Genomic DNA, 54076 nt, shown 5'->3' on the forward strand with positions numbered 1-54076 from the left:
GGCGTGCGCAACCAGGACGGTGCGGTGATCGCGGCGCGCGAGTCCCTGGCCATCGCCGCCGGCGCGATCCACAACACCGAAGGGGCTTTGCTGCTGAGCGCGGGCGATATGGCGCTCTCAGCCAGCGAGCGGCTGGAGAACCGCTCGGCCAGCATCGAGGCGCTGGGCCAGCTCGACCTCCGCACGCCGGTGCTGGTCAATGCCAACGACCACTTCGAGACCCGGCTCGTTCCGGTGGAGGGCCCGACGGCGCTCAGCCTGATCCAGCCCAGCGGCAGCTCAGCGCGCGTTCCGGTCAGCCGTCTGGTCTGGGAGGCATGGCAGCGCGCCGGTCAGTACCGCTACGACACGTCGCCCGACCCCCACGCCGGCGTGGCGCCGGTGCTGGGCAAGACACCCATTCCCGAGCTGGGCCAGGTGAGCTGCAGCGACCCGGACAACGAAGCGAGCTGCGTTCGTGTGCCTGGTGCCGACTACCCCGCCAACGACCCGGCCTGGGCCTGGTTCAAGCTGGCTGCGCCTTCGCCCGAGCCCCCGTTGCCCGAGCCTGTGGCCCCGCTGCCTGAGCAGCCCGTGTTGGCGCCACAGGCCACCCCGGCACAGCGTGCCGCGCACGAGCAAGCGCTGCTTGCCTACCAGGCCGCACTGGCCCAACACCGGGCCGCGCAGGCTGCCCGCACCGCCTGGGAAACCTGGGACAGCCAGACCGAGGCGCTGTACGCCGAGCTGGACGCACGCATCGAGGCCTACAACCAGGGTTTCGCCAGTCATGTGATCCGCGACTGGAGCCGCTTCGACATCCAGCGCACGGTGAGCCAGACGCAGGTGGTGCGCAGCGAGCCAGGACGCATCACCGCCGGCGGTGACCTGTCGCTGCAAGGGCAGGATCTGCTCAACGCCGACAGCGAAATCGTCGCCGGCGGCGCGCTGCGGGGCGACCTGCACAGGCTGGTGAACCGGGCCACGCCCGGCGAGCGGGTGGTGCAGGACAGCGGCACGGTGCACAGCAGTTGGGTCTTCAGCCGCCGCGGCGGCAAGCTCAGGCTCGGCACCAAACGCTGGTACCGCGACACCAGTGCGTCGGCGCCTTATGCACCGCCGGCCGACGTCAGTTCGGTCGATCTGAACGTGGCCCGGCTGATCGGACAAACCGGCACGGCGCCGTCTCCAGCACTGGCCCTGCCCTCGGGCGCCCTCTTTGCACCGGTTGCCGACCCCTCCGCACGCCACCTGCTGGAAACCGACCCGCGCTTTGCCGACCATCGACAGTGGCTCAGCTCGGACTTCATGCTGCAAGCGCTGGCCACCGACCCCGACACGGTGCACCAGCGCCTGGGAGACGGCTTCATCGAGCAGCGCCTGGTGCGCGAGCAGCTGGGCGCTCTCACCGGGCAGCGCTTCCTGGGCGACTTCAGCAGCGACGAGGCCCAGTTCCGCGCGCTCATGAGCGCCGGCGTCACCTTCGCCCAGGCGCACCAGCTGCGCCCGGGCGTGTCGCTGTCCGCCGCGCAGGTGGCCCAGCTCACCAGCGACATCGTCTGGCTGGAGACACAGACCGTCACGCTGGCCGACGGGCAGACCCAACAGGCCCTGGTGCCGCGCGTCTACCTGTTGCCACGCGCCGCAGACTTGAGCCCCGATGGGGCGCTGATGGCCGGGCGCGAGCTGCAGCTCGAGCTGGACGGTGATGCGATCAACAGCGGCCAGCTGTCTGGCCGGCGTGTGGTGCGCATCGACGCGCAGAACATCCACCACCTGGGCGGCAAGGTTTCGGCGCAGGTGGTGGATCTTGACGCGCAGCAAGACATCGCCAACATCGGCGGCCGCCTCAATGCCCGTGACGCCCTGCGGCTCAACGCGGGGCGCGACATCGTGGTGGACAGCACCACCACCACAGCGAGCAGCACGGCGGGCGCCAGCCGCTTCGAGCGCACCGCCCTCGACCGCGTGGCCGGGCTGTATGTCAGCGGCGAGGCCGCCACGCTGGTGCTCAACGCCGGGCGCGACATCCGGCTCAAAGCCGCTGTGCTGGAGAACGCCGGCACCGGCGACACCGTGCTGCTGGCCGGACGCAACCTGAGCCTGGGCACCGTCACCACCGGCAGCGAGGACAACATCCACTGGAATGCCCACACCCGGCTGCGCGTGGACCAGCGCCGGGAGACCGGCACAAGCATCCGCGGCGGTGGCGATGTGGTGCAGCGCGCCGGGCAGGACATCACCGCGCGCGCCGCGCAGGTGCAGGCTGCAGGCGAGCTCAGCTCGGTGGCCGTGCGCAACAACCTGGTGGAAGCGGGAGACACCACGCTCGAGCTCGATGAAGCGCGCCGCAGCCAAAGCCGGGGCGCCTTCTCCAGCAAGACCACCACCACGCAAATCACCCACCGCAGCGCCCAGGCGCAAGCCAGCGAGCTGCAGGGCCGCAGCGTGGAAGTGCTCGGCACCAACGTCGTCACGGTGGGCGCGAACCTCCAGGGACGCGACAGCGTGCATGTTGAAGGCACCGACCAGACCCTGCTGCTGGCCACCCAGGACCGCAGCGTCACGCAGGTGGAGGTGCAGACCCGGCGCCGCGTGGCCGGCATCTCGGCGGGCAAGCGAGAGAGCACCGACACCGTGGTTCAGAACACCAGCGTCGGCACCGAACTCATCTCCGACCAGGCCGTGCGCATCGGCGTGGGCGAGCGCACCGAACTCATCGGTGCGCGGGTTGAGGCGCCAGCCATCGGGTTCAGCCGCAGCGAGCACGCCGCGCCCGGCGCTGCGGGCGAGTTGCTGCTCGGTGGCGCCGTCGATCAAGACGTTCACAGCCACCAGAGCAAGACCGTGACCGCCGCCGTCTGGCAAAAGACCGTCAGCCGCGGGCACGAGACCGAGACCCTGAAGCCCACCGAGCTGCACGGCGAGCTTCGGTTCGACCCCGGCCTCGCCATCAGCGCGCAGCTGCCACAGGGCCCGCTGCGCGAGCAGATCGGCCAGCTCGTGCAGCAACCCGGCCTGGCCTACCTGGGCGAGCTGGCCGGGCGAGACGACATCGACTGGCAGGCCATCGAGCTCGCCCAGCGGCAGTGGCACGACGAGCAGCAAGGCCTCACCGGCGCGGGCGCGGCCCTGCTGTCGCTGGCGGTGGGCTACCTCACGCTGGGCATGGGAACCAGCATCGTGGGCACCACCACCGCCGCCGGAACCACCACCGCTGGTGGCGTGACGCTGGCCACCACCACCGCCGGCGTCACCACCACCACCGCCGCCGGCGCCGCCCTCAACGCCGGCTTCACCAGCCTGGCCAGCACCGCCGCGGTGAGCTTCGTGAACCACGGCGGCGACCTGGGCGCCGTGTTCAAAGACCTCGGGTCGAGCGCCAGCGTGAAGCAACTCGTCACCGGCATGCTCACCGCCAGCGCCGTGACCCGCCTGGGCAACCAGATCCACTTCGGTGGCAAGCCGCTGGCCAGGATCACCGTCAAGGACGGCTTCACCGCCCACCTCAGCAAGACCCTGATCGAGCAAAGCGCCGGCGCAGCCATCCACAGCGCCATCACCGGCGCTTCGCTGCAGGACTCGCTGCAAGCCGCCCTCATCAACAGCCTGATCACCAGCAGCACCGCCGTGGGCGCCAACGCCATCGGCGACCTGGGCCTGCAGCAGGACGGCAGCGGCCGGCCGGTGCTCAACCCGGCCGGCAAGGCCTTGCTGCATGCGCTGGTGGGCTGTGCGGGCGCAGCGGTGCAAAACGCATCGAGCGGCTGCGCCGCCGGCGCCAGCGGCGCCGTGCTCGGCGAACTCGCCGCCGCCTGGCTCGACCCCAACGGCCACAAACCCCGCGAAGAAACCGAAGCCTTCGCCGCCGCCGTGGGCGGCCTGGGCGGGGTGCTGGCGGGTGATGAAAGTGGCGTGGGTGTGAACCTGGGCGCGCAGGCCGGGCGCAATGCGGCGGCGAACAACTATTTGAACCACGTTCGCCCCAACATGCTGCGCCTGTCGGAGGTGGAGCAGTACGAGCGCGCGGCCAGCGAATGCGGTGCAGGCGATGTCAGCGCCTGTGCGCGCCGCGATGACCTCGTGCAAACCTCCAGGGAACGCGACCGCGAACTGCAGCAAGCGTGTGGTGGTGCCACGCCAGTGCTGTGCAGCAGCCTCTCGGCCGAAGCACGCGCCATGGGCAGCACGGTGCTCGGCCAGCCAGGTCAGTTCGTCTACGCCAACAGCCCGAACGGGGAGTTCGACTTGAATGTGGTCACGGTGGGCCCCGTCACACCCAACCCCGCGCTGCGCCAGAACTTCCACATTCAACTGGCGCAAAGCACCTCACAAGGTTTGCTGTTTGCCCTGCCCGGGCCCGAAGACGTGGCCATGGGCGCGCTGCTGCTCACCGCACCGGGCAAGATGCTGGCCGAGGTGGTGGTCCAGGGCGGGCAGAAGCTGCTCAGATTCGCCGACGGCGTTGTCGCCCCGGTGGGCAGTGCCGAGGCCAAGCTGCTGGCCGAGGCGCGGATCAAGAATAATCACTACGCCGATGGCGGCATTGCCGATCCACTTCGACCCGTGTCCGTCTTGGGATCGTGGACGCCAGCTGCCGAGCTGACGGCGAGGCATGCGGATGAGCTGATCGCAATGAGTTTGCCTTGGGGCAGCCGGGTGACAGGACTGCGCCCCGCCGATGCAGCCAATGCTGCGGCAAAGGCCAGCGGATTCGGGTCGCCGTTTGTTCCAGGATCCTCGATCGTCGAGATTGAGATTGAACAAGGGGCTAAGTTCGTACGGGTATTCGGAGGTGACTCCCCTCAAGGCGGGACGTGGATCATGCGCGCCGATGACGTAGTGGGACTCACGCCGCAACAGATCGCCAGTAAATACGCACTGCCGCAAGTGCCCACCAAAATCACCGACGTGCGACTGCCATCCGGCGTGAAAATCGAAGCCAGCGTGGCGGGCGCCATCTCGCCGAATGCTTCGCAGGGCGTGTTCACCGGGGACAACGGCGGGGGCGGCGGGGTGCAGTTTCAGATTCGCTACACAGGAAAGCTGCCATCAGACTGGTTCGTCAACGAGAGGCCTCTCCCATGAAAATTGAGCGAATGTTGGGTTGGCCGTTGAAGCGCGTGCACTTGCCCGATGGCGATCTGCTGGTTCTGCAGTACTGCAAAACAGGTGATGAGCCCGACTTGTCACTCCACGACATCAATCACAACGTCTACCGCCTCAACCCCCAGCGCCAGATCGTGTGGCAGGTAAAGCGCGACGACAGCAACCACCCGCCGGACTGGTGGGAAGTACTTCACCGCGTTGCGCGGGAAGAGGGTCATGACGGAGCGCGCGAGCCGTTCACGGAGTTCATGCTTGAGTACCCCGATGGGTCCAACAACAAGACTGAAATGGAGACCTTGCCATTGCAATCCGAGTGGGTCCCTGGCTGCAAGGTCTGGCTGCGTGGTTCTGCCTATCAGCTCTACGTCCTCGACCCTGACACCGGCATCGCAACCAACGTGACCAAATGGCCCATGCGACCATGGTGAAACTGAGATCTCCGCGAGCCAATCGTCGCACCTCGCGCTGCAGCACCGCCGCGGTGAGCTTCGTGAACCACGACGGCGACCTGGGCGCCGTGTTCAAAGACCTCGGGTCGAGCGCCAGCGTGAAGCAACTCGTCACCGGCATGCTCACCGCCAGCGCCGTGACCCGCCTGGGCAACCAGATCCACTTCGGTGGCAAGCCGCTGGCCAGGATCACCGTCAAGGACGGCTTCACCGCCCACCTCAGCAAGACCCTGATCGAGCAAAGCGCCGGCGCGGCCATCAGTAGCGAATGGAAAGGCACCAACGGCACTCCGATGTATGTGGTCGAGTTCAGCGCCAAACCCGGCGTCGGCTTGCGTGAGGGTCAGGTGGGCCTAATGTATGACCGGTTGACAAGCCTCTTCCTTCCTGGCGGGGGACATCAGGTTCAGTTCTTGAACGTCACTCCACAGACCTCGCCAAATAGCTTCGTCATCGATATCAACACTTCAAGAAGGCTTGCGCCATGACCACCAAGATCCGACAAACGTTCCTTCTCTGGCATGCGGCCGATGGTGAACAGCTCCAGTACATCGTTGATCGAGGAGGCCGATCTGACGAAGGTAACTGCGAGAAGCTGCACTCGCTCAAGAAACCGGCAACACCGGTGAGTACGCAACTCCTTCTTGAGGATGATCGGCTGATCACACTGCCCTTCAACGACTTCGCATGGATCCTGCCCAACCGCACCGGCGTCCTTGTCATCTTCAAGCCAGGCAGCTACACCCACCCCGACGGCAACGATATCTTTCCCTGCCCCAACAATGCCGCGATCTACAACGCGGACGGCAGCTTGCGTTGCCAAGTGCGCTTCGCAAGTGGACCAGAACGGAGTGCGCCCTACGTTATCGATCGGACATTCACGCGCACGATCACCCACCAAACCCTGCCCATCGGTCGGCGAGGTGATCCCATCGACCCTCCCATCGTGCAGTTCGGTGTGCTGGTAGGCACCAGGGAGCATCCGCCCGAGAGCTTCTATGTGCTGAACACTGAAACAGGCGAATTGACCAACGGGTTGTTCAGTGTTCCTTACTGAGCATTGCAGAAGTCAGTGGCTTCACCAATGTCCGGTCACGACGTGCACGCCTGCGCCAATGATTCCTGTCTTATGAAAGACCCCAAAGGAAACCAACATGAACCTGCTCGACCCCGTCACCGGCGTTCCCAAGAACGTGGCGCAGTGGCCAGTGAGACCGTGGCGAAGCTGCGCTCCTCTCGGACGACACGCCGACCCTCGCGCTACAGCATCGCCGTTCAAGTCGTCTCTGAGTTTTGTGCTCAATCCCAAAACCATTCGGGAGTTGAAATGAACGCCATGGCCATATCCCAGGTGATGCTGTTGAAGGAGGGGGCAGACGGGGAACGCGCATCGGTGACCACCGATGGAAGCTGTGAGCCAGGTGAGAAGAGATGGGCTGCCGTTCACGCCTTGAAGCCACCCAAACGGGAAATCGAGACACGTCTGCTTCTTGAGGATGGCGCATACGTTCCCCTACCGTTCTGTGAACTCGCCTGGATCCTCCCCGACCGCACCGGTGTCCTCGTCATCTTCAACCCCGGCCGCTATACGCATCTCGATGGCAGCGACGTCTTCCCGTGCCCCAACAACGCTGCCATCTTCAACGCCGACGGCAGTCTGCGTTGTCAGGTGCGCTTTGCAAGCGGACCAGAACGAAGCGCGGATTGCGTCATTGGTCAGACCTTCACGCGCACGATCACCCACCAAACCTTGCCCATTGGTCGGCAAGGCGATCCCATCGACCCCCCCATCGTGCAGTTCGGTGTGCTGGTAGGCACCAGGGAACATCCGCCTGAGAGTTTCTACGTGCTGAACACCGAAACAGGCGAATTGACCAACGGGTTGTTCAGTGTTCCTTGCTGAGCATTGCAGCAGTCAGTGGCTTCACCGATGTCCGGTCACGACGTGCAAGCCTGTGTCAAAGATTCCTGTCGCCTGAAGGACCCCAGAGGAACAGCAGGAAAATTGAATGGGATGTTCGATAGACAAACAGGCGCACTGCTTCCGGGTGGGGGCATCAAGTTCAGTTTCTTGCAACCCCGCCTTTTCTGGCTCCTGATAAGTTCATGATCGATTTGACTCGATCTGGAGGCATCCAACCGTGAACAGCACAAACGTTCTTCAGACCTATGTGCTGTGGAAAGGAGTAGACGGCGAGCTCTTCCGGTACATCTTTGACAGCGGCGTCTTGTCCGACGAAGGAAACAGTGAAGGCCTTAGGGCACTGAAGGACCCTGCACGCCCGTTGAGCTGTCAATGGCTTACCGACAAAGCCGGCTACGTTTGCATGCCGTTCAAAGACTCGGCTCGCATCCTCCCCGACCGCACCGGCGTCCTTGTCATCTTCAAGCCAGGCAGCTACACCCACCCCGACGGCAACGATATCTTTCCCTGCCCCAACAATGCCGCGATCTACAACGCGGACGGCAGCTTGCGTTGCCAAGTGCGCTTCGCAAGTGGACCAGAACGGAATGCGGATTGCGTCATCGGTCGGACCTTCACGCGCACGATCACTCACCAAACCTTGCCCATCGGTCGGCGAGGCGACCCCATCGACCCCCCCATTGTGCAGTTCGGTGTGCTGGTAGGCACCAGGGAACATCCGCCCGAGAGTTTCTACGTGCTGAACACCGAAACTGGCGAATTGACCAACGGGTTGTTCAGTGTTCCTTGCTGACCCGCCGGTGCCGACCACATTCACCGATGTGCAACGGCCTCGTGTGGTGTCAAACCTTGATGGTTTGGCGTCTCTGGCGACCTGTTCTAGGGAACGGTCATCGGCCCGTTTTCACCGCGGACTGCCCGCCGCCAGCCACGCCCGCCACCCGCCGAAGTGGGTGATGTCGGTGGCGCCGGTGATGCCGATGCCTTCGCAGATGAAGCCGGGCACCTCGCTGCCGTCGGCCAGTTTCACCTTGCCGATGCCCAGCGGCGCCGGGATGCCGGCGACGAAGCTGCCGAAATGGGTGGCGGGCAGTTCCCACACTTCCAGCGCGATGGGCGCGCCGCCCTCGGTCACGCGCACCATGCCGGGCCGCTGAACCGGGCCGCCGGCGAGTGCGTGCAGCTGGTAGTCGGGGGCGGACAGCGGGCTGCTCACCAGGCGGGCGCCGCGGCTGGTGAGCTGGTGGTTCAGTGGCAGGCCCGAGAGGTGGGCGCCGCACACGGCCACGCGCACGGTGCCGCTGCCGGCGGCCCCCACTTCGCCCGATGGCAGGCCGGTGCAGGCAGGCGCCTGGGCCAATCGTGCCGATGTGGCGCCGAGCTTGAAATCCTGAGCGCGGTGAAACCGGTCGGCCAGGCGCAGCAGGGCGAGGTCCTTGAACGCGGGTGCGGCCAGCGTCACGCCCCATGGCAGGCCTTGTGCCGGGCCGTCGGCCAGGAAGCCCGAGGGCACGGCCACCGCGCTGTAGTCGAGCAGGTTCATGAAGTTGGTGTAGCGACCCAGGTTGGAATTGAGCTGGATCGGGTCGGCCTGCATCTCGGCAATGCGGTAGAGGGTGCCGGCGGTGGGCGTGAGCAGGCAGTCCACATCGCGCCAGATGGCGTCGCACACACGCTTGAGGGCCTTCAGGCGGTAGCTCGCGGCAAAGGCCTGGGCGCCACTCACGCTGCGGCCGCCTTCGATGATGGTGCGCACCGGGGGGAACACGGCCTCGGGTTGCGCGTTGATGAAGTCCTGGATGGCCACGTAACGCTCGGCCACCCAGGGGCCGTCGTAGAGCAGGCGCGCAGCCTCCAGGAACGGCGTGAGGTCCACGTCGACCGGTGTGCCGCCCAGGGACTTGAGGCGCTCCACCGAGGTGGTGAACAGCGTTGCTGCAGCGTCGTTGCCGAAGAATTCCAGGTCCTGCGCGCGCGGCACGCCAAACCGGAACGGGCCCGCAGAAAAATCCACGCCGAATGGCTGGGCCGCGCGGCTGTAGGCATCGGCCGCGTCGAACGCCGCCGCCGCGCCCAGCACGGCCTGCGCATCGGCCGCGGTGAGCGCGAAGATGGAGACCGTGTCCAGCGAACGGCAGGCCGGCACTACGCCGCTGCCGGAGAGCAGGCCCAGCGTGGGCTTGAGGCCCACGAGGTTGTTGAACGAGGCCGGCACGCGGCCCGAGCCGGCGGTGTCGGTGCCCAGCGAAAACGACACACACCCCTTGGCCACCGACACCGCCGATCCCGAGCTCGAGCCACCCGAGATGAAGTCCGGATCGAACGCGTTGTTGCAGGCACCGAACGGAGAGCGCGTGCCGTTGAGGCCGGTGGCGAACTGGTCGAGGTTGGCCTTGCCCACCGGCACCGCGCCGGCCGCCATCAACTGCTGGACGAGGAACGCGCTTCCGGTGGGGGTGTAGGCAAACTCAGGGCAGCCGGCGGTGGTGGGAATGCCCGCCAGGTCGATGTTGTCCTTCAGCGCAAAGGGCACACCGAACAGTGGCAGGCTGGCCGGGTCCACGCCGTCGAGCCGGGCCACCAGGGGTGCGGCTTCGGCATCGGACAGCACGTGGATGAACGCATGGTGCGTGTCGGCGCGGCAGCGTGCCAGCGCCTCGGCGATCACCTCGCGCACGGTCGTGCCGCTGCGGTAGGCGGCCTGCAGGCTGGCGAGGTCGAAAGAGAGTTGGCTCAGGGACATGGAATCACTCCGTTGTTGTTCTGACATCAAATGGCTTCGTCGATCAGCACCAGCACGTTCTGCCCGGCCGACACCGAGCCCCCTTGTGCGCACATGAGGCTGTGCACCGTGGCGTTGGCCGGCGCGAGCAGGTTGAATTCCATCTTCATGGACTCGATCACCAGCAGCACATCGCCGGCCTGCACCTGCTGGCCCACGCTCACCGCCACCTGCCAGACATTGCCCGGCACGCTGGTGGCCAGCAGGCGGCCGCCCTCGGGCAGGTCGATCTCGTCGGCCACGCCGGCGCTGGCGGCCGTGTCCTCGCTGCTGAAGTCGTTCTGGCCCGCGGCCACCCAGCGCTCACGCTCGGCCTCGAATGCGGCCTGCTGCCGTGCCTTGAAGCCGGCGATGCTCGCGGCGTTGTCGGCCAGGAAACGCCGGTAGTCCTTCAGGCTGAAGGTGCCGTCTTCGGTGCGCAATGCGTAGCCGCCGTGCGGAAAGTTCGCCCGGATGGTCTTGAGGGCCTCTTCGCTCACCGGCTCGAAGCGGATCTGGTCAAAGAAGCGCAGCAGCCAGGGTTGTTCGAAGGCGCTGCCCGGGGTGCCATGGCGCCAGCGGTTCCACATCTGCAGCGTGCGGCCCACAAACTGGTAGCCGCCCGGGCCCTCCATGCCGTAGACGCAGAGGTAAGCCCCGCCGATGCCCACGGCGTTCTCGGGTGTCCAGGTGCGCGCGGGGTTGTACTTGGTGGTCACCAGGCGGTGGCGCGGGTCCAGCGGTGTGGCCACCGGCGCGCCCAGGTACACGTCGCCCAGGCCGAGCACCAGGTAGCGCGCGTCGAACACGATGTTGAACACGTCCTCGATCGAGTCCAGACCGTTGATGCGGCGGATGAATTCGATGTTGCTCGGGCACCAGGGCGCGTCCGGCCGCACCGATTGCATGTATTTCTCGATCGCCAGCTTCGTCTGGGGGTCGTCCCAGCTCAGCGGCAGCACCACCGTGCGCGAAGGCACCACCATCTCGTCCACCGGCGGCAAGGCGTCGTCCACCTCGCTCACCGTGCGCAGCAGTTCGTCGCGCGGCAGCAGGGCCGGGTCGAAGTGCACCTGCAGCGAACGGATGCCCGGGGTGAGGTCGATCACACCCTTGAGCTGTTGCGCCTTCAGGCCATGCAGCAGGGCCTGCACGCGCATGCGCAGTTCCAGGTCGAGCGTGAGCGGACCGAACTCGATCAGCACATACCGGTCACCCGCCTGGCGGATCACGCGGCGCGGGCGGTCGTCATCAGCGGCCCGGTCGTCGAGCACCGGGCTCGCTGGTGAGCCGGCCTGCCGGTGAAAGCGCACCGTGTCGCCAGGCCGCAGTTGGCCCAGCTTCCACAACTCGTCGTGCAGCACCACGGCCGGGCACACGAAGCCGCCGAGGCTGGGGCCGTCGGGCCCGAGGATCACCGGCATGTCGCCGGTGAAGTCGACCGCGCCGATGGCGTAGGCGTTGTCGTGGATGTTCGACGGATGCAGGCCGGCCTCGCCGCCGTCGGTGCGCGCCCACTGCGGCTTGGGGCCGATCAGGCGAACGCCGGTGCGGCTGCTGTTGTGGTGGATCTTCCAGTCGGTGCCGAAGAACAGGGTGATGTCCTCGGGCGTGAAGAAGTCGGGCGCGCCGTGTGGACCGTACAGCACGTTGATGTCCCAGTGGTTCGTGTAGGTGGGGGCTTCGACAGGCTCAGCCCGAACGGAGATTTGTTCAGCCCCAACGGGATCAGCGAGATGCAGCACATCCCCCGTGCGCAGATGCCGCCCCGCGTGCCCGCCAAACTGGCCCAGCGTGAAGGTGCTGCGGCTGCCCAGGTACAGCGGGACATCGAGCCCGCCCGCCACCGCCAGCGCCAGGCGCACACCGCGTTCGCAGCGGCCCACGGCCAGTGTGCCGCCGGCGGGCACGTCGATCGCCTGCCACATCGGCACGGTCTCGCCGTTCAGCGTGAGCCTCGCGGGCGCACCCGTCACGGCCACCACCGTGGCCGTGTTGAAGCGCAGCGTGGGACCGGCCAGCGTGATCTCGAGCGCGGCGGCGCCGGCGGCGTTGCCCACCAGCGCATTGGCCGCGCGGTGCGCACGCATGTCCATGGGGCCGCTGGGCGGCACGCCGACGTCCCAGTAGCCTTGCCGGCCCGGCCAGTCCTGCACGCTGGTCTGCACGCCGGGCTCGATCACGTCGATGGTGGCCGGCTGGTAGGCGAAGGTGGAGAGAAAACGCGTGACCTGTTTGCCGGCGCGGAACACCGGGTCGCGCACCACCTGGCGCAGGTAGCCCAGGTTGGTCTCGATGCCGGCCAGGCGCGTGGCGTCGAGCGCCTCTTCCAGCTTGATCAAGGCGGCCTCGCGCGTGTCGGCGGTGACGATCAGCTTGGCCAGCATCGGGTCGTACCAGGCGGGCACCTCGGTGCCGCGCTCCACCCAGCTGTCCACACGCGCATGGCATGGCGCATCGGTGGGGAACACCACCTCGGTGAGCAGGCCCGCGCTGGGCTGAAAGTTCTTCGCCGGGTCTTCGGCGTACAGCCGCACCTGGATGGACGCACCGCGCGGCGTGGGTTGCAGCGAGTGCAAGGGCGGCAGGTCGCCAGCGGCGAGCCGCAGCATCCAGGCCACCAGATCGACACCACACACCTGCTCGGTCACGCCGTGCTCCACCTGCAGGCGCGTGTTCACTTCGAGGAAGTAGAACGCACCGGTGGACGCGTCGACCACGAATTCCACCGTGCCGGCCGACCGGTAGTTCACCGCCTGTGCCAGGCGCACGGCGGTGGCGTGCAGCTCGCTGCGCTGGGCATCGCTCAGGCCGGGCGCCGGGGTCTCTTCGATCACCTTCTGGTTGCGCCGCTGCACCGAGCAGTCGCGCTCGCCCAGCGCGATGACGCCGCCCGTGCCGTCACCGAACACCTGCACCTCGATGTGCCGCGCCTGCTCCACGTACTTCTCGATGAACAGGCCCGCGTCCTTGAAGTTGGCTTGCGCCATGCGCCCGACCGAGTCGAACGCCTCGCCGAGTTCGGCGGCGCTCCACACCAGCCGCATGCCGATGCCGCCACCGCCCGCCGTGCTCTTGAGCATCACCGGAAAGCCCACGCGCGCAGCCTCGCCCTGCGCTTGCGCAAGGTCGGTCAACAGGCCCGAGCCGGGCAGCAGCGGCACGCCACGCTGCTCTGCCAGATCGCGTGCGGTGTGCTTGAGGCCGAAGGCGCGCATCTGCCCGGGCGTGGGGCCGATGAAGGCGATGCCCGCGGCTTCGCACGCCTCGGCAAACGCCGGGTTCTCGGAGAGGAAACCGTAGCCGGGGTGGATGGCCTGGGCACCGCAGTCTTTGGCGATCTGCAGGATGCGCTCGGCGCGCAAATAACTTTCGGCCGCGGGCGCCGGGCCCAGCAGATGCGCTTCGTCGGCCTCGCGCACATGGCGGGCCTGTGCGTCGGCTTCGGAGTACACGGCCACGCTCTGCACGCCCAGGGTTTTGAGCGTGCGGATGATGCGGCAGGCGATGGCGCCGCGGTTGGCAATCAGGACCTTGCTGAACATGGGAGGAACCTTGGATCGAAAAGGGCAGGCCGTCCTGCGAAGGGGTCTCGCGGCAGCGGGTCGTCCCGCTGCGCGCATCGGCAGAGGTTCAGGTGGGGTCCCATACCAGCAACTGGATGGGCGTGGGGTTGTAGGCGTTGCAAGGGTTGTTGAGCTGCGGGCAGTTGCTGATCAGCACCCACACATCCATGTCTGCCTGCATCTCCACGTACTTGCCGGGGCCCGACACGCCGTCTTCAAAACTCAGCGCGCCGTCGTCCGTCACGGGCACGTTCATGAAGAAGTTGATGTTGGGCACCAGGTCGCGTTTGCCCAGGCCCACGTCGGCGTGTTGCAGGGCGATCAGGTAGTTGTCGCGGCAGCTGTGCATGAACTTCTTCTGCAGCGCGTAGCGCACCGTGTTGCTCTCGGCCGCGCAGGCGCCGCCGAGCGTGTCGTGGCGGCCGCAGGTGTCGGCCACGATGGTGAGCATGGCGCGTCCGTCGTTGCTGCGGATCACCGAGCCGGTGGTGAGGTAGATGCCACCCTGGCGCTGCATGGTGTCGGTGGCGCTGTAGTGCTCGGCCGGGTCGTGGCGGTTGTAGAACAGCACGTCGGCGGCCTGGTTGCCTTCGAGGTCGACGATGCGCAGCGTCTGCCCGCGCTTCACTTCAAACAGGATGGGCTCACCGGCGGGGTGGCGCTGGTTCATCACGGCCTGGGCCGGGTCCAGCTTGCTTTCCAGGATGCGGATGTCGGTGGCGGTGGTGTTCATGGTCAGGTGCTCCTCACAGGTACAGCATGTCGGTGTTGTGCAGGGCGCGCGCGTTCTCGGGGCGGAAGGCGCGGCACACATCGTTGGCCGGCGCAGCGCCGCAGCGCCAGGCCAGCAGACCCACCTTCTTCGGCGCATACACCGGCGCGGTGTCCAGGCCGTGCGGCGCGGTGCTCAGGGCCAGGATCACGTCCATGTCGAAGCGCAGTTCCACAAAGTCGCCGGCCTTCGCGTGTTCGGGCACAAAGGCGAATCGTCCCTGCGCGTCCACGCCCACCTTGCTGAAGAGGTTCACCGGCGCAATCAGGTCGCGCCGGGTGAGGCCGTGTTTGCCGATCTCGATCAGCAGGCCGTCCTTGCCGGATCGGTGCATGGCGTTGCGCGCATGCTCGTAACGCTTCTCGCCGTACTTCTGCAGCATCAGGTCGTTGTCCAGCAGCGCGCCCAACGGGTCGTGCCAGCCCAGGCTGTCGGCGGTGAAGCTGGCCATGCTGCGGCCCATGTCGCTCATGAGCACGTGGCCGCGTGTGTAGTGCGCCGTGTGCTGCGCCTTCAGGCTGTCGGGCATGTTGTAGCGCTCCAGCTTTTCCATGGCGCTGTAGAGCACCAGGCTCAGGTTGGCCCCGGCTTCCAGCGCCACGAAGCGGATCGCGCTGCCGCGCGGCATGCGCCAGCTCCAGTGGCTGCCGCCGGGCACCACCTCGCTCCACATGGCGCGCGCCGTGTCCACCCCTTCGAGCGCGGCAGCGGGGAAGCGCTGCCACAGCGCGGGGGCGTCCACCGGGGCGGCGAGCGGCGGGTTGGGCGGCACCACGGTCAGGGGGTCTGCAATGTCTTGCGGGTTCATGCTTGTCTCCGGTTGATTGAAATTCGTTCGGGCTGAGCCAACTCCCGTTCGGGCTGAGCCAACTCCCGTTAGGGCTGAGCCTGTCGAAGCCCTCGCCAAGGTGCTGGTGAACCCTTCGACAGGCGCAGGGCGAACGAAGACCGCATGGTTCAGTTCTCCGCGCCCACGCCCGAGAGGCGTTGCAACTGCTCCAGATCGGTCTTCATGCCCGAGGTCTCGCGGATGCGTTCCAGGATGTCGCGCTTGAGGCGCACGAACTCGGGCTCGTGCTTCAGGTCCTGCACGCGCTGGTCGCCGAAGGGCACGTCGTAAATGGTGTCGATGCGCCCCGGGCGCGGCGCCATCAGCACCACGCGGGAACCCAGGTACAGCGCTTCTTCCACGTCGTGCGTCACGAACACGATGGTGGCTTTCTCCAGCTTGTGCACGTAGCGGATCAGGTCGTGCATCACCTCGCGGGTTTGTGCGTCGAGCGCGCCGAAGGGCTCGTCCATCAGCACCACGTCGGGCTTGCCCATGAGCGCACGCGCAATCGCCACGCGCTGCTGCATGCCGCCCGAGAGCTGGTTGGGCCAGGCGTCGGCCACCGGCTGCAGGCCCATGAGGCGCAGCAGCGCGTCGGCCCGGCCCGAGGCGGCTTCCACGTCGGCCGAGGTGCGGCCGTCGGTGTGGGCCTTGAGCTGGCGGCAGAACTTGATGTTCTCCATCACCGTCATCCACGGGTAGAGGCTGTAGTGCTGGAACACCATGGCGCGGTCGATGCCCGGGCCGTCGACCGCGTGGCCGTCCACCAGCAGGTCGCCGCTGGTCTGTGTCTCCAGCCCGCCAATGGTGCGCAGCAGCGTGGACTTGCCGCAGCCCGAGGCGCCCACGAAGGTGACGAACTCGTTCTCGGCGATGTCGAGGTTGATGCCTTCGAGCGCGTTGATGGTCGCACCGTCAAAGCGCTTGGTGAGGCTGCGGATGGCGATCTTGGGCAGGGGAATGTGGGCGGTGCTCATGGAAAAAATGCCTTTGCTGGGTTTCGTTTCGCCTGACGCAGCGCCGTCGGGCGCACCGCGGAACTGGCTTCGCCAGGCCGCAGGTGCGGTCCCCCTGCGGCCGAAGGCCAGAGAGGGGGAAGACGCGAAGCGGCGCAGGGGGTGTTCATTTCAAATACAGCCAGGGGAAGGCGCGGCGGTGTCCCCAGCGAAAGAGCTGGTCGGTGACCAGCCCGATGAGGCCGATGACGATGATCCCGGCGAAGATGGTGTCGGTCTGCAGGAAACGCTGGGCGCGCAGGATGGCGTAGCCCAGGCCGGAGTTGGCGGCCACCAGTTCGGCCACCACCAGGTAGGTCCAGGCCCAGCCCATGGTGATGCGCATGGTGTCGAGCAGGGCGGGCTTGGCGCTTTGAAAGATCACTTTCTCGATCAGCTCCAGCCGGTTGGCGCCCATGGTCTGCGCCGCTTCGACCTGCGCGGCCGGCACGCGGCGCACGTCTTCGGCCACCATCAGCACCATCTGGAAAAAGGTGCCGATGAAGATGATGGCGATCTTCGAGCCTTCGCCAATGCCCACCCACAGCATCACCAGCGGAATGAAGGCGACCGCCGGCATGTAGCGGATGAAATCGGTCAGCGGCTCCAGCAACGCCTGCACCGAACGGAACGAGCCGATCAAGAGGCCCAGGGGCAGGGCAATGACCGCCGAGAGCAGAAAGCCCGCCACCACCCGGTAGATGCTGATGCCCATGTCCTCAAGCAGGCCGAGCTCGGTGGCCCAGGTCCAGGTCTTGGCCAGTACCTGCAAGGGCGCCGGCATGAACACCGGATCGATGCCACCCCACAGGCCCACCGCCGCCCAGAGCACCAAAGGAGTGAACAGCCCGGTGAGCGCAAGCACCCAATAGGTGCGTCGCGAGATCCCGGCACGCACGGTGAACAGATGGGAGCGTTTCCTGGGCCGTGTTGGTGCGCCCGCAGCGCGTGGCGCCGAGACAGCAGGGGAAAGGGGCAAGGACATGCGGGGCTCCTGGGCGGGTGACAAAAGGCGGAGAGGCATGGGCTTTGCAGCGCAAGCGTCTCCCGGGCTTTTGTCCCTCCGTGGAACCACGCGATGGTGGCCGACTGCTCTCGGACCAGACGGCTCAGACCGGCAAGTGATCTGAGCCCGGAACCCTAGCGGTCTTCAAGGCTGGCGTGTGTGTGGGCACAGCGCCTCTCTGCGGGGTGAGTTAGCAACTTCGGTGCCAGCCGCCACAGGAATGGGCAAGTCCCCGCCCACAGGCCCAGGTCCGGGTTGACGGGCTTGAACGGGCCAGGCGGTGTCGGTCGGTGCAAACACGCGGCGAATGCATCCACGGCAGAGCCCGGCTGACGGTCCAGGGAGGGCCGGTTGCTTGTGCCGTCAAGCATCGAAGGGCCTGATGGACCCACGATGAAATGTCACTTGAAGGTCTGATCGATGCCTGTTCGATCCGGCTCGTCGAGCTGTGCTGCCTGGCCATCGGCTGCAAATCTGCCGGCGCGCCGCCCGGAAACAAAAGCCCAAGCCAGGTGGTGGCCATGTCCCTTGAGCAACAGGCCGCCCTGGCCGGCCGAGCCCGCTGCGTAGAGGCCTGGCAAGGGTTGGTCATCGGCCCCCAGCACGCGGTGCTTGTTGTCGACCATCAGGCCGCCTTCGCTGTGAACAAAAACGGAACGCACAGGGCCCAGCGCTGCAAACGGTCCAGTGCCCAATGGCCGTATGCCACCCTCGGCCGCGCTGCGGGTCAGCGCCGCTGCGTCCATGCCCAGGCGCGCGGCCAGGCCGGCGATGGTGGGGGCTTCGTTGTACACGTCCGGTCGGTTGCGGCGGTAGTCGGGCACGTAGGCATAGGCAATACCGGGGGCGGTGGACACGAAGTCCGGCCAGGCCGAGAAGCGCCGCGCCAGTTCGGCGTCGATCAGTATGTAGCCGACCTTGTCGGGTTGGTCAGGCAGTCGCCAGGCCGGGCGGTCGCGCTCGTCACCGAAGCGCTCGCCGCGCTGGTTGACCAACACCGCGCCGGCGTCGAACAAGCCTGTGGACGGAGCCAGTGCGGTGGTGAGGAACTTCATCATCAGCGGCCGCAGGATGACCGGTGGCACGTGATCCAGCGCCCATTCCATCGTCAACGCCAACCATCGCCAGGGTGGCAAGCGGCGCACCAGGGTTTCGTTGGCGGGGGCCATGAACCGGATCTCGGGACCGAGCGCGAGGTCGCCATTGACGATGCGTGCGCCCAGCGCCTCGGCCATGCGCTGGCCGTCGCCCGTGGCAGTCACGTTGACGCCTTCCACCTTGGCTTCTTGAGCTCCCATGAAGCGCGCCTTGAAGTCGGGGCCGTTGGTGAAGTCACCAGCGGCCAGCACCACTCCGCCCCGCGCGTTGAAGCGACAGGCGCCGTCGCTGCACTCGGCCTCAACGGCGACCACACGCCCGCCCTGCTGCACGATGGACACCACGCGAGCGTCGGTGCGGATGTCCACGCCGGCGCGGCGCGCACGTCGCGTGAGGTGGTAGATGAAGGATCGCGAGTTGGGCAACACGTTGTGCATGCGTGGTTTGCGATGCGGCGGCTCGGGCATGGGGCCCATGAAGCGCACTCCCGAGTCGAGCAGCCACTGGAAGGTGGCGGGGATCTCGTCGCACAGCACGCGGCGCAGTGCGTCGTTGTCGCGCGCCGCCAGTTCACCAGCGAAGCCGGGCATGTCGGCCCAGTGGTCGGCCGGCGAATCGGTGATGCCGCGCTTGCGCTGGTGCGGCGTGCCGGTGGAGGTGACCGACCCGATGGACCATGCTGTGGAGCCGCCCAGTTGGGTATTTTTTTCGAGCAGCACCACGCTGCGTCCGGTCTCCCGGGCTTCAACGGCGGCGGCCAGGCCAGCGCCGCCGCCGCCGACCACCACCACGTCAAAGGTCTGTTCGCGCGGCGGCACGTCAATCGATCTTGAGGTTGGCGGCCTCAATCACGGCGTTCCACTTGGTGGTCTCGGCCTGGTTGCGCTTGACAGCCTCTTCAGGTGTGCCACCCAGCGCCTTCACACCCAACGTCGCCCAGCGATCCAGCAAATCGGGCGCCTTGAGCACCGCGTTGATCTCGGTGTTGAGCTTGTTCACGATGGGCGAGGGCACGCCGCTGGGCGCTGAAATGGTGTACCAGGGCACCGAGGCGTAGCCCGCCACGCCAGCTTCGGCCACGGTGGGCACGTCGGGCAGGCTCGGGTCGCGCTGTGTGCCGGTGACGGCGAGGGCGCGCACCTTGCCACTTTTCAGGTGCGGGTGCGCCGTGCCAAGGCTTTCAAACAGGATATGGATCTGACCGCCGAGCAGATCGGCCATGGCCGGTGCGCCGCCGCGGTAAGGCACATGCAGGTAGTCGATCTTGGTCATGTAGCGGAACAGCTCGGCCGCCATGTGCATGGCCGAGCCGTTGCCCGCCGAACCGTAGCTCAGCTGGCCGGGCCTGGTTTGTGCCAATGCCAGCAATTCCGTGACCGACCTGGCCGGCACGGACTGGTTCACCAGCAACACGCTGGGGCTTTCGGCCACCAGGATGACGGGCTGCAGATCCTTTGCCGGGTCGTAGCGCAGATTGTTGTAGAGCTTGACCGCGCCGTTGTGCGCGATGGTGGCGAGCACCAGCGTGTAGCCGTCGGCCGGCCCTTTGGCGACCTGTTCAGCACCAAGGTGTCCGCCAGAGCCGGGTTTGTTCTCCACCACCACCGGCTGCCCGAGGCGAGGCGACAAGCGTTCGGCGACCATGCGCGCGAGCAGGTCGGCCGGGCCGCCAGCGGCGTAAGGCACGACGATTTTGACCGGGCGCGAGGGGTATGCGTCCTGCGCCGTTGCGGTGAGGCTTGCCGCGCAAAGGCCCAGTGCCAGCAGCGATCGAAGGACGGAATTCTTGAACATGTCTTGTTTCCTGTTTGTGTTGCCTGGATCAGTCGAGTTGCAGGTTGGCTGCTTCGATCACGCGGTTCCACTTGACCGTCTCGCTCTTGAAAAAGGCGGCGGCCTCGGCTGGCGTGTTGGGCTTGTAAGTGAGACCCAGCTTGTCGTAGCGCGCCACCACCTCGGGCGACGCCAGCACGCGCTGCACATCCTGGTTGAGCTTGTCGACCAGCGCACCCGGCATGCTGGCCGGCGCTGCAAACGTGAACCACGAGGTGCCGCTGTAGCCGGGCACGCCGGACTCGGCGATGGTGGGCACATCGGGCAACCGGGGGTCGCGCCTGGGGCCGGTCACGGCCAGCACCCGCAGCTTGCCGCCCTGCACATGCGGCATCGCAGACGACATGTTGTCGAACATCACCTGCACCTGCCCAGCCATGAGGTCGATCAGCGCCGGACCGCTGCCCTTGTAGGGAATATGACCCATGCGCGTGCCGCTGGCAAGCTCGAACAAGGCGGTGACCATGTGCACCGACGTGCCCGCACCAGCCGAGGCGTAGTTGATCTTTCCGGGGTTGGCTTTGACGTCGGCGAGGAAGTCGCTGAAGGTTTTGTAGGGCGAGTTCGCCGGCACAACCACGACGTTGGGCGCCTCACCCAGGATCACGATGGGCTGGAGTTCGGTGGCCGGGTTGTAGGTGAGCTTGCGGTAACTGGCGTAGGCGGCGTGGATACCGATGGTGCCCACCATGAGGGTGTAGCCGTCACCCGGCGACCTGGCCACGAACTGCGCGCCCACGTGGCCACTGGCACCCGCCCGGTTCTCGACGATCACCGGTTGCCCGTATTGCGTCGCGAGCCGCTCCGCGAGGATGCGCGCGAGGATGTCGACCGCGCCACCGGGAGCCAGCGGCGCCACGATGCGCACCGTGCGGTTGGGAAAGTCCTGCTGCGCCAGCGCGGTGGTGCCGGTCAGCGAAAGCAGGCCAGCCAGGCCGATGAGGCCGAGGGAACGTCTGTTCATGCTTGTCTCCTTGTGGTTTGTTCGAGGGTGATCACGGGACGCTGCGCGTACGGCAGGTTCCATTGCCGACAGTTGCCGGCATCGACGATCTGGACCGGCAACTCGACGTGGGCGGGCACCGCCTCGCCGCGCAGGTGACGCACGGCGCATTCGGCGGCGAGGTAGGCCATCTGCATGGCGTTGAAGTCGGCCGTGGCCAACATGCGACCGGCGGCGATGGCCTCGATGGCCTGCGGGATCGCGTTGACGCCGACCACCGCAGCGGTGCGGCCGGCGGCATCGAGTGCGTCGAGCACACCCACGGCCATGATGTCGTTGGCCACCAGGCAGGCATCGAGTTCGGCGTGTTCGCTCAGCCATTGCGCGGACCGCTCGCGTGCCGTGTCGCGAGCGTAGTCGCCCGCGATCACGCCCACCACGGAGATACCGGGGAAGGTCGCGGCGGCCTCACGGAAGCCGCGCAGGCGTTCGTTGCTGGTGAACGACTCTGCAGGCCCGGTGACGATGAGCACCCGGCCTGTGCCGCCGAGGTGTTCGAACAGGTAGCGCGCAATCCCCATCGCCAGCGCATGATCGTCCGAACTCACGTAGGCCACGCTGGGTGCGGCATCGATCGGGTTGACAAAGCCGATCATGGGAATGCCGGCCTCGATCACGCGACGGATCGCAGGATTCACTTTGGTTGCGTGCACCGGTGAGAGCACGAAGGCATCTGGCAGAGGACGCAGCGCCAGCGCCTCTTCGATCAGCGCGCTCTGCTGTTCCGGGTCGTCGGGCGTCCGGGGTACGAAGTGCAGCACCTCCACGCCACCCAGTGCGGCGGCGGCCCGCTCGGCGCCGAGCCGTGCCGCACCATACGCGGGGTTGCTGAAGTTTTTGGTGAAAACAGCGAGTCTCATGGTGTCCTCGTCAAAGCCAACAGGTGTTGCTGCCGTGCCGTCCCAAGCAAAAACGCGGCCCCTCGGGGGGCAGGGAGCGCCACCCTGCGCGCGACCGTGCGGTCCACATCCTTCAGACCATGCCGCCGTTGGGTTGAATGATCTGGCCATGGATCCAGGACGCTTTGTCCGAAGCGAGGAAGGCCACCACCTCGGCCACCTCTTCAGGTCGGCCCACGCGGTTGAACGGGCTCATGCCGGCCGAGCGCGCGATGGCCGCGTCGTCCTTGCCGGCGCGGAACAGGTCCGTGTCCACCGGCCCCGGGGCCACGCCATTGACGCGCACCTTGCGCACGGCCAGTTCTTTCGACAGCGAGCGAAGCAGGCTTTCCACCGCCGCCTTGCTGGCCGTGTAGGGGCCGCCGCCCGGCACGGCCACGCGCACCATCGAGGTGGTCAGGCCGATGATGTTGCCCCCGTCTGCCACATGCCGCGCCGCTGCGCTGAGCACGTTGAAGGCGCCGACGATGTTGACCTCGACCAGCTTGCGGAAGTTGGCAGGGTCGAACTGGGCGAGCGGGCCTGGTGGCACGTTGATGCCGGCATTGGCCAGCACGCAATGCACGGCGCCGCCAAAGTCATGCGCCGCGTCGGCGAACACCTTCTCCACCTGGGCCGCATCGCAGATGTCCACCCTGTAGCCGCGCGTTCGCGATCCGCCAATGGTCTCGGGCAAATCGGGTGCGCTACTGACGAAGGTGTATGCCACGTCATGGCCGCTCTCGGCCAGCGTCCTCACACAGGCTGCGCCGATGCCGCGCGTGCCACCAAAAACGAGTGCCGTCTTGTTGCTCATGGAAATTCCTTGGTCGGTGAAATGGGCTCAGGCCTTGAAAGGCTTGCCGTAGATGGGTTCCTTGAAAGGAATAGGTGGCAGTTGCCAGGTGCCGGTGGACGGCGGGCGCACATCGGCGTCCACGTGCACGTCGATCACGCAGGGTCGCTTGTTCTTCAACGCTTGCTGCACCGTGACGCCCAGGTCTTGCGGGCGCGTGACGGTGTACCCGTCCGCACCGCAGGCGCGTGCCCAGGCCGCGAAGTCGGGGTTGTAGCGCGCGCCGGTTTCACCGTGGTAGAAGGCGGTGCCGATCTCACGGCCATCGAAGAGACCGTATTGCAGATCGCGAATCGCACCCCAGGCGAAGTTGTTCCAGACGATCCACACCACCGGCAGGTTGTATTCAACCGCCGTGCACAACACGTACGGCGCCATGGTGAATCCACCGTCGCCCACCACGGCCACGCAGGGCCGATCGGGCGCAGCCAGGGCTGCTCCCATCACCCCACACACGCCGAAGCCCATGCTGGAATAGCCCCAGCTGTTCAACATGCTCTGTGGCCGTTTGGCTTTCCAGAACTGCATGAACCAGTTGTGGTGCACGCCCGAATCGAGTGCCAGGATGACGTCGTCCGGCAGCACCTGCTGCAGCGTGCCCACCACGAACTCGGGGCGCAACGGGTTGGTCGAATCCCCGAAGTGCGGGCGCACAAATGCCTCCCATTCGGCCTGCCAGCCCTGTACGTTGGCCAGCCAGGGCGCATAGCGCTCGGCGTTGATGCCGGGACGTGCGGGCAGCGCGTTGAGCAGCTGGCGCGTGAACACCTGGATGTCGGCAATGATGCCCAGCGTGGGCGCATAGTTGCGGCCAAGCTCCTGTGGATCGATGTCCACATGCACCAGCCGGGTCGTGGGGAAGTTCCACGAATAGCCGTCGTGCCAACTGGACGAGCTGCGGTCGTCGAAGCGCGTGCCCAGCGTGATCACGAGGTCGGCACGGCGGCCCGCCTCGTTGGCCGGGTAGGCGCCGTTGCGGCCGATGAAGCCCAGCGCGAGCGGGTTGTCGCCCGCGATGCAACCCATGCCGTTGGGTGAGGTGATGACCGGAATGCCGAGCTGTTCGGCCAGCGCGGTGATCTCCGCCCCCGCTTCGGACAGCGTGGCGCCGTGGCCGATGAACAGCACCGGCTTGTGTGCTGCGGCCAGCAGGTCCAGCGTGGCCGCCACGTCCAGGTCGCTCGCACCCGGGCGGTGCGCGCAGTGCAGGTGGGAGGCCGGCGGCAGCTCCACGTCGGCTTCTTCCTGGTACACGTTGTACGGAATGTCCAGGTTCACCGGGCCGGGCCGGCCGGTGACCATGGTGTCCATGGCCTGGCGCAAGGCCAGCGGCAGCATGTCCACGCGCGAAGGCTGGAACGAACGTTTGACCACCGGGCGCATGACCTGCGCGAAATCGGCCTGGTTGTGTTTGTAGAGCTCCTGGAACGGCCCGCGGTTGTGCTGCGAGGTCGGCACGTTGGAGGTGATGGCCATGAAGGCCGACGAGTCCGACAGCGCCGTGGCCAGCGACATCACCATGTTGGCCGAGCCAGGGCCGGTGGAGGTGAGCGTGGCCACCGGCTTGTGCTTGACGCGGAAGTAAGCATCGGCCATGTGGCCGGCGCACTGTTCGTGGCGCGGCGACACCATCTGGATCTTGTCCTTCACGCCGTACAGGGCATCCAGAATGCCCACGTTTCCGTGGCCGCAGATGCCGAACACATACGGCACCTTTTCCTGGACCAGGTACTCGGCGATCAGTTCGCCACCTTTCATCTTGGGCATCTCTTGCTTTCCATCGGTTGTCGGTTTTTATCGGTTTGTTTCATGCGACGGTGAAGGTCACGACGCGCTCTTCGGTCATCTCGTGCACCGCGTAGCGTGGGCCCTCCCGGCCGAAGCCGCTGTCCTTGGAGCCGCCGTAGGGCATCAAGTCCACGCGCGAGCTCGAGGTCTCGTTGATGTGCACACCGCCCACCTCCAGTTTGAGGGCCGCGTTGAAGGCATCGCCCAAGCGGTTGGTGAAGAGGCCGGTGGCCAGGCCGAAGGGCGTGGCGTTGACGCGGTCGATCGCCTGCGCGAGCGATTTGAACGGCACGATGCAGACCACCGGGCCAAAGATTTCGCTGCAGCCAACCTGCATGCGGTCGTCGATGCCCGTGAGCAGCGTGGGCGCCACCACCGCACCCTCGCGCGTGCCACCCGCCAGGCACTGCGCACCGGCAGCCACGGCCTCGGCCACCCAGGCTTCGATGCGCCGCGCCGCTTGCTCGCTGATCACCGGGCCAACGAAGGTCTTGGGGTCTGTCGGGTCGCCGTAGGCCAGCGCCTGCACCAGCTTGGTCAGGCGCGTTTCCACCGCCTCCTGCAGCGATTCGTGCACCAGCAGCAGCTGCACCGACGTGCAGACCTGGCCAGCCTTGCGGTAACCAGCGTTGACGATCTTGGGCAACGCCATGTCGAGGTTGGCGTCGTCGCAGACGATGGTGCAGGCGATGGAGCCGAGTTCCATCTGCGTGCGCCGCAGGCCGGCGGCCTGCTGGATCTGACGACCCACCTCGGTGCTGCCGGTGAAGGCGAAGAAGCGCACGCGCGGGTCGTCCTGCAGGTGCTTCACCACCTCGGCGCTGCCGTGCAGCACACACAGAAAGCCGGGCGGCACGCCCGCGTCCAGCAGCACCTGCGCCAGCAGCATGGCCGTGAGCGGTGTGTGCGTTGACGGCTTGAGGATCACCGCATTGCCCGCTGCCAGCGCTGGCGCCACCTTGTGCGTGACGGTGTTCAGCGGCGAGTTGAACGGCGTGATGGCGGCCACCACGCCCAGCGGCACGCGCAAGGTGAAACCCAGGCGCCCGGCCTGCCCGGGCGCACCGGCCAGCGGAATCACGTCGCCGGCCAGGCGACGCGCTTCCTCGGACGACAGCTTGAGCGTCTGGATGCAGCGACGAACCTCGCCGGTGGCATCGGATTGGGTGAAGCCGGCTTCTGCCTGCATGGTCCGCACGAACTCGTCGAGCCGCGTTTCCATGAGCGCCGCGGCGCGGTCCAGCACCACCCCGCGTTCGTAAGCCACGGGCGCGCCCCGGTGGAAAGCGGCGTGTGCCACATCCACCGCGTGGCGCACCTGCGCGGCATCGGCGATGGTGATGGTGGCAAATGGCTGCAGGCGGAACTTGTCGAGCACGTCGACGCGTGCGCCCGCGCCCTGGACTTGCTCGCCGTCGATCAGCAGGTGGTGCATGGTGGGGGTTGCCGTGCCCTGCACGGCGGTCGCCAGGCGGTTCATCACAGCACCTCCTCGTCGTCGCTGGCCGGTGTGGTGATCACCAGAAACACCAGGCCCTGTGTGCCGGTGTTGGTGAAGCTGTGGCGCACGCCGGGGGGCACAAACACGTAGTCGTGCGGGCGCATCAGGTTCTTCGTGTCGTCCAGCGTGAGCATGCCCTCGCCTTCGAGAACGTAATACACCTGCTCCTGCACCTTGTGCACATGCTCGCCCACATAGGCGGCGGGCGCGTAGCGCGAGATGCGGAAATCCACCCGCTTGCTGCCCGTGGTTTCTGGCCCGGCGAGCTCCTTGGACAGCGCGCCGCCAAAATGGCCCGGGTATTCTTTCCAGGGCATGTTGGCCATCTTCTCCAGCAGCAGTCTGAGCTCTGGTTTCTGGGTCATCTTGTTTCCTTCCTTGTCAATGTGTCAGAGCCAGAGGATCTGCTTGCGGTATTCGAGCTGGGTGAGCAGGGGCTCTGCCGGCCCCTCGTGGAACACAGCGCCGCGCTCCAGGGCGTAGGCACGGTCGGCCAGAGCGAGCACGAGGTCGAGGTTGTGCTCGACGATGACGATGGACACATGCTGGCGCAAGCGGTCGAACACGGTGAACAGCTCCTGCACCACGGTGGGGGCCAGGCCCTCGAAGGGCTCGTCGAGCAGCAACAGTTTCACGTTGCCCGACAGCGCCCGCGCCACCGCCACCATCTGCTGCTCACCACCCGAGAGGTAGTCGGCCGCGATGTGCATGCGTTCCTTGATGCGCGGGAAGTATTCAAAGATTTTCTGCTCGTCCCAGACCACACCGGTGCTGCCATCGGTGCGCCGTGCCAGGCGGCCCAGCGACAGGTTCTCAGCCACGGTCATGCCTGCGAACAGGCCTCGGCCTTGTGGCACGTAGCCAATGCCCAGCCGCGCGATGTCTGGCGCGCTCATGCCCGCGATGTCCACGCCGTTGAACGTCACGCTGCCGCTGGCCGGCGGCACCAGACCCACCAGGCTTTTGAGCAAAGTCGATTTGCCCGCGCCGTTGCGACCCAGCAGCGCCACGATTTCGCCCTCGCGCACCTGCAGGCTGGCGTCGTTGAGGATGTGGCTCTTGCCGTAAAAGGCGTTGACCTTGTTGAAGTCGAGCACCAGCGGTCGCTCGCCCGTGGCCACACCGGTGCGCCCGGTCACAGGCGGCGTACCGGTGCCGGTGTAGATCTCCTGCACGCGCCGGTCGTCTCGCACCTCGTCGGGCGTGCCGCTCATCAAAACCTCGCCCTGGTTCATCACCGTGACGCGGTGCGACAGCTCCAGCACGCGGTCGATGTCGTGCTCCACGATCAGCACCGGGATGTTGCTGGCGATGGTTTTCACCAGCCGCGCCACACGTTCGCGTTCGGCCGCGGCCAGGCCGGCCAGTGGTTCGTCCATCAACAGCACCTGCGGCTTGGAGCCGATCGCGATGCCCAGGTCGACCAGGCGCTGACCACCGTAGGACAGGTCGCCGCCTTCCACCGCTTCCATGCCCTGCAGGCCGAGGAACTTCATCAGTTCGGCGGTCTCGGCGTGGATCTCGGGGTAGCTGTCGATGTCGCGCCAGACGTTGAAGCGAGCCGGGTGCCGGGCTTGCAGCGAGAGCCGCAGGTTCTCCTGGATCGTCAAGCCCTTGAACAGGTTGGTGATCTGGAACGATCTCGCCAGACCCTGCTGGCAGATGCCGTCGGGCGCCAGGTGGTGGATCTCCTTGCCGTGCAGGCGCACGGTGCCGGTGCTGGGCGGGAACATGCCCGAGATCAGGTTGAAGGTGGTCGTCTTGCCGGCGCCGTTGGGACCAATCAAGGCATGGATCTGCCCGGCCTCGACCGCGATGTTGGCGCCCTTCACAGCCTGGATGCCACCGAATCGCATGCCGACGTCGCTGGCCTCCAGCACCGTGCCTTCGTGCCGTGTGGGCCGCAAGAACTCGGGCAGCGGGAGACCTTCAAAAATCTGGCGTTTGTTCATCGCCGCGCCGTCTTCGGGCGGCGGGCGCAGGCGCCGCTGGATCTGGCCCCAGATACCGGTGAGACCCGACGGCGAAAAAATGATGAAGCCGACGAAGATCAGGCCGAAGTACAGCAGCCAGTTGTCGGTCCACATCGAGAACAGTTCGCGAAACAACAGGAAGAACAACGCGCCCAAGGCCGGGCCCAGGAAGCTGTGCATGCCGCCGATGACCACCATGGCAAGCAGCTCCCCGGAGAAGTGCACCGCGGTGGATTCCGCTGCGGCGAGGCGGTGCAGGAACACCATGAGCGAGCCCGCCAGTGCCGTGACGGTGGCAGACAGCACGAAGGCCACCAGCTTGTAGCGCTCGACGTTGTAGCCCTGAAAGGTGGCGCGCTGCTGGTTCTCACGGATCGCCACCAGCACGTGGCCGAAGGGCGAACGGATCACGCGGTGCAACACGCACAGGACCGCCAAGCCGATCAGCGCCGTGAACACGTAGAAGCTCAGGTGGTCGTTGAGGTCAATGGGGCCGAAGGTGGCGCGCTCGATGCCACCCAGCCCGCCTTCGCCGCCGGTCACGCTGGTCCAGCGGAACGACACGGCAAAGGTCAGTGCACAGAGCGCCAGCGTGAGCAGTGAAAAATACACACCTCGGCGGCGCAGGATCAGAAAGCCCACGATCAGCGACAGCGCGGCGGTGAACAGCACCGAGAACAGCATGGGCAGCAGCATCTGGTCCTTGAACCAGTGCAGTTGCGCCAGCCCGGCGGCGTAGCCGCCGATGCCGAACCAGGCAGCGTGGCCGAAAGAGACCAGGCCGGTGAAGCCCACCAGCAGATTCAGCCCCATGGCCGCCAGGGCCAGGATCACAACCACGGTGGCCGAGTCCAGTGTGAGACCGATGGCCTGGAACGCGATGGGCAGTGCCACCAGAGCGGCCGCGCCGATCCACAGAGGTCGGTGTTTGCTTGTCAGATAGGCATTCATTGTTCTGGTACTCACTCGAAGCGCTCGATGCGCTCACCCAACAGGCCGCGCGGGCGGAACATCAACACCAGGAACATCAACACGTACATCGATGCTTCGCTGGCCGCAGGCATGAAGTGGGTCGTGATGCCGCGCACAACGCCGACCAGCAAGGCCGCCGCCACCACGCCCCAGAAGCTGCCCAGGCCGCCAATGACCACCACCACAAAGGCCACCGTCATGATCTCCATGCCCATGGCCGGGTGCACGATGGCGATCGGGCCGAACAGCACGCCGCCCAATGCGGCCGTGCCCACGCCCAGCACCACGATCGCCGTCATGTAGGGCTGCAGCTTGATGCCCAGCACGGCCACCATGTCCGGCTTCTGCACACCGGCGCGCACCACACGGCCAAAGGCTGTCTTGTGCATCAGCAGCCAGATGCCGGTCATGACCACGATCACCACGGCCAGGATGAAGAGGCGGTATTTGGACAGCATGAACTCGCCCAGCATCACGTTGCCCTTGAACCCGTCGGGCATGTTCGATGCAAGCGGGGCCGATCCCCAGATCATGCGCAGGGCCTGCTCGGCCACCAGGGCCAGGCCAAACGTCACCAACAGGCTGAGGATGGGATCGGCCGAGTAGAAGCGGCGCAGCAGGAAACGTTCGAACAGGATGCCGATCAGGCCCACCAGCAAGGGAGTGATGAGAATGCTGGGGCCGAAGCCGGTGACCTTGATCACCTCCAACGACAGGTAGGCGCCCAGCGCATAGAAAGCCCCGTGCGCGAGGTTGACGATGCCGCCCACGCTGAAGATCAGCGAAAGGCCCAGGGCGAGCAGCAGGTAATAGCCGCCGAGCACCAGGCCGTTGACGACCTGCTCGAGCAAAAAGACGATTTGCATGGGAGTCCGGAGAAGGGAAAGGGGCCGGCACGCAAGGGTGCCGGCCAGGGCCGCTTACGGCGTGCTCACATCTTGCAAGCGCTCTCCGCCCTTGGCGGCGCCAGTTTTTCCAGCGACTCGTTGGCGCCAGGCACCGCCTCGCCGAACAGCAAGAAGTCCTGCTTGTTCCTGGCCTGACCCTTGGGCTTGACCGTGAACGGATAAGCCTCCTGCATGAGCTGGTGGTCCCAGCTGCGGAAGTAGGCCTTGCGTGCCTTGAGCACGTCAAACTGCGCCTCGCTCTCGAAGTAGGCGATGACCTTGTCGGTGTCGGTTGACTGGGTCTCCTTGATCGCCTGCACCAGCATCATCATCGACACGTATTCGATCCATGCGTGGTTCTCGGGAATGCGTCCGTACTTCTTGGTGAACCTTTCGACGAAGGCCTGCGAGCCCGGTGTCTTGAGCTCGTGGTGCCAGACCGTGGGCCAGATGCCGCCCAGGTTGCCTTCGCCTGCGGCCCAGGCGTCGGCAGTGTTGAGGTTGAAGCCCGCCACCGGAATCTGCAGACCGAACTCAGCGTACTGTTTGACGAAGTTGGTGACCTGGTTGCCGCCCAGGTTGGTGGCGATCAGGTCGGGCCGCGCCTGGCGGATCTTGATCATCTGCGAGCTGAAGTCCGTCAGGTCGGTCGGCACCAGTTCGTCACCGATCACCGTGGCGCCGTTGGCGGAGAAGAAGCGCTTGGCCTGGCGCGAGAGGTCGTGGCCGAACAGGTAGTCGGAGGTGAGCGCGTAAACCCTCTTTCCCTTGACCAATCCCTCGCGCAGCAGCGCTTCGCCAGCTGCATTGACCATCACCGTGACGGGAATGTCGACGTGGAAGGTGTAGCGGTTGCAGTCCTTGCCGCGCAATGCGTCAGACCGGGCGCCGATGCTCATGAACATCGTCTTGTTGCGCGCTGCCACCTGCGAGATGGTGAGCGCCGAGGCCGAGTTGATCTCACCCATGAGGAAAGCCACCTTGTCGCGCTCGATCATGCGCTGCGCCTTGCTCGAGGCGGTCTGCGGATTGACCGAGTCTTCGCTGATCAGGTCGATCTGGCGGCCGAGCACGCCACCGGCGGCGTTGACTTCCTCCACCGCCATCTTGATGCCCTGCACCGCGTAGTCGCCCAGGGCCCCGAGAAAACCGGTGAGCGGCGTGAGATGGCCGATCTTGATTTTTTCGGCCTGTGCGTGCACGAGCGTGGGCAGACCCAGCGCCGCGCTGCCAGCCACCAACGCGCCGGTCTTGAGCATCGTTCGACGATGGGACGAAGGCGTTGTGTCGGACGCCCTGGAAAGGTTTTTGGTCTGCATGTCTTGTCTCCTGTAGTGGGTTCTTCCGGTACGCGAAGGCCATCATAGGAAGGAGCCTCCCAGATGGAAAATACTGTTTTCCGAGATGGGCTATCGCTTTTACTTATGGGCTGTTCCACTATGCTCGCACCACCACAACAGGAGACACGGCATGGACCTGCGGCAGCTCAAATACTTCGTGCAGATCGTGGAGAGCGGCAGCCTGGCCAAGGCCTCCCGCCAGCTCTACATCGCACAGCCAGCGCTCAGCCAGCACGTGGCCAAGCTCGAAGCGGAGGTAGGCAAGCCGCTTCTGATCCGCACCGCCAAGGGCGTGACGCCCACCGAAAACGGCGCCGCGTTGCACCACCATGCGCGCTTCATGCTGCGCCAGCTCGATCAGGCTTTGTCCATCGCGCGGCAGGAGCCGGGCACGGTGCACGGCATGGTCTCGGTGGGCCTGGCGGCCACCACGGTTTGTGCGGTGGGCGTGCCCTTCATGCGCCGCATCCGCGAGAAGTACCCCGGCATCGTGCTCAACGTGGTCGAGGGCATGAGCGGGCACCTCGCGCAAATGATGCGGCTGGGCCAGCTTGATCTGGCCATCCTCTTCAGCCGCGACGCCGTGCCCGACCTGCCGGCCGAACCGTTGGTGGAAGAAGAGCTCTTCGTCATGATGCCGGACGACAGCACGCTGGTGGCCCCCCGGCGCATCAAGCTCAGTTGCGCCGAAACTGCGGAACTCCCGCTCATCCTGCCCACCGGCATCCACGGCTTGCGCCGCCGCATCTCGGCCGAATTCGAACAGCGCAACCTCACCACCCGTGTGGTGGCCGAAATCGATTCCCTCTCGCTGCTCATGACCTGCGTTCGCGACGGCATGGGCGCCACCATCAAGCCCATGGCTGCGGCCCTGCTCGAAGGCAAGATGCGCGAGAAATGGCGCACGCTGGCGTTTTCCGACGCGGACATGAAGCGGCCCAACTATTTGTTTTCGGTGGTGGCCGACCGGCTCACACCCGCAGCGGCGGCGGTGCGGGCGGAGCTGCGGGAGACGGTGAAGGACCTGGTGGTGAGTGGGGAGTGGCGGGGGGTGAACCTGATCTGAAGAAACGACGAGGTCGCCTCACCGACTCAAACGCGCTTGTCGCTGGTTGCCGGAGTGATCGAACGCCAATCGACGGGGAAGGAAACAGGTCCGAACACCCTTCAAACGCCGGCACGCCATTTCTCAGTCCGCCCCAACCCCCACCGGATTCGGCAACCGTTTCTCCACCGCGTGCCTCAGCAGTGATGCCGTGCGAAACACACCGTGGGCGAACTTGCCGTAGGGCAGCGTGGCGAACAGGGCCATGACCGTGCCGAGGTGCACACACAGCAGCACCGCCAGGGCTGGCGTGCCGCGAGCCAGCCACAGTGCCAGGCCGGTCACGCTGGTGAGAAACAGCAGCGCAATGAAGCCGAGGTCCATCGGCTTTTGTGCAGCGTCGCCGTGCATGGGATGGCGGTGGCGGTTGAGCCACCACAGGCCACTGGTGCCAACCATCAGGCCCACCCCTCCCACAACGCCCAGCAGCTTGGGCAGGCTCGGCAACTCGTAGGGCGCCACCCACCCGAACACGTAGTGGTAGACCGTGGCAACGCTGGTGGCGGCAAAGCACAACATGAAGCCGTAGAAGGTGAAATGGTGGAAGCGGCGGCGTGAGAGCGTGTAGGCGTCGTCTTCGTTGTGGCAACCGTCGCCGTGGCCGCCGTCGAGGTATTTCAGGCGCAGTGCATCGTAGGTGGCTTCGGTGGTGGCGCTCAGGTTCAGCGGTGCGCCGCTGGTGGCGGGGGTCACGTCGCGCCAAAAGCGCGTCACCCCCATGCCGAGCGCGAACACCACAAACAGGAACACCGGCGCGAACATGCTCACCAGCAGGTTGTGCGGAAACAGGTTGTAGAAGTTGCCGTCGAGGTTGGATGGCCACAGGCTGCCCTTCATGGCCACAGCGAGCAGCAAGAAGAGCGCGAGGCCAGCGGCGAGCGCCACCGACAGCGTGAGGCCGTTGCGCTGGTAGAGCTTGCCCAAGGCACTGGGCCAGGCGTAGTCGGCATACGTTTGTCCACGCACCTGCGCCATGGATTGCGGCACGTTGACCGCAAACTCGTGCGGTGGCGCGTACTGGCAGGCGTGCAGGCAGGCGCCGCAGTTGTGGCAGAGGTTGGCCAGAAAGTGGATGTCGGCTTTGCCGAATTCGAGCCGGCGCGTCATGGCCGGGAAGACTGCGCAGAATCCTTCGCAGTAGCGGCAGGCGTTGCAGATCTGCATCTGGCGCGCCACTTCGGTTTCGGCTGCGGAGAGGACGACTTCACCCTGGGCGAGGGCACGGGCGTCGCGGGCAAGGGCTTCAAGCGCGTGCATGTTGCGCTCCTTCGAGTGCGGTGCGCGCTGCACGGGCGGCCTGTGCCGCCTGGGTTCCGGCGATGCGCCCGAAAGCGGTACCGATGGACATGCCCACACCCGCGGTGTAGCCCTTGCCCAGCACGTTTCCGGCCATCATCTCGCCGGCCACGAAGAGGTTCGCGCTGGGTTGTTCGTTGAAGCGCACGGCGGCGGTTTCGTCGGTTCGAAGGCCAAGGTAGGTGAAGGTCACGCCAGGGCGCAGCGCGTATCCGTAGAAGGGCGCGGTGTCGATGGGAAGCGCCCAGTGGGTCTTGGCCGGAACCAGGCCTTCTGTGTGGCAATCGTCGAGCGCCGTGTGGTCGAAGCTGCCGACACGGCACGCGGCGTTGTATTCGTTCAGGGTGTGCATGAAGGTGGATTCGTCCAGGCCAAGCTGGCGCGCGAGCTCGGGCAAGGTGTCGGCCCTCACCCCGGGAAACACCGGCGGCATGAAGCGGCCAATGGCTTTGGTGTCGATGATGGAGTACCCGATCTGCTGCGGCTGCTGCGCCACCAGACGACCCCAGATGGCGTAACGCTTGGGCCAGAAGTCTTCGCCTTCGTCATAGAAACGCCTGGCTTCCTGGTTCACCACCACGCCGAGCGAGACGCAGTCGATGCGGGTGCAGATGCCACCGTCGTACAGGGGCGCGCGCGCGTCAATGGCGACCATGTGGGCCTGCGTCGGATCGCCGATGCGGTCGGCTCCGTGATCATCCAGCAGGTGCCGCAGCAACACGCCCTGGTTGTAGGCGGTTCCACGAATCAGGAAGTTGTCGGCCGGCCACTCGCCACGCTCGTTCTGGCCCCAGGCTTCGCGCAGCCAGGCGCGGTCGGACTCAAACCCGCCGGCGGCCAGCACGCAGGTGCGCGCGGTGATGCGCTCACCGGCCCGGGTGTGCGCCGCCACGAACTGGCCGTGTTCGATCTCGATGCGCTCCACTGGCGTTTCGTAGCGGATCTGCACGCCCAGTTTTGCGGCGCTTCGGTAGTAGGCGTTGACGAGTGCCTTGCCTCCACCCATGAAGAATGCATTGGTGCGTGCCACATGCAGCGCACCTGAAAGCGGCGGCTGGAAATGCACGCCGTGGCGGCGCATCCAGTCGCGGCAGGTGGCCGAGGCGCGGATGGTCAGGCGTGCCAGGTGTTCGTTGGTCTGCCCGCCAGTGACCTTGAGCAGGTCTTGCCAGTACTCTTCTTCGGGGTAAGCGTCGATGAGCACGTCTTGCGGCGCGTTGTGCATGCAGCGCAGGTTGCGTGTGTGGCCGGAGTTGCCGCCACGCCAGGCGCGCGGCGCGGCTTCCAGCAGCAGCACGCTGGCGCCGGCTTCGCGCGCCATCAGGGCCGCGCACAGGGCGGCATTGCCGCCCCCAATCACCAGCACATCGGGTTCCACAGTTGCTCCTCGGCACGCACCGGAAACGCCCGGCCATCACATGAACTTTAGGGATTCACCCGCGCCCGGTGAACCCCGGTTTTGACATGGGGGCATCACGATTCGTGATGTCAAAGACGGGTACCAGGCCAGTGGCCGACCTCCACCAGCAGCTTCACGGTATCGCGAATCACCACCCGCGTGGCCAGCGCGGCGGGCGAGAGTTCGTCTTCCGACAGGCTGCACAGCAGGTTGACGCGGCTGGCCTGCGCGTCGTCTATGTGAACCAGCATGAACCGCTGCTCCGCGTCGGGGAATCGGCCCACGGCGGCGCGCGGCTGCAGGGTGGAGCCCAGACCGGCGTCGACCGCTGCCATCAGCATGGGCAACGAGTCCACCTCGAGGACCACACGCGGAACCACTCCTGCGCGTGCGAAAGCCGTGTCCAGCGTGCTGCGCAGGCCGTGCGGCCCTGTCGGCAAGATCAGCGGCTCGTCACCCAGTTCGGACAGGCTCATGGCGGCATGGCGTGGCTGGTCGTTCCGGCGTGAACAGATCAGGAACAAGTCTTCGGACACCAGCGGCTGGACCTGCCAGAGCCGGCTGCCCGTCGCGCCAGCATCGGTCTGGGGACGCGAATCGAACAGAACGGCCAGATCGATTTCACGCGCATTGAGCATGGCGGACAAATGCCCCGAGAGGCTCTCGACCATGTGCAGGCGCACATCGGGGTAGCGCGATTGCATGGCTTGCATGAGCGGCAGGCCCAGCATGGCCGCAGTGGTGGGTGCCAGACCCACGCTCACCGTGCCAGCCAGTCGGGCCTGTTGGGCAGCACGCACGGCTTGGGCGGCGTGGCGCAAGGTGAGTTGGGCCTCACGGAAGAAGGCTGCGCCGGCTTCTGTGGGGACCACGCCCCGAGGCGTGCGCTGCAGCAGGCGCGTGCACAGTTCGCCCTCCAGGCGACTGATCTGCTGACTCAGTGCCGATTGCACGAGGTCAAGGTCGAGCGCGGCGCGACCCATGGAGCCCAACTCCACGACCCGCACAAAATACCGGAGCTGTCGAAGTTCCAAGCGGTGTTCTCCGTGGTTGCCATCACACATCGTGATGGCGGAAATCATCGCATGCGCTGACTCAACCTTGAATGCGAGGGATTCCCTGGATCCCCACAAGACACTCAACGACACGCCGTCGTGCGGCATGGGTTGAACTCCCAAGGATCGAATGCCCGCTTGCTCGGAGCAAGCCCGCCTCGCTTGCTGCAGGGAGCAGCAAGCCAGCGTCGGCGCGAAGTGCCGCTGTCGCTGCACATCTGTCAGCCCGCAGGATTCGCCGGACTTCCACAGCAACCCCAAAGCGGCAGAACACCCCCGTTCGACAGCGGGTGTTCCTGCCGCTCAGAAGACCTTCTTGGGGCGCTGCAGGTCGCGGCGTCAATCCTGGATGTCGCTTCCGAACATGAACTGGAACACCGCGCCTCGCCCGACCTCGCCTTTGCCGTCGATCTGACCCCCATGCCGCTCGATGATGCGGTGCACCGTGGCCAGGCCAATGCCGGAGCCCTGAAACTCGCTGGGCTGGTGCAGCCGTGTGAAAGGCTTGAAGAGTCGGTCCGAGCGTGACATGTCGAATCCTGCGCCGTTGTCACTGACAAAGAACATCGGCGCGTTGGTCCCGCTGGAGGGCACACGCCCGAACTCGATACGGGGCTGCGGTGTATTTCGCGAATATTTCCAGGCGTTGCCCAGCAGGTTTTCGAGTGCGATCTGGGCGAGGAGGGGGTCACAGTCAGCAAACAGTTCGGGTTCGATGATCACCTCGACCGGGTTCTCAGGGTCTCGTTGTCGCTCCTGTCGGACAACTTCTTCGGCCATGTCGCTCAGATTCGTCCAGGTGCGTTGCAGCTGGGTCTGGCTGACCCGCGCCAACGCCAGCAAGTCCTTGATCAGGCCACCCATCCGGCTCGCGGACGCCATCACCCGGCTGATGATCGCGTCGTCCTCGGGACGAATGCGGTCGCCCATTTGCTCTCTGAGAACATGCATGAAGCCGTCGATCGAACGCAATGGCGACTTCAGGTCATGTGAAACCGAGTAGGCAAAGCTGTCAAGCTCACGGTTGATGTGCTGAAGCTGGGCGGTACGGGCCTGGACGCGGTGTTCCAGAGTGTCCTGCAATCGCTGGATTTTCCAGTCACTCTGCAGCCGTATCAGTTCGGCACTGCTGCGGCTGGCGAATATCGATGTCAGTGCCTGAATATCGGCACCGATCCGGGCGGAGTGCTCCCAGGCCACGGCCAGTATTCCGATGGCTGTCCCGTCCGGGTCGCGCAAGGCGATTCCAGCGACCGTGTGCGAACGCTCGTCAGCAAAGGGGATATCGGACAACAGGGGTATCCCTGCGGGCAACTCGATGACACACAGGTCCTCGCTGGCCAGCATGGCTGCAGCGCTGAGCTCGTGCAGATGCACGTGGCGATTGGGTTGCAGGTCGCCGTTGTGCATCAGGCCCAGCGTGTTGAATCCACCATCTTCTGCCGATTCACCAATCACAACGCAGACAGCCCCCAGGGCCGCCACCATATGCTCGGTCACCGACAGGAAGAACGCCTGTCCGATTTTGGGTGAAACCCCTTCTGCGAGATTCATCAGCATGCTGCGGCGCCGCTTCTCTTCGGCCACATTGAGGACGAAGGAGAGGGCACAGGCCTCACCTTCTATGTCGATGATCTCGGCCCATACCTTGACCTCGACCCGTTCTCCCTTGAGGTTGCGCACCTCTGTTTCGTAGCCCATCAGCCGACCGTTGCGCCGCATGGTGTTGACATAGTTTTCGCGCACCTGCTGGCTTGGCCAGACGCCAGCTTCGAGCGATGTCTTTCCGATGAAATCCTCGGGGCAGCCACCAAACACCTGCGCACAGGCGGCGTTGACTTCCAGGTAACGCCCGTCGATCAGGCGCGTCAGGGTCATGCAGATCGGGCTGTGCCGAAAGGCTTTGGAAAAACGCGCTTCAGACTGCTGCAGGGCCTTGCGTGACTTTTCCTCAGCGCTCAAGTCGACCACCATGCCGATCATGAGCCTCTCGTTGCCCTGCTGGATGAGCTCGGCATAGATCAGCGAATCGAACTGGGAACCATCGCGCCGCAAACCGCGGGCATGCATACCGTTCACCCGACCCTGCGTTTTCAGGGTGTTTCGAAAAGCTTGCTCTTCGGCAGGGTCGGCCCACAGGTTTGGCGGCTGCTGGCCCACCAGATCCTTGCGGGAAAAGCCACTCGCCCGGACATAGGCATCGTTGACATCCACCGTCAGGCGGTTGTCCAGCGACTGCACGAGGCAGGCCACCGGGTTGTTTCGGAACAGCGCCTTGAAGCGCTCCTGGCTCCCCTTCAGGGCGGCTTCTGCTTCGTAGGCCAGCCTCAGCGCTTCCTGCTGCGTATCGAACGCTTCCTGCAGGCGGTACTGGCCTGCCAGAGCACTGATCAGTGTGATCACGATCACCACCGCCTGGATCACCCACACGGTCCAGCCCGTGGGTGGCAGCGTGCCCGGCAGCATGGCGTGCTGCTCGAGCCAGTTGATCACGGCGAGTGCCAGGATGCAATACAGCACGACCGCGATCATCTTTCCCCGCGAGAGGAAAGTGCTTGCCAGCACAATGGCTGACAACAGCACCAACACGCCAGCACTGCGAACGCCTCCGGTGATCACGGTGGTGATGGTGGCGATCGTCAGAATCAACAGCACCAGGCCATGGGCTGCGATGGTCACCTGTCCGCGCTGGAGCAGCAAGCCCAGCATCCACAACAGGACACTCGTGGCGCCGACCAGCAGAGTCGGTTGCGTGATCCCGTCGCGCAGATAGAGTGCCAGTGCGATCGTCGAGGCGGCGATGCTCGCGGCCAGCAGCAGCACGCGCACGGCTTTGACGCGGTGCTGGTCGAGCGTGCCCGACGTGCCGTCAAACGGAAACCCGCCCGGGCGCGGGGTGATGTGGTCAGGCATCCGGTGCCTGTCTGCAGGCGGTGATCCGTGCTGCAGCGGGAGGGAGTGCGGTCGGCACCGCGCAGCACAGCAGCGCGATGGTGTTCAGCGTCTCCAGCATGTGTGCGTCGGTGTCAGGGGCGCGGGTGGGTGATTTTTTGGGCCTCATGAAGTTTCTTCGTTTCTTCAGTCCGCAAGCCAGGCCTTGTCCTTGGCATGTTCGTGCGCAAACCCCCTTGTTGGATGAATTATCGACAACTGCAAGGACACCTTGATCGAAATCAGCAGAAAGTGCGCCTGAGGCCCGCCCCTGGGTGGATTGGCTCACCCACTTTTACAGCCAATTTCGGCGTGTTGCACCACTCGCTCCATGGCTGGAGTCCGGGTGGTCGAGCCGATCAAATGCCTGAAATCACGGCGTTTGGCTCGATCAGGGTTGCCCGACCGGGAGGGCACAAACCATCAAACGCGCATGGGCTGGCCCGGGCGTTTCGAACGAAGCGGTCGCGAGATTCGATGCTTGCCATCGCGTTTTCAGCCTTCAACGATGGCGATCGGGCATCCACTCGGTCGCCAAACTTGCACGCGGAAAGCCGGGCACCCACAATGCGCTTGCTTCCCACAACCCAAGGGGCATCGTCCATGGACCAGCGCGCTACTGCGACAAAAGGCATCCCGGTGGCCATGCGGCGTTTGGCCGACTTGCCCGGGCCTCGAGCGCTGCCGATCATCGGCAATCTCCATCAGGTCGATCGCAGTGCCATGCACCTGAGCGTTGAAGCCTGGGCAAAAGAGTACGGTCCCTACTTCCGTTTTCAGATTGGCGGACGGCGTTTCGTCGGGGTGGCCGACCATGAGGCGTTGTCGGTGCTGATGCGGGATCGCCCCGATGGGGTGCGTCGCGGTGCCAAGCTCGAGCGCATCTGGGTCGAGATGGGGTTCCCGATTGGCCTGTTTGTCGCTGAAGGTGAAGCCTGGAGGCGTCAGCGTCGCATGGTGATGGCGGGCTTCGATCCCGCCCACCTGCGCGAGTACTTTCCGGCGCTGCAGCGCGTGGCAATGCGTCTTCAGGGGCGATGGAGCAAGGCCGCTGCGCGCAGAGAGGCGATCCCGCTGCAGCCCGACCTGATGCGCTTCACCGTCGACGCGATCGCCGGACTGGCGTTCGGCGCCGAGGTCAACACCCTGGAGTCCGACGCCGAGGTCATCCAGGAGCATCTGGACAAGATCTTTCCCGCGATGTTCAGCCGCCTGATGGCCCCTCTGCCCATCTGGCGCTGGGTCAAGCGACCGGCCGACCGACAGCTCGAACAGAGCGTCGCAGCGGTGCAGCAGGCGATCGCCAGCTTCATTGCCGAGGGCCGCGCGCGGCTGCTCGCCGAGCCGGAGCGCCGCACCCGGCCTGCCAACTTGCTGGAAGCCATGCTGGTCGCCTCGGAAGGTCAAGACAGTGGCCTTGACGACACCGATGTCGCCGGCAACGTGCTGACGATGCTGCTCGCTGGCGAAGACACCACCGCCAACACCTTGGCCTGGATGATCTACCTGTTGCACCGTCACCCCGAGACGCTGGCGCGAGCCCGCGCCGAGGTGCTGCGCGAGTTCGGCGATTCAGGCGATATCAGCCATGAGGGACTCGGCCGCCTCGACTACGTTGAGGCCTGCGCGCATGAAACCATGCGTCTGAAGCCGGTGGCGCCTTTCATGGGATTGCAACTGGAGCGCGACACCGTGGTCGGCGACGTGGCGGTGCCTCGCGGCACGGTTGTCTGGGCGGTGATGCGCCACGCCAGCCTGGACGAGGCCCACTTTGCCAATGCAGATTCGTTCTGCCCGGAGCGCTGGTTGGCTGACGGTGGCCCTGCGCAGGCGGCCAGTTCAGCCAAGCGCGTCTCCATGCCGTTTGGCGCGGGCCCGCGGGTCTGCCCGGGCCGTTACCTGGCCCTGCTCGAAATGAAGCTCTGCATCGCCATGCTCCTGCAGCGCTTCGACATTTCTGGCGTCGATGCGCCCGACGGTTCTGCGGCGCGCGAGCAACTGCAGTTCACCATGAGCCCCGTGGGCTTGCACATGCGGCTGCACGAGCGCGCATCTGCTGGCCAGGCCGGTGCCTCAAGAACGGCAGTTGGAGACGACTGAGTTCACGGATGCAAGGCTCACATCGGGTCTGAAGCGCCAGCCTTTGCCAAGGGCAGATGGCGGCTTTCGCTGCCAGGCGGCGCGGGGCGCTGGCTCATTTCAGATGCACGGGCACCGTATTTCTGAAGTCACCAGGCGTCCTGGCAGGTCGCTCAATGGTGGTGCGTGCGTCGACCGGTACGGCGCGGTGCTGCCGCTCAAATCCCACCAGGCGGGTCAACTCGTAGCCCAGGAGTCCGGCCACATTGAGACTGCCAGCGTAGGCGATCAGCACGCCGGCAACAACGCCCGCGCAGCCTTCCTCGATGCGAACCCTGTGCCATCGAGGCGATCAAACCCAGCCTTGCCGCCAGACGCCCTCGTCCTGCAGTTCACGCCACGGAATGATTTGAGTGGCCTTGGAGAACACCGCTTCAAGTTCCACCAACACAATCGGGTCGGTGGGCAGGTCCGGTTGAATCACGCTGCTGACCAGGAAGTGCTTTTGTTTGGCCACAGGAGCCACCGCCGTCCATTTGGTCAACAGCAGTTTCTTGGGGTTCAGGGGGTTCATGGCTTTGCCTGGTTCCAGCTTCAGCGGCTGGGCATCATGGCCCGCACCGCCTCCCCCAACTCGATCACCGCCAGCGCGTAGTAGCTGCTCCAGTTTTATAGTTCCAAAGTATTCAAAAAACGTTCATTTCAACGTGTCTTCGAGTGCCCTAAAACCGTCCTGACACTTCCATCTTGTGCCATTCGTCAAAGGCCATGAGATGCCATCAAACAGGGGTAAGTGCTCCACTGCTCGGCGTACATATCTTCCAGCCGGGTCGCCGTGGTCTAGCCATCCCGTGTGGCGTGTGAGTAGCTAACCTTTCGGTGTGCTACTGGGCATGGGCACTCATCGGGTCAGGTCATGGTGCCTGCGTCAATGCGTTTGACGCTGTGGCCTTGGCTGTTTGACGGCTTCTGATTGGACCGTTCATGAGCGTACCGCACAGCGTGCCCCAAATGCGCGGGCCAGGTTAGCTACAAATTTCCGGTGCCGATTGTCCTGCCCGCAGTCAGAAACTACGCTTGTGGGCATGCAGGAATTCACAGGGCAGGCCGCAGCAAACGACACCCACTACCTGCCGCCTCGCCACCGCACACTGCCCATTCTTGCGTCCATAACGCCCATTGCCAACTACCCGAGCAAGCTGCGGATTTTCCAGACCAACGCCAGCCGTTACTGGCAAGTGCGGTGCTACCTCAAAGGCAAAACCTACACGCAAAGTTTGAAGACCGTGCACAAGCAAGCGGCCATCAGTCAAGCCAAGCAGTTCTTTCACATCAAGACCGCTGAGCTGTACGGATCACAAGTGCGGCAACGGGAAGAAAAGTCCACGCTATTCGCCGATGTTGTGCCAGCCATGATGGCCTATCAGCAGTCGAGGGTCACACGTGGCGAACTCAGTGCAGCCAGTCTGCCCATCCTTCGCAACCGCATCCACAACAGCATCTTGCCCTTCTTCGGCCAGATGCCCATCGATCAAGTGGGCTTCAAGGCACTGTCGGACTTTGTGGAGCAGCTGAGCAGCCGTGATTTCAGCACCACGACCATGCAGCAGCACTTGGTCGCAGTTCGAAAAGTGCTGACACACGCACATGGCATTGGCCTGATCAAAAACATTCCCAGGTTTCCCAGCATCAAGGTCGTGAACAAGCCAAGGGGTAGTTTTTCCATCACCGAGTACCGCGATCTCGTGCGTTACGCAAGGCGGCGAGTGGGCCGGAAGGTGCCGTACGAGTTTGCCGACAAAAGCCGCAGCAGCGCCGCCATTTTTGATCGCTACACAAAGGTCAGTGCGGACCTGCCGTGGATGATCCGTTTTATGGTCAACGGGTTCATGCGGCCCAGCGATATCAAGCTGATGAAACACAAGCACGTGACCGTGGTTCGGGGCAAGCACATCTACTTGAGACTGAACCTACCGGAAACCAAGCTGCACGACAAACCCATCGTGACGCTGCAGTCGGCTGTGCCGGTGTATGAACGCTTGCTGGCCAAGCAACGGGCAGAGGGTTTTGGCAGGCCGGACGACTATGTGTTCCTGCCCGACTTGCTGGACCGGCGTTGGCTGCTGGTGGTGTACGGCTGGCAGTTCAAGTACATCCAGAGCTTGGCGGGCATTGCGGAAAACGCCGCGAATGGACAAACACGCACGATCTACAGCCTGCGCCACACGGCCATGACGCTTCGGCTGCTGTATGGCAAGAACGTTGACCTGATCACACTGGCCAGGAATGCACGGACAAGTGTGGACATGATCGAGCGCTTCTATTCATCGAACCTGAGTGCCGAGATGAACATCGATCTGCTGCAGGGCAAGCGGACTTGAGGTCGCGGAGTGGGCTGTGTGGGCATGTCGTGAAACCCGACAACGCCAGCGTCAAGTCGCATGACGCTCGTGGTGCTTTCTTGAAGAAAGGACTGCGTGGTCAGCTTTTGTGTGCGCCCAAGCCCTGTGTGCTGCGATCAGGCCGCACAGCTACCAGTGCCAGCCCGTCAAGTAGATCAGCTGCTGTAGGGCTGATTTGAAGCACTGCATGGTGTGAATCGCTAGGGAAATATTCACAGTTCCACTTGACAAAAACATCAGCACTGTCAAAGTTGCTGTCATCTTGGATGACCCTAAAAGCAAGCCTGTGTTGCGGACCCAAGCATCGAGTGTTTGGACGTAGCGTGTCTAGACATAAAAAGAAGGCACCACAGTTGGTGTCTCTAATTGCCATCCTTATTTCGGAGTCGCCACATGGAAAAACAAACAAGCAAACATAAATTTAACTACAGACAAGGGTTCATTATTCTTGCTCTGCTGACACCGCTTTTAGGATGTGTAGCAACTGCGCCGAAATTAAATCTCTACAATGTCGCAGAAGTGTCCCAGGCAATATCAGTCAAGCGAGACGATTTTGAAAAATCATCGCGATTTTCAGGGCCCAACGCTTCGATAAAACCCTTTGACAATGTGTTTATTAGAGCTTGGAAATTTGATGGAAGTAATGCGCTAAAGTACCAAATTTACGTTCAGGATTACTATGAAGGCGGGTGGAGATTCTATAGCAATACCTTCGATTCGAATGGTGTAATGTTGAAGACAATCGTTATCTCTAGAGACGTTGGATCTTGCACCAGATATGGATGTTCATATAACGAACATATAGGTATTGATGTTAGCGAAAGCTACCTCAAAGAAAATACAAGAAATGGAATCAACTTTAAATTGAGCGGTAAAGCTGGTGAGGAATTTTTCTTTATTCCAGGAGCATACATTGAAGCGTTTCTGAAAGTTGCCAAATAAAGTATGAAAAAACTTATTCTTTTGATACTGTTTGTGCCGGCGATTGCATTCGCACAGATGAAAATTGTGTTGCCTACAGATCAACTAAATCCAAACATAGCAGTTCCATTCCAAGTTGACTTCGAGAGGCAGTTTCAAGAAAACGTATCTCTTACTGTTATGGCTGGTAATGACCTAGTGCTCAAAGTGGATAACCAAGCAGCCGGTTCGATTGCGTCAATAACAGCAAGATTCCTTGCGCTATCGAAAAATGTGACCTTCATACTGGCTCGAGATGGAAGTGTAATCCAGCGAGAGGAGCGTACTTTAAATCTCCCTGAGCCTTCGACAATCCCTGAATATAGAGCTAGGACCGAATATAAGCTCGGAGCGTCAAATGTTGAAATGATTCCTAAAGGAGTCGAGTTCGTAAGATCTATTTCGAATAACCGTGCGCGATTCTTTATAAAAAATGCGGCGAGTAAAGAGCATTTTGTAAACAAAGTGATAATAAAATTGTCTTCAACTTCGGCATCGCAAAATTTGACAATTACAGGATCGCCTTTTTGGTACGAGCCCTTCATCGGAATAACTGGTGAATTTTATTCCGCCGACATTGAGCAAGTAATATCAAACTGACAAAATTACATGATATTTAGCCATTGACCCCTACGCCGTGTCTGCACGAGCGCTTCGTGCTGGGATTTAGCTGACCAAGAACCCATGCCAGTGCAATTGGTGCTGCGTGCGCTGTAGGGCTGATTTGAAGTATTACAACTAGGTTGTTGTGAAATAAGACTGATAAATAACGCGCCTAACGTGAAAGTAACAAGAGTTTACATGCGCGATTGATTACAGAAGAATACATGTAAGAAATATTGAAGCTCCCCACCTGTACTTCAAGAGCATCAGTTTCTCTTGAAGGATATGTGGCCTAAGTACATTTAAGCTTGGATCGATTAAGAATGAAGAAAATTAAAGCGCTCGTAGTTATATTAACGGCTGTCATTACTTTGCATGCATATGCGAGATCCCCTAATTCTTGTCGTGCGATACTTGATTCATCGTACAACTCAGACCAATGGAATCAATGTCTTCTTGAGCCTGAGGATGCAAAAAGGGTTGAAGATCCAGCAATTGCCGCAGCACCTGGATATACACATGGGGTAATTGTTGGAAAGGATACATTAGAGTCAATTCAGCAGCGTCGTCCGGACATTCTTCCCTTTGTATGTGAAGATAACCCTCTTGCCAAAGAGCTAACAATCAAGAATGATTGTTCAAATGCAGCTTACTTTCGAAGAGAAAAGATATCAATTGAAACCCAAGGCGGTACGATTGAAGTCTCTGCCGAAGAGGCCTCACATCAAGACATAAAACTGTCGGTTTATCGAACTAATAGCGATGAAGGTGCAATTGAACTGTGGTTCTCTAATGGTAAGCTCATTACCCTTCTTCCTCTGGGCTTTGATGGAACGTCATTCCTGCCAAATGATGTAAACGGTGGCCTCTTAATGCAGTCCTTATCATCAAAATACAAAAAAGCCAAGGATTGGGTAACCACAAATAAGAATGGCCGGGTGAAGGCCAATGTTTGGGCAATGTCGCCGACTACTTCTGTTGAACTTATTGAACATGTGGCTGTTTATAAAAACAGGGCTGAAGTCCTTGGCCTGCAATCACTTTATAAAGCAGGGATGAAACTCGGAATAAGTAGCTTCGCGACGAAGTACCACGATCTAGAAATACTGCTACTTGAAAACAGATTTCCGAAAAGTGTTGTCGAAAAAAGACAGATTCGCTACATCGACAACAGGTTGCTAAGCAAGCTCGTCAAGAATCTGAAAGACAATGCAGCTAAAAGCAAGCAAATTGAGCGCCAAGAAAAAAATGAGCGAGAATTAGGCAAGGTACAAAGGTACTGATTTAATTTGTGCGAGCCTTAAGTACAAGTGAGTTCAAAACTTAATCAAGCGCTTTCATTCATCGAATCTGACGGCTGAGATAAACATCGATCTGCTGGAGGGCAAGCGGAGTTGAAGTTTGGGTGTGCGCTGTATCGGGATGGCATGAAGCCCGGTGGCTCCTATGAAGTGTTTCACATCGCATGAAAATAGGAAGCCCGATGGCTACAAGGTCGAGTGCTCAGACTCTGTTTTCTTTAATAAATGATCGCGTGTGAAGTTGTCGCATGCACGGTGCACTCAAGCTATTCGTGCTGCAATCTGATCGCCCAGCGACACATGTCAGCCCATCAAGTAGATCTGCTGCTGTAGGGCTGATTTGAGGCGAATCTGAAGGGTCGTAGCAATACACGAGAGCTCAAGCGTCAAGTTGATCGACGCTGCAGCGCGATACTTGCTTAAAGAAATGATTGCGTGCGTAACCAAGCAAGTAACCCCTGCGTGCTGCAATCTGTTCGCGAACGTCCATCAGGTAGATCAGCTGTTGTAGGGCGTGTTTGACGTGTTGCTGCCGGGGTGTCGTGAAGCACGATAGCTTAAGCGTCAAGTTTCATGACGCTGCTGGATGGTGCTTTCTTCAAGAAAGTGCGGTAGAGCGCTTGAATGCTGAACAGCTCTGAGTGAGCTGACCGCCTGCTTGCAAGCCGTGAAGGCGAACTCGGACTGTTGCATGCTCAGAACTCTCACAAACCGTTTACTGCGCTCTGTCAAGTGCTGCAGGTCGTGGGCTTTGTCAAACTAGTTAAAACGTATATGCCAAAACTAATGTTTGATGTTTTTACTTGACTAAAATCATTTTTATTCTTACTTTATCCTCGGACTCAGTGAAAAATGAAGTGGCTGGTTTGCTTGAGAAAAAACAAAGACGAGAGGGGCTTCCACCTTAAGCGCCAAGTCAACCCCAATCTAAAAACTTCACAATAATCGGGCTGGATGGTAGCACTGTGGAATGCAGTGTCTTCGGCTCGACTATTCAATGCTTTTGATTGGCTGAAGTCTTTCTCTGAAAGTTGATTGATTTTTTCAAAACTGTATAAGTGCCCGATCGTGTGATCTTTGTGAGAGGTATATGACTTTAATCGATGCTACTGAGAAAAAAGACTTCTTAGGTGTACTTAAAGAGTATGGATGCAGTAGCGAACATTTTGATTTAACAGAGAGCTATGCTGAGTCGACGCAGCATACATGTGAATTGGTGGGTTTTTTGTGGATTTTTTGTAAGCAAAGTGGCGTTGAAATCCGATATACCACCGGCCACGGCTCTGCATGGGTTGTGGACTTTGCTACAAATCTTGAACTAGGTAAGTTTGGTAAAATGCAGTAAGGAATTCAGCATTAATAAATTCCAACTAGTCTCTAACAAGAAGTTTTATGAAATTTAAAAAATCGTTGATTAAAATTATTGCCGCCTTTATCTTGCCAGTTAATGCAGGCTTAGCTCAAAATGATATAAGCAAATGGGGGTCATATGTAGCATCAGAAGGGGGTGGAGGGCTCTTTTATAATTATGAATCACTTAAAAGAGAGAGATTTCCGCCGAGATTAATTTCCGTAAAGATTTTTAATGAAATAAAAAATCAAAAAAATTATGTTTTTGATTGGGAGCTGAAGTGCATTTCAAAAGAAATCAAAGTAGGCACCTCAAATTTCTTATCTATCGCGTCGGACGGCAATACTACAAGACGAATATTGCTTGAGGGGCTCTGTGGTGTACGCAATGATGAGGGTCTTTGGTTTATTGCAGGCGCAACAACTGGAGCGTTGTATGCAATAAACTCAAGCACATTAAGAAAAATCTCAAATGATCAATTTTCTTTCACGTCGATGAGTTCCAGACTTGAAATTACAAGTTCAACGGCATTAATTCCTTTGAGTGCAAAAGAGGATTACGTTATTTCGTGCTCGGATCGGACTAGTGTAAGAGTACGGCCGAATGGAAGTACCGATCCAATGAGGCTTATGGAAATATCAACCGATTCTATTGGCCGAGCAGCGATTGAAATGGTATGTTCTGGCTACATTGCGCCAGCCGCTTCTTTTTCAGAAGATGGCGACACTCAAAAATCATTACAAAAAACATCTCTGGATCAAAAGGGAGCAGTTGATCCTGAGGCAGATGCGATAAATTGTAGAAATCAAGGCTTTGACACAATGTCTGGAGAATTTAAAAAGTGCATGCAATCATTAGGGCACAGCACATACCTTGCAAATAAAGGTGTTGGAGCATCGGCGGATAAAGTAAGCGCCCAGGCAGAAGTTCCTGAAAATATATCGTTAAAAGATTCGACGGCAAAGTGTGAGGAGCTTGGTTTTAAAAAGGGAACAGAAAGGTTCGGAAAATGCGTTCTTACTATTTCCCGATAACTAAATCTATTGATTAGTACGATCCCGTGTTGTGACTTTTTTCATCTAATTAAAAGTGTGAATTTACAAAGTCAATGTCATGCTAAAACTCAATTCTAAAATATGAAGAAACATTGGTTAATTGTTGTCACTGCACTCCTGATTTCGGGTTGTGCGACTGTTTATACCGAAAGAATTGCAGGAACACAGTCGCCAACTAACACGAACCAATACAGGGGAGTGCTATATGTTGAGCTGGGGGCTTTGAGTGATGCGAAGCCATATATGGAGAATAAGTGCAAATTTCTCGGTGGATTGAATGAAAATTCAATTAACAACAATGCTCCCTCAGGAGCAATTGCATCTTTAAACTCAATTGCCGGCACATACTGGTCTTACGAATGCAAAGGAATAGTAACCACCGATAGCGCACAAACTTCTTCCGAAATCAAGACAGTCAACAAAGAAAATAATGAGGCGTTCGTCGATGAATCAAGCCTAGAATACTGTCGAAAAATAGGCCGCCCAATCGGAACAAATGAATTTAACGGATGTGTGAGAAGATTTGGTGAGAGCAAATCGAAAGAATTTAAAAATCGTGAAATCTCAAAAAATAATGAAATAAAAACATTGAATTCGAAAGAGGATAAACCGGAAGCTATTGAACAGTTGCAGATGGATAGTGGAAAAATTTCTAAAATTGAGGATGCAAAGATTAAATGCGGAAAACTTGGCATTGAAAAAGGAACAGAAAGGTTCGGAAAATGCGTTCTTACTATTTCTCGATAATATTATTGGTCGGGACTTTTGGATCAAATTTGGAGGCGATTTCTGCAGAAGTGTTGGAGCAACAATGCAGAGACATTGGTTTTAAACAAGCCTCCAAAGCATTCAAAGAGTGTGTTTCAGAGTTGGCATCTAGGGGGGCGCTTGATTCCTCGCCTGAGAGTGCTCAATGTACGAAAATCGGATTTAAACCGATGACGAAAGCATTTCAAGAGTGCGTCGATGAACTATCAAGTCGATCGCAGCAGCAGTCTAATGAAATTGCATCGATTCCGCCTGATGCTTTATCGGGCGACGATCTGACTTGCGCGAACTATGGGTTTTCTAGAGCAACAGTTGAATTTTCCAACTGCAAACAAACCATTGCCCAAGCGAAAGCAGATGCGGTGCAGCGCCAGGCGGCGTACGATCTTGAACTCAAGAGGTATGAAGCTGAGAGGCGTGAGTATGATCAAAAACTTGCTAGGTATGAAGAGCAGCAGCGGCAAGCAGAAAAGCAGAAGATCATTAGATTTGGGCTCGCACTTATGGGTGGCCAGTCTCCATCTTTTGCGGAGAACCTCAATAGTGCCAATAGGGATATGCTGGGGCTCCCTCCTCAGCCACCCAGAGGGCCTATATCGCGTGATTTCACGATCAGAAATCCTGGTGGAAACACAGTTAACTGCAATGTTTTTGGTTCGATAGTCCGGTGCAGGTAAATAAGCAAATTGAAAGATTTATGAATTCATGCGCCGAACAGAGGTTGGATTGAGAAGTTTTGATTTGCGTGGGCTTTATTGCATTTTGCGGAGGCTGATTTGGGTATTATTAAGACGGCGATATAGTATTCGTAGCTGTGCCTGTCGGTGACTCTCATTCAATTTGGGTCGCATGTGCACCTTGTTACTACGTGATAGACCATTAAATCAGTGTGAATATCTGACTCATCTGAGGAAATTAGATCGCTTAGCAATTCTTGCTGCTCGTCGGTGAGCGCATTATGGACATTATCTGGATAACCGCCATCCCATAAATATTGAAGAAGTCTATTCAAAAGCTCGCATCTGTTTATGTGATTCATGAGGCATATTTCTAGGATTGTAAAACACTCATGGATGAATTTGATGCTCGGGTTCATTAGCGCTGCTCACGGCCTTGATCATCTGCTGATCTGTCAACCTACTTACACCATAATTCCTACAGATAAATCAAGCATCGAATGTCGTGATACCCGACAGCTCCAGCGTCAAGTTTCATGACGCTCGTGGTACTTTCTTTAAGAAAGGTGTGTTCTGACTACTTGTATGTTTTGAAAACGCAAGCCCTATGTGCAGCGATCAGGCCGTCCAGCTACAAGTGCCATCCCGCCATGTAGATCAGCTGCTGTAGGGCTGATTTGAGGTGTGTGCGCTGCTGTGTCCGGAAACTCGACAACGCCAGCGTCAATCGACTTGACGCTTTGGGCTGTTGGCTTGAGCGTAGGACTGTTGGGGCAGAACTCTCAAAATGAGAGTTTGTAAGCCTTACATGCTGCGATCTGGCACCCTTCAACCCAAGCCAGCGAGTCAGGTCGATCAGCACTTGTAGGGCTTGCTTGACCAGCGAGCGCTGCTTTGTCCGGGAACACGGCGACAAGTTGACTTGAATGTCCTGCGGCTTTCTTCAAGAAAGTGGGCTAAGGCGCTCTGATAACCGGCCACAGCTGCAGACATCAAAGTCGGGTGTGTTTGTCAGCCGCACACTGACAAAAGTGGATGGTCGGTTGCTGCTATGTTGGTGGGTGCGCTACAAGCGCTGAGGTGCCGGCTTAAGCGGTGTTTCGCAGTGGATGCTGTGCAAATGAGCGCCCGGTTGTAATCGTGAAAAATAATATGAAAAGTCTAGTGGCACACCGCTCGGTGCGTGCTGGTAGTTCCGGTGTGGACTTGTCGGTTTTCACGACCCTTTCTGCGTTTAGTCGGTCGTGTGTTGCGTCGCACACAGTTAAAACATCTATGTCAAAACTAAAAGTTGATGGTTTGACATGCCGAAGCATAAAATACTGTCAGCTTGACATATTAGAAGGGTGGCTTCAATGGCGGATAAATGGATCAAAGTTTCAGATGGTGAAGCTAGGCAGCACGAACTATATGGGATTAGGGGCTGGTTGCTTTTCAATCTTATTGGAACAGTCCTAGGAGCCTTATTTTCTCTGGCGATGATGAATGCTCCGTTTGTTCGCAGTGGTACAACATTGAATCAACTAAGAATTGAAAGCCCAAATTTTTACATTGTGTACATGGTAATAGGTATTGGGGTAATCGTGCCAAGTACGCTGTATATATGGGCGATGCTCTCTAAATGGTCTAACTTTAGAAAAGTTGCCATCCTTTGCTTGTTGGTGCCATACCCCATTATCCTTCTGACGGCGTTGGCCTATCCGTCACAAGGCGTATTGGTTCAATTGCTTCTGAACTCCGCTGTTTGGGGCGGATCTGCAGTGGTTTGGGTGCTTTACCTTCAGAGATCACGCAGGGTTAGAGTGACATTTGAGCATACGATTCGTTTTGATGATCCTATGCTCGAGGAAAAATTAGAGGGAGGTAAGGCGAGTGGTATGAGCGACTCTAGTGGTTCCAAGTTATCCAATACTTCTACATTGCCACCTTCCTGGACACCTGGTGCATCTGTCGGTAGAAATGGGGGTTTTGATGATGAAATATCTAGCGACATCGAATTGAAAGCGTGGGAGGCTGCACTTAACGAATACGAAGGACCGCAGAGAGAGCGGGGGCTGTACGCAAAGCTCTATGTGGAGAACGATGGTAATGAGAGCAAGGTGAAGACTGCTTACTTAAAGAGAAGGGTTGAAGAAATATCTGAAGTACGGAATATTCGTTCGGTGCAGGAAAAAAGCATTGAAATGGCAGCCTTGGCTAAGAATATTGATGCTGCCATCGAGAGTGGAAAACTAAGCGAGACAGAGTTTGGGCAGCGAAAATTATTAAATTTCATTGACGGCCATCTCGGATTTTTACATCTAAACAGATACTATGTATTCAATGATGTAGATGCGTTGTCTCTACAACTTGATGCTATAGATAAAGATGTGGCGCACCAAGTAACTGGTGCAATCATTGTGCGCCCCTTAGAGTCTACGACAGATGAGGTTTGCCTGAAGGAGAGGAGATATTCACAACGCAGAATCGGAGTTGTAAATTATTTTCTTCTAAACAATGGAAGAGTCGTTTATTTTTCAACGGGAGAATTTTACGCCTTCGAGAATTTGAGTCTGCTGAGGAGTGCGGTACAAAAGAATGATCATCTCAAACTTGCGGATTCCATTTATGGGATGAATTTTGGATGACGCTGGTAAACGACTGAGGGTGGAGATGTATATTAATATTGGGAATGATCGTCTTTACCAAGCTGTTTGTGTTCTTGTGAGTAGTAGTGGTGATTTGAGGACGAGAGTTGTTCATGCGATGCAGATATGTGAGCCTTTAGGTGAGTCTGATTTTGAGAAGCAGGATGGTTTGCGTGAGGCAATGAGGAAGTTGCGGGAAGAGCTTTCAGTTTCTGGTGTTGATAAAATTGATTCATCGGTTAGTGTTTATGCTCACGCTGCAAAGAGGCGCAAAAACTGCACTTATAAGAAATATGCGCAAGAGATATTCAGGCTTTGGATGGAGAGTTGCGTTGATTAACTGGCTGAACTGCCGTTGCTGCAGCACCCCGAATTAATATTTTTCGCTATTTATTGTTGTGTTCAGGTTGGACTTTGTAGAGTGGGTTGTTATTTATCGAGCGAGTTAGGTACTTTTCTTTTTTTGCGCATTCGAATCACACATGAGAAGTCCACTGTGAGTCGTACACAGTGGATTTGTTCATTGAATGTTGGTTCGCTGCTGACTCAATTTCCGCTGTCGCCAAGCTCTGTGCTAGATCAAGCCTTTCGCCGCACTACTGCAGAGGATTGTCGTTTATCAGGACAACCAATCAATGCTTCTTTAAAAAAGCCCTCAATACTCCCCAGTCAGCATAATGACCCAATGCTGACCATCCCAGCAGGCGTAAAGGCGCTGTTGGGCTAAGGGGAAGTCTGTATAGGGAATGGTTTGTTTGCAATGCACACAGCCATTCCCATCCTCAAGTGTCAGCACAGCACTTGAGTTATTGACCACAAGCTTGACCATGACAAAGTGATCATCAGTGCCCAATCCCATCAAGTGACTGACTACAGCGTCAAGCAGCCAAGCGGCGCGCGTCAAGGTAGTTGTCGCCTGAGTCACGCAGCTTTGAGCTGAGTATG

At 61.2% G+C, this 54076-nt stretch carries 43 protein-coding genes and 1 riboswitch; of the genes, 19 read left to right on the forward strand and 24 right to left on the reverse strand.

The features are described from left to right. The 7 genes from QUV35_RS15125 to QUV35_RS15155 form a co-directional block, all read left to right on the forward strand. Positions 1-5067 (forward strand): DUF637 domain-containing protein (locus tag QUV35_RS15125; RefSeq protein ID WP_300875830.1); only part of this gene is annotated, 5067 nt, incomplete at its 5' end. Beyond that, the gene (locus tag QUV35_RS15130) at positions 5064-5516 is read left to right on the forward strand and encodes a hypothetical protein (protein WP_300875832.1); all 453 of its coding nucleotides are present in this window, start codon (positions 5064-5066) and stop codon (positions 5514-5516) included. The genes QUV35_RS15125 and QUV35_RS15130, both read left to right, overlap by 4 nt. Next, complete coding sequence (locus tag QUV35_RS15135) at positions 5510-6025, forward strand: DUF637 domain-containing protein (RefSeq protein WP_300875934.1); 516 nt, start codon at positions 5510-5512, stop codon at positions 6023-6025. Before QUV35_RS15130 ends, QUV35_RS15135 begins: the two co-directional genes overlap by 7 nt. Beyond that, positions 6022-6594, forward strand: coding sequence for a hypothetical protein (locus QUV35_RS15140; protein ID WP_300875834.1), 573 nt, complete (start codon positions 6022-6024; stop codon positions 6592-6594). Before QUV35_RS15135 ends, QUV35_RS15140 begins: the two co-directional genes overlap by 4 nt. Before the next feature lie 97 nt (positions 6595-6691). Further along, positions 6692-6868: a hypothetical protein gene (locus tag QUV35_RS15145; RefSeq protein ID WP_300875836.1), complete on the forward strand. Its 177-nt coding sequence runs from the start codon at positions 6692-6694 to the stop codon at positions 6866-6868. Beyond that, entirely contained in the window at positions 6865-7440 is a 576-nt protein-coding gene (locus tag QUV35_RS15150) for a hypothetical protein (RefSeq protein ID WP_300875839.1), read from the forward strand. Before QUV35_RS15145 ends, QUV35_RS15150 begins: the two co-directional genes overlap by 4 nt. Before the next feature lie 238 nt (positions 7441-7678). Then, on the forward strand, positions 7679-8254 hold the full coding sequence (locus QUV35_RS15155; RefSeq protein WP_300875842.1) for a hypothetical protein: 576 nt from the start codon (positions 7679-7681) through the stop codon (positions 8252-8254). Positions 8255-8365: 111 nt separating this feature from the next. On the opposite strand, the gene atzF is transcribed toward QUV35_RS15155, so the two are convergent. From atzF to QUV35_RS15240, 17 genes are all read right to left on the reverse strand, one after another. Further along, positions 8366-10204 carry an allophanate hydrolase gene (atzF, locus tag QUV35_RS15160; RefSeq protein ID WP_300875845.1) on the reverse strand — a complete coding sequence of 613 codons (1839 nt, stop codon included), beginning with the start codon at positions 10202-10204 and terminating at the stop codon, positions 8366-8368. Positions 10205-10230: 26 nt separating this feature from the next. Continuing rightward, entirely contained in the window at positions 10231-13767 is a 3537-nt protein-coding gene (locus QUV35_RS15165) for a 5-oxoprolinase/urea amidolyase family protein (protein ID WP_300875847.1), read from the reverse strand. 88 nt (positions 13768-13855) lie between these two features. Further along, the gene (locus QUV35_RS15170; protein WP_300875936.1) at positions 13856-14500 is read right to left on the reverse strand and encodes an urea amidolyase associated protein UAAP2; all 645 of its coding nucleotides are present in this window, start codon (positions 14498-14500) and stop codon (positions 13856-13858) included. 34 nt (positions 14501-14534) lie between these two features. Further along, on the reverse strand, positions 14535-15233 hold the full coding sequence (locus QUV35_RS15175) for an urea amidolyase associated protein UAAP1 (protein WP_300875939.1): 699 nt from the start codon (positions 15231-15233) through the stop codon (positions 14535-14537). A 284-nt stretch (positions 15234-15517) separates the two neighbouring features. Further along, the gene (locus QUV35_RS15180; protein ID WP_300875849.1) at positions 15518-16369 is read right to left on the reverse strand and encodes an ABC transporter ATP-binding protein; all 852 of its coding nucleotides are present in this window, start codon (positions 16367-16369) and stop codon (positions 15518-15520) included. A 145-nt stretch (positions 16370-16514) separates the two neighbouring features. Then, positions 16515-17372 carry an ABC transporter permease gene (locus tag QUV35_RS15185; RefSeq protein WP_300875851.1) on the reverse strand — a complete coding sequence of 286 codons (858 nt, stop codon included), beginning with the start codon at positions 17370-17372 and terminating at the stop codon, positions 16515-16517. Positions 17373-17429: 57 nt separating this feature from the next. Beyond that, a riboswitch (guanidine-I (ykkC/yxkD leader) is annotated at positions 17430-17542 on the reverse strand. Between the two features lie 252 nt (positions 17543-17794). Beyond that, positions 17795-19309, reverse strand: a complete 1515-nt coding sequence (locus tag QUV35_RS15190; RefSeq protein ID WP_300875853.1) for an FAD-dependent oxidoreductase — start codon at positions 19307-19309, stop codon at positions 17795-17797. Position 19310: 1 nt separating this feature from the next. Further along, positions 19311-20285: a tripartite tricarboxylate transporter substrate binding protein gene (locus QUV35_RS15195; protein ID WP_300875855.1), complete on the reverse strand. Its 975-nt coding sequence runs from the start codon at positions 20283-20285 to the stop codon at positions 19311-19313. Positions 20286-20313: 28 nt separating this feature from the next. Continuing rightward, on the reverse strand, positions 20314-21288 hold the full coding sequence (locus QUV35_RS15200) for a tripartite tricarboxylate transporter substrate binding protein (RefSeq protein ID WP_300875858.1): 975 nt from the start codon (positions 21286-21288) through the stop codon (positions 20314-20316). Beyond that, on the reverse strand, positions 21285-22187 hold the full coding sequence (locus QUV35_RS15205) for a sugar ABC transporter substrate-binding protein (protein WP_300875860.1): 903 nt from the start codon (positions 22185-22187) through the stop codon (positions 21285-21287). The genes QUV35_RS15200 and QUV35_RS15205 overlap by 4 nt, the downstream gene beginning before the upstream one ends. Positions 22188-22299: 112 nt before the next feature. Then, a complete protein-coding gene (locus QUV35_RS15210; RefSeq protein WP_300875862.1) occupies positions 22300-23022 on the reverse strand; it encodes an SDR family oxidoreductase in 723 nt (240 codons plus the stop codon). A 27-nt stretch (positions 23023-23049) separates the two neighbouring features. Beyond that, positions 23050-24828, reverse strand: coding sequence for a thiamine pyrophosphate-binding protein (locus tag QUV35_RS15215; protein WP_300875864.1), 1779 nt, complete (start codon positions 24826-24828; stop codon positions 23050-23052). A gap of 40 nt (positions 24829-24868) precedes the next feature. Next, positions 24869-26329: an aldehyde dehydrogenase family protein gene (locus QUV35_RS15220; protein ID WP_300875867.1), complete on the reverse strand. Its 1461-nt coding sequence runs from the start codon at positions 26327-26329 to the stop codon at positions 24869-24871. After that, positions 26329-26715: a cupin domain-containing protein gene (locus QUV35_RS15225; RefSeq protein WP_300875870.1), complete on the reverse strand. Its 387-nt coding sequence runs from the start codon at positions 26713-26715 to the stop codon at positions 26329-26331. The genes QUV35_RS15220 and QUV35_RS15225 overlap by 1 nt, the downstream gene beginning before the upstream one ends. Before the next feature lie 24 nt (positions 26716-26739). Next, positions 26740-29274: a branched-chain amino acid ABC transporter ATP-binding protein/permease gene (locus tag QUV35_RS15230; protein ID WP_300875873.1), complete on the reverse strand. Its 2535-nt coding sequence runs from the start codon at positions 29272-29274 to the stop codon at positions 26740-26742. 11 nt (positions 29275-29285) lie between these two features. Next, positions 29286-30161, reverse strand: coding sequence for a branched-chain amino acid ABC transporter permease (locus QUV35_RS15235; RefSeq protein WP_300875876.1), 876 nt, complete (start codon positions 30159-30161; stop codon positions 29286-29288). A gap of 65 nt (positions 30162-30226) precedes the next feature. Next, on the reverse strand, positions 30227-31501 hold the full coding sequence (locus QUV35_RS15240) for an ABC transporter substrate-binding protein (RefSeq protein ID WP_300875879.1): 1275 nt from the start codon (positions 31499-31501) through the stop codon (positions 30227-30229). Positions 31502-31652: 151 nt separating this feature from the next. On the opposite strand from QUV35_RS15240, the gene QUV35_RS15245 reads away from it, so the two are divergent. Further along, positions 31653-32588 (forward strand): LysR substrate-binding domain-containing protein, encoded by a 936-nt coding sequence (locus tag QUV35_RS15245; protein ID WP_300875882.1) that lies wholly within the window; start codon positions 31653-31655, stop codon positions 32586-32588. Between the two features lie 123 nt (positions 32589-32711). On the opposite strand, the gene tcuB is transcribed toward QUV35_RS15245, so the two are convergent. The 4 genes from tcuB to QUV35_RS15265 all read right to left on the reverse strand — a co-directional run bounded on the left by tcuB (position 32712) and on the right by QUV35_RS15265 (position 39290). After that, positions 32712-33884, reverse strand: coding sequence for a tricarballylate utilization 4Fe-4S protein TcuB (tcuB, locus tag QUV35_RS15250; protein ID WP_300875885.1), 1173 nt, complete (start codon positions 33882-33884; stop codon positions 32712-32714). Next, positions 33871-35301 (reverse strand): FAD-dependent tricarballylate dehydrogenase TcuA, encoded by a 1431-nt coding sequence (tcuA, locus tag QUV35_RS15255; protein WP_300875888.1) that lies wholly within the window; start codon positions 35299-35301, stop codon positions 33871-33873. The genes tcuB and tcuA overlap by 14 nt, the downstream gene beginning before the upstream one ends. 110 nt (positions 35302-35411) lie before the next feature. Next, positions 35412-36356 (reverse strand): LysR substrate-binding domain-containing protein, encoded by a 945-nt coding sequence (locus QUV35_RS15260; RefSeq protein WP_300875891.1) that lies wholly within the window; start codon positions 36354-36356, stop codon positions 35412-35414. A 360-nt stretch (positions 36357-36716) separates the two neighbouring features. Beyond that, a complete protein-coding gene (locus QUV35_RS15265; RefSeq protein ID WP_300875894.1) occupies positions 36717-39290 on the reverse strand; it encodes a PAS domain S-box protein in 2574 nt (857 codons plus the stop codon). Positions 39291-39785: 495 nt separating this feature from the next. Between QUV35_RS15265 and QUV35_RS15270 the strand changes: the two genes are divergently transcribed. After that, positions 39786-41408: a cytochrome P450 gene (locus QUV35_RS15270; protein ID WP_300875896.1), complete on the forward strand. Its 1623-nt coding sequence runs from the start codon at positions 39786-39788 to the stop codon at positions 41406-41408. A 94-nt stretch (positions 41409-41502) separates the two neighbouring features. Here QUV35_RS15270 and QUV35_RS15275 read toward each other — a convergent pair whose 3' ends face one another. Beyond that, complete coding sequence (locus QUV35_RS15275) at positions 41503-41682, reverse strand: hypothetical protein (protein WP_300875899.1); 180 nt, start codon at positions 41680-41682, stop codon at positions 41503-41505. Between the two features lie 57 nt (positions 41683-41739). Further along, positions 41740-41961 carry a TIGR02450 family Trp-rich protein gene (locus tag QUV35_RS15280; RefSeq protein ID WP_300875902.1) on the reverse strand — a complete coding sequence of 74 codons (222 nt, stop codon included), beginning with the start codon at positions 41959-41961 and terminating at the stop codon, positions 41740-41742. Positions 41962-42472: 511 nt separating this feature from the next. Here QUV35_RS15280 and QUV35_RS15285 point away from each other — a divergent pair. The 10 genes from QUV35_RS15285 (at position 42473) to QUV35_RS15330 (ending at position 53471) form a co-directional block, all read left to right on the forward strand. After that, complete coding sequence (locus tag QUV35_RS15285) at positions 42473-43768, forward strand: hypothetical protein (RefSeq protein ID WP_300875905.1); 1296 nt, start codon at positions 42473-42475, stop codon at positions 43766-43768. A 414-nt stretch (positions 43769-44182) separates the two neighbouring features. Continuing rightward, positions 44183-44731, forward strand: a complete 549-nt coding sequence (locus QUV35_RS15290; RefSeq protein ID WP_300875907.1) for a hypothetical protein — start codon at positions 44183-44185, stop codon at positions 44729-44731. Positions 44732-44734: 3 nt separating this feature from the next. After that, positions 44735-45349: a hypothetical protein gene (locus QUV35_RS15295; protein ID WP_300875910.1), complete on the forward strand. Its 615-nt coding sequence runs from the start codon at positions 44735-44737 to the stop codon at positions 45347-45349. A gap of 326 nt (positions 45350-45675) precedes the next feature. Beyond that, positions 45676-46635: a hypothetical protein gene (locus tag QUV35_RS15300; RefSeq protein ID WP_300875913.1), complete on the forward strand. Its 960-nt coding sequence runs from the start codon at positions 45676-45678 to the stop codon at positions 46633-46635. A 1108-nt stretch (positions 46636-47743) separates the two neighbouring features. Then, positions 47744-47998, forward strand: coding sequence for a hypothetical protein (locus tag QUV35_RS15305; RefSeq protein WP_300875916.1), 255 nt, complete (start codon positions 47744-47746; stop codon positions 47996-47998). A 47-nt stretch (positions 47999-48045) separates the two neighbouring features. Continuing rightward, positions 48046-49038, forward strand: a complete 993-nt coding sequence (locus QUV35_RS15310; protein ID WP_300875919.1) for a hypothetical protein — start codon at positions 48046-48048, stop codon at positions 49036-49038. Between the two features lie 102 nt (positions 49039-49140). Further along, positions 49141-49806: a hypothetical protein gene (locus QUV35_RS15315; RefSeq protein ID WP_300875921.1), complete on the forward strand. Its 666-nt coding sequence runs from the start codon at positions 49141-49143 to the stop codon at positions 49804-49806. Continuing rightward, positions 49782-50504, forward strand: a complete 723-nt coding sequence (locus tag QUV35_RS15320) for a hypothetical protein (protein WP_300875923.1) — start codon at positions 49782-49784, stop codon at positions 50502-50504. The genes QUV35_RS15315 and QUV35_RS15320 overlap by 25 nt, the downstream gene beginning before the upstream one ends. 1355 nt (positions 50505-51859) lie before the next feature. Beyond that, positions 51860-53131, forward strand: a complete 1272-nt coding sequence (locus tag QUV35_RS15325) for a DUF2569 family protein (RefSeq protein ID WP_300875926.1) — start codon at positions 51860-51862, stop codon at positions 53129-53131. Beyond that, the gene (locus tag QUV35_RS15330; RefSeq protein WP_300875929.1) at positions 53124-53471 is read left to right on the forward strand and encodes a hypothetical protein; all 348 of its coding nucleotides are present in this window, start codon (positions 53124-53126) and stop codon (positions 53469-53471) included. The genes QUV35_RS15325 and QUV35_RS15330 overlap by 8 nt, the downstream gene beginning before the upstream one ends. 315 nt (positions 53472-53786) lie before the next feature. On the opposite strand, the gene QUV35_RS15335 is transcribed toward QUV35_RS15330, so the two are convergent. Further along, positions 53787-54076, reverse strand: a 290-nt coding sequence (locus QUV35_RS15335) for a DUF6876 family protein (RefSeq protein WP_300875931.1), incomplete at its 5' end; no start/stop codon positions are given.

Source organism: Hydrogenophaga sp. (assembly GCF_030373225.1).
Lineage (GTDB): Bacteria > Pseudomonadota > Gammaproteobacteria > Burkholderiales > Burkholderiaceae_C > Hydrogenophaga.

Excerpts from the sequence above, each read along its gene's own strand:
- QUV35_RS15130 (WP_300875832.1), top strand. The coding sequence starts at position 5,064 with ATGAAAATTGAGCGAATGTTGGGTTGGCCGTTGAAGCGCGTGCACTTG.
- QUV35_RS15135 (WP_300875934.1), top strand. The coding sequence starts at position 5,510 with ATGGTGAAACTGAGATCTCCGCGAGCCAATCGTCGCACCTCGCGCTGC.
- QUV35_RS15140 (WP_300875834.1), top strand. The coding sequence starts at position 6,022 with ATGACCACCAAGATCCGACAAACGTTCCTTCTCTGGCATGCGGCCGAT.
- QUV35_RS15145 (WP_300875836.1), top strand. The coding sequence starts at position 6,692 with ATGAACCTGCTCGACCCCGTCACCGGCGTTCCCAAGAACGTGGCGCAG.
- QUV35_RS15150 (WP_300875839.1), top strand. The coding sequence starts at position 6,865 with ATGAACGCCATGGCCATATCCCAGGTGATGCTGTTGAAGGAGGGGGCA.
- atzF (WP_300875845.1), bottom strand. The coding sequence starts at position 10,204 with ATGTCCCTGAGCCAACTCTCTTTCGACCTCGCCAGCCTGCAGGCCGCC.
- QUV35_RS15165 (WP_300875847.1), bottom strand. The coding sequence starts at position 13,767 with ATGTTCAGCAAGGTCCTGATTGCCAACCGCGGCGCCATCGCCTGCCGC.
- QUV35_RS15175 (WP_300875939.1), bottom strand. The coding sequence starts at position 15,233 with ATGTGGAGCGAGGTGGTGCCCGGCGGCAGCCACTGGAGCTGGCGCATG.
- QUV35_RS15180 (WP_300875849.1), bottom strand. The coding sequence starts at position 16,369 with ATGAGCACCGCCCACATTCCCCTGCCCAAGATCGCCATCCGCAGCCTC.
- QUV35_RS15185 (WP_300875851.1), bottom strand. The coding sequence starts at position 17,372 with ATGTCCTTGCCCCTTTCCCCTGCTGTCTCGGCGCCACGCGCTGCGGGC.
- QUV35_RS15195 (WP_300875855.1), bottom strand. The coding sequence starts at position 20,285 with ATGTTCAAGAATTCCGTCCTTCGATCGCTGCTGGCACTGGGCCTTTGC.
- QUV35_RS15200 (WP_300875858.1), bottom strand. The coding sequence starts at position 21,288 with ATGAACAGACGTTCCCTCGGCCTCATCGGCCTGGCTGGCCTGCTTTCG.
- QUV35_RS15205 (WP_300875860.1), bottom strand. The coding sequence starts at position 22,187 with ATGAGACTCGCTGTTTTCACCAAAAACTTCAGCAACCCCGCGTATGGT.
- QUV35_RS15210 (WP_300875862.1), bottom strand. The coding sequence starts at position 23,022 with ATGAGCAACAAGACGGCACTCGTTTTTGGTGGCACGCGCGGCATCGGC.
- QUV35_RS15215 (WP_300875864.1), bottom strand. The coding sequence starts at position 24,828 with ATGCCCAAGATGAAAGGTGGCGAACTGATCGCCGAGTACCTGGTCCAG.
- QUV35_RS15220 (WP_300875867.1), bottom strand. The coding sequence starts at position 26,329 with ATGAACCGCCTGGCGACCGCCGTGCAGGGCACGGCAACCCCCACCATG.
- QUV35_RS15225 (WP_300875870.1), bottom strand. The coding sequence starts at position 26,715 with ATGACCCAGAAACCAGAGCTCAGACTGCTGCTGGAGAAGATGGCCAAC.
- QUV35_RS15230 (WP_300875873.1), bottom strand. The coding sequence starts at position 29,274 with ATGAATGCCTATCTGACAAGCAAACACCGACCTCTGTGGATCGGCGCG.
- QUV35_RS15235 (WP_300875876.1), bottom strand. The coding sequence starts at position 30,161 with ATGCAAATCGTCTTTTTGCTCGAGCAGGTCGTCAACGGCCTGGTGCTC.
- QUV35_RS15240 (WP_300875879.1), bottom strand. The coding sequence starts at position 31,501 with ATGCAGACCAAAAACCTTTCCAGGGCGTCCGACACAACGCCTTCGTCC.
- QUV35_RS15245 (WP_300875882.1), top strand. The coding sequence starts at position 31,653 with ATGGACCTGCGGCAGCTCAAATACTTCGTGCAGATCGTGGAGAGCGGC.
- tcuB (WP_300875885.1), bottom strand. The coding sequence starts at position 33,884 with ATGCACGCGCTTGAAGCCCTTGCCCGCGACGCCCGTGCCCTCGCCCAG.
- QUV35_RS15265 (WP_300875894.1), bottom strand. The coding sequence starts at position 39,290 with ATGCCTGACCACATCACCCCGCGCCCGGGCGGGTTTCCGTTTGACGGC.
- QUV35_RS15270 (WP_300875896.1), top strand. The coding sequence starts at position 39,786 with ATGCTTGCCATCGCGTTTTCAGCCTTCAACGATGGCGATCGGGCATCC.
- QUV35_RS15280 (WP_300875902.1), bottom strand. The coding sequence starts at position 41,961 with ATGAACCCCCTGAACCCCAAGAAACTGCTGTTGACCAAATGGACGGCG.
- QUV35_RS15285 (WP_300875905.1), top strand. The coding sequence starts at position 42,473 with ATGCAGGAATTCACAGGGCAGGCCGCAGCAAACGACACCCACTACCTG.
- QUV35_RS15290 (WP_300875907.1), top strand. The coding sequence starts at position 44,183 with ATGGAAAAACAAACAAGCAAACATAAATTTAACTACAGACAAGGGTTC.
- QUV35_RS15295 (WP_300875910.1), top strand. The coding sequence starts at position 44,735 with ATGAAAAAACTTATTCTTTTGATACTGTTTGTGCCGGCGATTGCATTC.
- QUV35_RS15300 (WP_300875913.1), top strand. The coding sequence starts at position 45,676 with ATGAAGAAAATTAAAGCGCTCGTAGTTATATTAACGGCTGTCATTACT.
- QUV35_RS15305 (WP_300875916.1), top strand. The coding sequence starts at position 47,744 with ATGACTTTAATCGATGCTACTGAGAAAAAAGACTTCTTAGGTGTACTT.
- QUV35_RS15310 (WP_300875919.1), top strand. The coding sequence starts at position 48,046 with ATGAAATTTAAAAAATCGTTGATTAAAATTATTGCCGCCTTTATCTTG.
- QUV35_RS15315 (WP_300875921.1), top strand. The coding sequence starts at position 49,141 with ATGAAGAAACATTGGTTAATTGTTGTCACTGCACTCCTGATTTCGGGT.
- QUV35_RS15320 (WP_300875923.1), top strand. The coding sequence starts at position 49,782 with ATGCGTTCTTACTATTTCTCGATAATATTATTGGTCGGGACTTTTGGA.
- QUV35_RS15325 (WP_300875926.1), top strand. The coding sequence starts at position 51,860 with ATGGCGGATAAATGGATCAAAGTTTCAGATGGTGAAGCTAGGCAGCAC.